45 protein-coding genes, 1 tRNA gene and 2 pseudogenes (1 of these 48 running past the window's edge) are annotated in these 57671 nt (G+C 42.1%); 23 read left to right on the plus strand and 25 right to left on the minus strand.

Features of this window, described 5'->3' with window-relative positions; all coding sequences use genetic code 11:
• Positions 1–385: 385 nt before the first annotated feature.
• The 3 genes from WCW_RS00005 (at position 386) to WCW_RS09845 (ending at position 2399) form a co-directional block, all read left to right on the plus strand.
• A complete protein-coding gene (locus tag WCW_RS00005; RefSeq protein ID WP_013181107.1) occupies positions 386–1639 on the plus strand; it encodes an IS256 family transposase in 1254 nt (417 codons plus the stop codon).
• Between the two features lie 338 nt (positions 1640–1977).
• Positions 1978–2121, plus strand: a complete 144-nt coding sequence (locus tag WCW_RS10335; protein ID WP_155117278.1) for a hypothetical protein — start codon at positions 1978–1980, stop codon at positions 2119–2121.
• Complete coding sequence (locus WCW_RS09845; protein WP_013181109.1) at positions 2118–2399, plus strand: type II toxin-antitoxin system death-on-curing family toxin; 282 nt, start codon at positions 2118–2120, stop codon at positions 2397–2399. The genes WCW_RS10335 and WCW_RS09845 overlap by 4 nt, the downstream gene beginning before the upstream one ends.
• On the opposite strand, the gene WCW_RS10065 is transcribed toward WCW_RS09845, so the two are convergent.
• The 4 genes from WCW_RS10065 to WCW_RS00030 all read right to left on the minus strand — a co-directional run bounded on the left by WCW_RS10065 (position 2303) and on the right by WCW_RS00030 (position 4164).
• Entirely contained in the window at positions 2303–2884 is a 582-nt protein-coding gene (locus WCW_RS10065; RefSeq protein ID WP_013181110.1) for a BTB/POZ domain-containing protein, read from the minus strand. The genes WCW_RS09845 and WCW_RS10065 overlap by 97 nt on opposite strands.
• A gap of 373 nt (positions 2885–3257) precedes the next feature.
• Positions 3258–3467, minus strand: coding sequence for a hypothetical protein (locus WCW_RS00025; RefSeq protein ID WP_013181112.1), 210 nt, complete (start codon positions 3465–3467; stop codon positions 3258–3260).
• Complete coding sequence (locus tag WCW_RS09850) at positions 3460–3696, minus strand: HGGxSTG domain-containing protein (RefSeq protein WP_079891138.1); 237 nt, start codon at positions 3694–3696, stop codon at positions 3460–3462. The genes WCW_RS00025 and WCW_RS09850 overlap by 8 nt, the downstream gene beginning before the upstream one ends.
• Before the next feature lie 3 nt (positions 3697–3699).
• The gene (locus tag WCW_RS00030; protein WP_013181113.1) at positions 3700–4164 is read right to left on the minus strand and encodes a hypothetical protein; all 465 of its coding nucleotides are present in this window, start codon (positions 4162–4164) and stop codon (positions 3700–3702) included.
• A gap of 284 nt (positions 4165–4448) precedes the next feature.
• On the opposite strand from WCW_RS00030, the gene WCW_RS00035 reads away from it, so the two are divergent.
• Positions 4449–5624 (plus strand): ISAs1 family transposase, encoded by a 1176-nt coding sequence (locus WCW_RS00035; RefSeq protein WP_013181114.1) that lies wholly within the window; start codon positions 4449–4451, stop codon positions 5622–5624.
• Between the two features lie 16 nt (positions 5625–5640).
• Positions 5641–6048 (plus strand): annotated as a pseudogene (locus tag WCW_RS00040) (IS256 family transposase); the annotation flags it as partial.
• Positions 6049–6559: 511 nt separating this feature from the next.
• Here the strand turns inward: WCW_RS00040 and WCW_RS00050 are convergent.
• The 12 genes from WCW_RS00050 to thrS form a co-directional block, all read right to left on the minus strand.
• Positions 6560–7444: a polyprenyl synthetase family protein gene (locus WCW_RS00050; RefSeq protein WP_162268166.1), complete on the minus strand. Its 885-nt coding sequence runs from the start codon at positions 7442–7444 to the stop codon at positions 6560–6562.
• Positions 7441–8103, minus strand: coding sequence for an acyltransferase (locus WCW_RS00055; protein ID WP_013181118.1), 663 nt, complete (start codon positions 8101–8103; stop codon positions 7441–7443). Before WCW_RS00055 ends, WCW_RS00050 begins: the two co-directional genes overlap by 4 nt.
• A 243-nt stretch (positions 8104–8346) precedes the next feature.
• Positions 8347–10524 carry a glucans biosynthesis glucosyltransferase MdoH gene (gene mdoH, locus WCW_RS00060; protein WP_013181120.1) on the minus strand — a complete coding sequence of 726 codons (2178 nt, stop codon included), beginning with the start codon at positions 10522–10524 and terminating at the stop codon, positions 8347–8349.
• 17 nt (positions 10525–10541) lie between these two features.
• Complete coding sequence (locus WCW_RS00065; protein WP_013181121.1) at positions 10542–12140, minus strand: glucan biosynthesis protein G; 1599 nt, start codon at positions 12138–12140, stop codon at positions 10542–10544.
• A 144-nt stretch (positions 12141–12284) separates the two neighbouring features.
• Complete coding sequence (locus WCW_RS00070) at positions 12285–14213, minus strand: methyltransferase domain-containing protein (RefSeq protein WP_013181122.1); 1929 nt, start codon at positions 14211–14213, stop codon at positions 12285–12287.
• A 562-nt stretch (positions 14214–14775) separates the two neighbouring features.
• Entirely contained in the window at positions 14776–15087 is a 312-nt protein-coding gene (locus WCW_RS00075; protein WP_041941423.1) for a DUF952 domain-containing protein, read from the minus strand.
• A gap of 186 nt (positions 15088–15273) precedes the next feature.
• A complete protein-coding gene (gene tatC / locus WCW_RS00080) occupies positions 15274–16170 on the minus strand; it encodes a twin-arginine translocase subunit TatC (RefSeq protein WP_013181125.1) in 897 nt (298 codons plus the stop codon).
• Positions 16130–16294 carry a twin-arginine translocase TatA/TatE family subunit gene (tatA, locus tag WCW_RS00085; RefSeq protein WP_013181126.1) on the minus strand — a complete coding sequence of 55 codons (165 nt, stop codon included), beginning with the start codon at positions 16292–16294 and terminating at the stop codon, positions 16130–16132. Before tatA ends, tatC begins: the two co-directional genes overlap by 41 nt.
• On the minus strand, positions 16291–17697 hold the full coding sequence (gene purB / locus WCW_RS00090; RefSeq protein ID WP_013181127.1) for an adenylosuccinate lyase: 1407 nt from the start codon (positions 17695–17697) through the stop codon (positions 16291–16293). The genes tatA and purB overlap by 4 nt, the downstream gene beginning before the upstream one ends.
• Positions 17682–18431, minus strand: a complete 750-nt coding sequence (locus WCW_RS00095; protein WP_013181128.1) for a pGP6-D family virulence protein — start codon at positions 18429–18431, stop codon at positions 17682–17684. Before WCW_RS00095 ends, purB begins: the two co-directional genes overlap by 16 nt.
• 47 nt (positions 18432–18478) lie before the next feature.
• Complete coding sequence (locus WCW_RS00100) at positions 18479–19246, minus strand: ParA family protein (protein WP_013181129.1); 768 nt, start codon at positions 19244–19246, stop codon at positions 18479–18481.
• A gap of 1 nt (position 19247) precedes the next feature.
• Positions 19248–21176, minus strand: coding sequence for a threonine--tRNA ligase (gene thrS / locus WCW_RS00105; RefSeq protein ID WP_013181130.1), 1929 nt, complete (start codon positions 21174–21176; stop codon positions 19248–19250).
• A gap of 123 nt (positions 21177–21299) precedes the next feature.
• Between thrS and WCW_RS00110 the strand changes: the two genes are divergently transcribed.
• The 8 genes from WCW_RS00110 (at position 21300) to recD (ending at position 38589) form a co-directional block, all read left to right on the plus strand.
• A complete protein-coding gene (locus WCW_RS00110; RefSeq protein WP_013181131.1) occupies positions 21300–24254 on the plus strand; it encodes a hypothetical protein in 2955 nt (984 codons plus the stop codon).
• Between the two features lie 645 nt (positions 24255–24899).
• The gene (locus tag WCW_RS00115) at positions 24900–25868 is read left to right on the plus strand and encodes a hypothetical protein (RefSeq protein WP_013181132.1); all 969 of its coding nucleotides are present in this window, start codon (positions 24900–24902) and stop codon (positions 25866–25868) included.
• Between the two features lie 17 nt (positions 25869–25885).
• A complete protein-coding gene (locus WCW_RS00120) occupies positions 25886–26779 on the plus strand; it encodes an FKBP-type peptidyl-prolyl cis-trans isomerase (protein WP_162268165.1) in 894 nt (297 codons plus the stop codon).
• 229 nt (positions 26780–27008) lie between these two features.
• Positions 27009–28403 carry a mannose-1-phosphate guanylyltransferase/mannose-6-phosphate isomerase gene (locus WCW_RS00125; protein ID WP_013181135.1) on the plus strand — a complete coding sequence of 465 codons (1395 nt, stop codon included), beginning with the start codon at positions 27009–27011 and terminating at the stop codon, positions 28401–28403.
• 110 nt (positions 28404–28513) lie between these two features.
• Positions 28514–30286, plus strand: a complete 1773-nt coding sequence (locus WCW_RS00130) for an MFS transporter (RefSeq protein WP_013181136.1) — start codon at positions 28514–28516, stop codon at positions 30284–30286.
• On the plus strand, positions 30283–33603 hold the full coding sequence (locus WCW_RS00135; RefSeq protein ID WP_013181137.1) for an exodeoxyribonuclease V subunit gamma: 3321 nt from the start codon (positions 30283–30285) through the stop codon (positions 33601–33603). The genes WCW_RS00130 and WCW_RS00135 overlap by 4 nt, the downstream gene beginning before the upstream one ends.
• Positions 33492–36899, plus strand: coding sequence for a UvrD-helicase domain-containing protein (locus WCW_RS00140; protein WP_079891139.1), 3408 nt, complete (start codon positions 33492–33494; stop codon positions 36897–36899). Before WCW_RS00135 ends, WCW_RS00140 begins: the two co-directional genes overlap by 112 nt.
• Positions 36859–38589, plus strand: coding sequence for an exodeoxyribonuclease V subunit alpha (gene recD / locus WCW_RS00145; protein WP_013181139.1), 1731 nt, complete (start codon positions 36859–36861; stop codon positions 38587–38589). Before WCW_RS00140 ends, recD begins: the two co-directional genes overlap by 41 nt.
• A 29-nt stretch (positions 38590–38618) precedes the next feature.
• Here the strand turns inward: recD and WCW_RS00150 are convergent, their stop codons facing one another.
• Both WCW_RS00150 and WCW_RS00155 read right to left on the minus strand, forming a co-directional pair.
• A complete protein-coding gene (locus tag WCW_RS00150) occupies positions 38619–39800 on the minus strand; it encodes a hypothetical protein (RefSeq protein WP_013181140.1) in 1182 nt (393 codons plus the stop codon).
• Positions 39801–39813: 13 nt separating this feature from the next.
• On the minus strand, positions 39814–40980 hold the full coding sequence (locus WCW_RS00155) for a hypothetical protein (RefSeq protein WP_013181141.1): 1167 nt from the start codon (positions 40978–40980) through the stop codon (positions 39814–39816).
• Positions 40981–41058: 78 nt separating this feature from the next.
• Between WCW_RS00155 and WCW_RS00160 the strand changes: the two genes are divergently transcribed.
• Entirely contained in the window at positions 41059–43209 is a 2151-nt protein-coding gene (locus tag WCW_RS00160; protein WP_227738815.1) for a YjbH domain-containing protein, read from the plus strand.
• Here the strand turns inward: WCW_RS00160 and hemB are convergent.
• Complete coding sequence (gene hemB / locus WCW_RS00165) at positions 43199–44221, minus strand: porphobilinogen synthase (protein WP_013181143.1); 1023 nt, start codon at positions 44219–44221, stop codon at positions 43199–43201. The two genes, WCW_RS00160 and hemB, sit on opposite strands and share 11 nt — an antisense overlap.
• 91 nt (positions 44222–44312) lie before the next feature.
• Between hemB and WCW_RS00170 the strand changes: the two genes are divergently transcribed.
• Positions 44313–44930 (plus strand): peroxiredoxin, encoded by a 618-nt coding sequence (locus WCW_RS00170; protein WP_013181144.1) that lies wholly within the window; start codon positions 44313–44315, stop codon positions 44928–44930.
• On the opposite strand, the gene WCW_RS09600 is transcribed toward WCW_RS00170, so the two are convergent.
• Entirely contained in the window at positions 44920–45942 is a 1023-nt protein-coding gene (locus tag WCW_RS09600) for a hypothetical protein (protein ID WP_013181145.1), read from the minus strand. The two genes, WCW_RS00170 and WCW_RS09600, sit on opposite strands and share 11 nt — an antisense overlap.
• A 134-nt stretch (positions 45943–46076) precedes the next feature.
• Between WCW_RS09600 and WCW_RS00180 the strand changes: the two genes are divergently transcribed.
• Positions 46077–48368 (plus strand): hypothetical protein, encoded by a 2292-nt coding sequence (locus WCW_RS00180; RefSeq protein WP_013181146.1) that lies wholly within the window; start codon positions 46077–46079, stop codon positions 48366–48368.
• A 13-nt stretch (positions 48369–48381) separates the two neighbouring features.
• Positions 48382–49152, plus strand: a complete 771-nt coding sequence (locus WCW_RS00185) for a glycosyltransferase family 2 protein (protein WP_013181147.1) — start codon at positions 48382–48384, stop codon at positions 49150–49152.
• On the opposite strand, the gene mutY is transcribed toward WCW_RS00185, so the two are convergent.
• The 3 genes from mutY to WCW_RS00200 form a co-directional block, all read right to left on the minus strand.
• Positions 49091–50215, minus strand: a complete 1125-nt coding sequence (gene mutY / locus WCW_RS00190; RefSeq protein WP_013181148.1) for an A/G-specific adenine glycosylase — start codon at positions 50213–50215, stop codon at positions 49091–49093. The genes WCW_RS00185 and mutY overlap by 62 nt on opposite strands.
• Positions 50140–51324, minus strand: coding sequence for a glycosyltransferase family protein (locus WCW_RS00195; RefSeq protein WP_013181149.1), 1185 nt, complete (start codon positions 51322–51324; stop codon positions 50140–50142). Before WCW_RS00195 ends, mutY begins: the two co-directional genes overlap by 76 nt.
• An 85-nt stretch (positions 51325–51409) precedes the next feature.
• Positions 51410–51823 carry a hypothetical protein gene (locus WCW_RS00200; protein ID WP_013181150.1) on the minus strand — a complete coding sequence of 138 codons (414 nt, stop codon included), beginning with the start codon at positions 51821–51823 and terminating at the stop codon, positions 51410–51412.
• Positions 51824–51902: 79 nt separating this feature from the next.
• Here WCW_RS00200 and WCW_RS00205 point away from each other — a divergent pair, with 79 nt between their 5' ends.
• The 3 genes from WCW_RS00205 (at position 51903) to WCW_RS00215 (ending at position 54115) form a co-directional block, all read left to right on the plus strand.
• A complete protein-coding gene (locus WCW_RS00205) occupies positions 51903–53738 on the plus strand; it encodes a hypothetical protein (RefSeq protein ID WP_013181151.1) in 1836 nt (611 codons plus the stop codon).
• 96 nt (positions 53739–53834) lie between these two features.
• Positions 53835–54005 carry a DUF1328 domain-containing protein gene (locus WCW_RS09855; RefSeq protein ID WP_041941426.1) on the plus strand — a complete coding sequence of 57 codons (171 nt, stop codon included), beginning with the start codon at positions 53835–53837 and terminating at the stop codon, positions 54003–54005.
• A gap of 37 nt (positions 54006–54042) precedes the next feature.
• Positions 54043–54115: transfer RNA gene (locus WCW_RS00215), tRNA-Thr, on the plus strand.
• Between the two features lie 46 nt (positions 54116–54161).
• On the opposite strand, the gene WCW_RS00220 is transcribed toward WCW_RS00215, so the two are convergent.
• Positions 54162–54479 carry a transposase domain-containing protein gene (locus tag WCW_RS00220; protein WP_306345490.1) on the minus strand — a complete coding sequence of 106 codons (318 nt, stop codon included), beginning with the start codon at positions 54477–54479 and terminating at the stop codon, positions 54162–54164.
• 39 nt (positions 54480–54518) lie between these two features.
• Here WCW_RS00220 and WCW_RS00225 point away from each other — a divergent pair.
• Positions 54519–55757 (plus strand): annotated as a pseudogene (locus WCW_RS00225) (IS256 family transposase).
• A gap of 13 nt (positions 55758–55770) precedes the next feature.
• Here the strand turns inward: WCW_RS00225 and tnpB are convergent.
• Positions 55771–56058, minus strand: coding sequence for an IS66 family insertion sequence element accessory protein TnpB (gene tnpB, locus WCW_RS00230; protein ID WP_013181155.1), 288 nt, complete (start codon positions 56056–56058; stop codon positions 55771–55773).
• A gap of 137 nt (positions 56059–56195) precedes the next feature.
• Here tnpB and WCW_RS00235 point away from each other — a divergent pair, with 137 nt between their 5' ends.
• Both WCW_RS00235 and WCW_RS00240 read left to right on the plus strand, forming a co-directional pair.
• Positions 56196–57041 (plus strand): alpha/beta hydrolase, encoded by an 846-nt coding sequence (locus WCW_RS00235; protein ID WP_013181156.1) that lies wholly within the window; start codon positions 56196–56198, stop codon positions 57039–57041.
• 17 nt (positions 57042–57058) lie between these two features.
• Positions 57059–57671: the beginning of an MFS transporter gene (locus tag WCW_RS00240; protein WP_227738816.1), read on the plus strand. The gene runs 641 nt beyond the window's last position; the window shows 613 of its 1254 coding nt (coding positions 1–613); the start codon lies at positions 57059–57061; the stop codon falls past the right edge of the window.

Below are 57671 nucleotides of genomic sequence, written 5' to 3' on the forward strand. Positions count from 1 at the left end.
GTCCTACCGAGCAAAGAGGCTTTTCAGCCTCTTTGCTCTTACAATTTTCAAGAAAAATGATGATTTTTTTTATTCTATTATGTAAAATTTGAAATTTTCTCTTATACATAAATAGGATTAATACCATTTCTCATAAATAAAATTAAAATTTCGTCCATGAACGAGAGCATAAATTTTTTATGCGATTGGGAGTGCCAACAAACCAGTTCCAGGCATCGCAACAAGCATTAACAATCGAATCGTACCCATCAAAAAAACGATTTGCCAACCAGTTATCACGCAACTGCTGCCAGACTTGTGAGATATGATCAAAAGTTGTGTTTGAGATAAAAAGAGCGTACCCTATGAAATTTTAGAATCAAAAAAATTTATAGGAGATACGCTCATGAAGAATGATGTCATTTCTTTGGATAAATTTCACGCAACAAGTGAAATGAACAGCTTGCTGGAACAAACATTGAGGGAAGGAGCTCGCCTGTTGCTTCAACAGGCTATTGAAAATGAAGTCAATGAATACCTGGAATCGATGAAAAGCAGGAGGGATTTCGAGGGAAGAAAACAATTTGTCCGCAACGGCTACCTCCCTGAAAGAGAAGTACAAACAGGAATCGGACCGATATCAGTGAAGCAACCTAGAATTCGAAACAGAGAAGAGAGCTCTGAAGGGTACTCAAGCGCAATTCTTCCGAAATATCTAAGGAGGGTGCCATCTCTTGATGCGGTGATTCCAGCTCTTTACCTCAGGGGGATTTCTACAAGCAATTTCCAGGATGCACTTGAAGCGATCATGGGCAAGGATGCGAAAGGATTATCCGCAGCTAACATCACTCGTTTAAAACAATCTTGGGAGCAGGAATACAAAGACTGGAACAAGCGCTCTCTTGAAGGAAAGCGCTACGCTTACATCTGGGTAGATGGGATCTATTTCAATGTTCGTCTTGGAGATGACCGAATTTGCTTTCTCGTGATTCTTGGCGCTCTTCCTAATGGTAAAAAGGAACTTGTGGCGATCCACAATGGTTATAGAGAGAGCAAAATTTCCTGGACAGAGGTATTGGAGAGTTTGAAGCGGCGCGGGCTGTGTACAGCTCCTGAGCTTGCGATAGGAGATGGTGCGCTTGGATTTTGGTCGGCAATAGAGGAAGTTTTTCCGAAGACAAAGCAGCAGCGGTGTTGGGTGCATAAAACGGCCAATGTGCTGGATAAAATGCCCAAAAGTATTCAAGTGAATGCGAAAAAGGCCATTCATGAAATTTATATGGCCCCTACCAAAGAAGATGGACTGGCGGCGTTTGAGGTGTTTTTAAAAACATACCGAGACAAATACCCCAAAGCCTGTGCTTGTCTTGAGAAGGATAAGGCGCAACTGTTTACCTTCTACAATTTTCCGGCGATCCATTGGCAGCACGTCAGGACAACTAACCCGATTGAATCGACTTTTGCAACAATAAGACACCGGACAAGGCAAACCAAAGGCTGCGGTTCAGTGGCTGCCACTTTGACAATGGTATTCAAGCTGGCTACTACAGCCGAGAAAAAATGGAGAAAACTCAAAGGTTGTGAAATGATTGAAAAAGTAATCAACGGAGTGGTCTTTAAAGATGGAGAAGAGGTTCTGGAAAAAGAAAAAGTAGCTTAAAAGAATTTTTAAATTAGGGTGCGCTTAAGGATTCGAAACACAACATTTGAAAATATCTCTTCGTGACTCTAGGTTTGATTTATACTTGGATGTTAGATTTAGTTGGATAGGTTCATATTTTATCACGAAAATTGTAATACAGCAATACAGCAATACAGTAACATTGTAATACAGTGTTACTGTATTCTTTTTTTGACTTATTTCCTTGTTTACGGTATAATGAAAATGTAACCAACAGAGAGGTTGTTATGCGCAAAGACACCGTCAGATTGACGTTCGATTTCCCGTCGAACCTACATACATTCCTAAAAATGGCAGCTGCAAAGGAGGGTGTAAGCATGCGCGCATACATAGTGGACTCCTTAATGCATAAGATGGATCACGAAGATAAGGTCGACCTGGATAAAGATGCTTTTCGAAAAGAACTGGCCAAAATGACAAAGAAAGATGCCAAATTAATGAAAGATCTTTCTGTTAGATGACAATAAAATTTCTAACAGTCACTCAAGTAATAGAAATCCATGATACATTTCTCCAGGCTTACGGCGGTTTGCCAGGAATACGCGACAAAGGTCTCCTAGACTCTGCTGTAGAAATGCCAAAGGCAATGGCTTTCGGAGAGGATTTACACAAAACGCTTTATGATAAAGCTTCTGCATACCTTTACCACATAGTCAAAAACCATCCATTTAACCCAAGCCACTGTGCAGGAGGAAAAGGGAGAGCACATAACAGAACCCCACAACCAACCTCTAGGTAAGCCCAAATATAGTTAGGGTCAACATCTTTAAGCTCTTCTTCAGTCATCATCAAAATTTTTAAATCTACACTTTGATCATATCTGTTTGGATCAACCTCTCCTTCAGGTCTCTGATTTTTATTTGTGTGATAATATTTAATTTGAGCTAAAAATGGATTGAGCCCAGGGCCATCTGAAGGTAACTCTTTTTCTATACCGTCAATCAACTCATTAAGTGGACCTGTATCACAAACCTGGTCAATAATGCGTTTAAAACGAGCAATTGTATATGCATTATTTTTTGACTTCTTTATTTTATGAAGCCCAAGCATCCTAAGACACAGCTGTCCAGCTGTTTTTTTGACCCATTTGGTTAACTTTTTTCCCCATTTAAAAAGGAAAAAACCACAGTCAATAGACCTGTCATAATCATCTACTTGACGGTCGAATTCCCTAAGCATATCCCCCGAATTCGCCATAAGCATCGTAATTTCTTGGGGCTTCATCGCCTTCGTCAAGATCACAATAATCTAGCCATTCGTGCGATGGATGATATTCATGATTACCGTAAAGGCAAGAGCTGCAAAAAAGGCTAATAAGACAAATACCGTTTGTAAAATATCGTTTACCATTCGTGAACATGCTTTCCTCTTATCTTGCGCTGAAAGTAATTTTTCGTAGGATTTAGAAATTCTGTAGGAAGACACAGGAATGAACAAGAGAGTCGTGATTAAAAATAAAATAATTTGATGATAGTTGAACATTTCTCGATCCTACTTAAAAAACATGTAGTAAAATAAAATAAACTCAAATTTTATTCATTAAAAAAAAAGATTTTACATTTTGTTTGGGAAGTTTTTAAAATAAAAAATTTATTTTTTAGAAGCACATCTCAGAGAGTAAAATCATCAAATCATCATCTCCATCGTAAGCCTTAATCATCAGGTCAATCCGTAGCCGTGTCGATTCACTCAGCTTTTCATACATGCCGGAACTTTTCAGCCCCTTGACAAACTCCATCATCTCACGATCATATTCGTCGAGAAAGCCAAAGTCTTCGTCAAAATAATCATCAAGCCCATCATCCATTGATCGTATTCTCCATTGCCTTTTGGGATTCCCGAAGTTCTTTTATCGCTTGACGTTGCTTCTGACGGCTTTCCACAGATCGTTTTGTATACCTGCCGTGTTTCGTTGTTGATTTTCCACCGTGAAGATAGCAACGCCCGTTAGACATTGCAGCCTGAAGGCAAGGTTTACCTGAACTCCTAGCATAAGCACCACACCTTGGCATTGTCTGATAATAGCAATACCCCATGGACTATTCCCCCTTTTTCCCTAGGTTCTTACCGATATTTGTCTGTAATACGGCTTGTCCTTCGTTATGAACCCAGTAGTTTACATTAATATTGCTTCCCTTTTGACGGTACTTCTGCAAAGTCTCCAACGCTTGATGGGAAAGCCGCATCAGCATCATGCCGTGACTTGTATCCGTATCCCTATCGCTCGCCATCTTGTTCATCGCCTGGAAGTGTGTTGCTACGAACTGAGATGCCAGAATCATTTCGACTGTATCTTGCGGATTAACGCCGCGAATCAAAGCAATGACGGAGTCAATAGCGATGGGATCGATTCGTCTACCGGAAAGTAGGTCGTCATTGCAGTTCATCACATCGAAAGCTTTTTTAACCAAAGACCTTGCCGCTTCTGGATCTGCACACTGAATAGCTTCTGCCAGTAAGGAAACTTGCTTGGGTATGGGAACGTTTTTTGTTGTTTTAGTCATTTAACCTCTAAAAACCAAGAGTTTTGGCAGACAATTGGCAGTTTTGGCAGAGTTTTGGCAGGATGTATGATACTATTATTAAGTAATTTGTGTGTCTATATGCCAAAACTGCCAAAACTTTCACCAGTAAAGTTGTTGAACAAAAAAATAAAATAGAAAAAAGATAGAAAAATAAAATAGTGAGAAGTATACTGCTCCAGGGCGTTTTCATAGTCAAAACTTGATAAAATAGTTTCTATCCGCTTTTCTTTGTAGCTGAATTACCAAAGTTCAGAGGTTCAGCTATGTCAAAAAGAAAACCGAGGCAGATTGATTATTCCCTTGAGGAGTTAGAAGAGTTTCAAGAATCGATTTTTCAAGCGTTTGCAGATGTGCAAGATCCCCGTGTTTTGACTGGAGCTATACGACACAAATTGATCGACATTCTTTTCATTACGTTGTGTGCAGTTCTTTGCGGTGCCGACAAAATTAAAGAGGTTGCAGTCTATGCAGAGGAGCGAGAAACATGGTTGACAAATGTACTTAAACTTGAAAATGGGGTACCACACTACAGCACATTTTGGTGGACTTTCGTTATGCTCGATCCCACCGAATTTCATAATGGGTTTTCAAAATGGATTTCCACACTGGTAAGGCAAGATGACAATCAAGTATATGCGATCGATGGAAAGGCTTTGAGAGGTACTGCAATCAAGGGTCGACCAAATTCTTTTATTCACACAGTCAGCCTCTGGGCATGTGGTCAACAACTTACGTTAGGGCAGGTAAAAGTAAAAGACAAATCCAATGAAATCACAGCGATCCCAAAATTATTGGAAATGATCGACATAACTGGCGCAACGATAACGATTGACGCAATGGGAACCCAAACTGCGATTGCAGCACAGATCATTGAAGATGGTGGCGAATATATTCTGGCATTGAAGGGAAATCAGTCATCTCTTCATGACGAGGTATCGAATTATTTTATTCAAGCGCAGCAAGTAGAGTTTGAAGGCGTTGATCATCAATCATATCACATGATAGAGGAAGGGCACGGAAGATTAGAAAAACGTTCATTTTTTGTGACGGAAGATATCGATTGGCTGCCGGATTATGATCGATGGAAGAAGTTAAAAACGATTATTCTCCTGAAGACAGAACGAACGATAGATAGTGTCACTTCCACGGAGCTACGGATGTATATTTCAAGTCTGCCAGCCGATGCACGTCGTATTGCATATGCGATCCGATCGCACTGGGGAATAGAAAGTTGTCACTGGATTCTTGACATAGCATTTAGGGAAGATACATTGAGGGCACGAATCGGACATATAGCTGAAAATCTATCTTTCATACGCAAGATGGCGCTTATTTTGCTGAAGCAGGAAAAGCAAACAAAAGGGGGGATAGAACTCAAACGAAAGAAAGCGAGCTGGAATCCTGACTATCTTCTGAAACTAATGAATGTCAAATTTTAACTATGAAAATGCCCTGGCGAAAAAGGCCATTCATGAAATTTATATGGCCCCTACCAAAGAAGATGGACTGGCGGCGTTTGAGGTGTTTTTAAAAACATACCGAGACAAATACCCCAAAGCCTGTGCTTGTCTTGAGAAGGATAAGGCGCAACTGTTTACCTTCTACAATTTTCCGGCGATCCATTGGCAGCACGTCAGGACAACTAACCCGATTGAATCGACTTTTGCAACAATAAGACACCGGACAAGGCAAACCAAAGGCTGCGGTTCAGTGCCTGCCACTTTGACAATGGTATTCAAGCTGGCTACTACAGCCGAGAAAAAATGGAGAAAACTCAAAGGTTGTGAAATGATTGAAAAAGTAATCAACGGAGTGGTCTTTAAAGATGGAGAAGAGGTTCTGGAAAAAGAAAAAGTAGCTTAAAAGAATTTTTAAATTAGGGTGCGCTTAACGATTCCAAACACAACATTTGAAAATATCTCAGGAAAATAAACAGGCTCCTTACCCAGCTAAAGATCTAGAACAGCTTTGGATTGAAGCAGGCTTAAGCCTTTGAGCATATTTTCTAGAATTTTCTGTACCTTAGACACGGCTGATAGTCGTGATTGAACGCATTCTTTTTCAAAAAGCGCCTGAATAGCATTGCAAGCGATGAGTAATCTGTCGGTCTTTCTGTTTTTTCGTAATCAATGAATGCAAAGTTCGGTAAAGGCTGATCGGTGAGATATTTTCAAATGTTGTGTTTCGAATCCTCTCAACCAGATTCTTTTTTTTCAGAGACTTAGGTTCCGAATTTGATTTGGCAATATTCTTCACTTTCTTAAATATGACAGGTGATGTAGAAGCAAAACCACCCAATTCGGAGAAGCTGGCATTGCAAGAGCGCCATTCTGTGAGTTTGTAGACACCCTCTTTTTGCCCACTCATCGAGAAACTAAAAGGAGGCCTTCAAAGAATCTGTCAAAACACTAAAAAACTCCTCATCAAGACCTAAGTCTTTTAATATAAGATGAAAAGACTGAAGTTCCCCGTGGAACATATCTACAGCCTTATCTTTACTAAATACATTCGCTAAGTTAACCTCCCTCTTGTTCCTGAGATCCTGCTCCATATCTCCCAAGTCGTCAGCAATTTGAAAAGCAAGGCCGAAATGGGCCGCAGCTTGCTTGACTTGATCAAGCTTCTCAAGGGCTCCACCGCCAAAAAGCCAACCATTCACAAATGCCACCTCGAAAAGTGAAGAAGTTTTCATATGAATGATTTTCTTCAATGTTTCGGTCGATAGATCGGGAGGTCTAATGTCAAGAAACTGACCGCCTGTCGCCCCGTTAAGACCTGTATTAAACGAAGCGTTTTCAAGAGCTAATCGACAACGCAAATCCACTGAGTCGGCAAAGAAAATGTTTTGATCAAGCAGCAAACGCCCGTTTTCAGCGATCATGCCATACCCTGCGCCAATTAAACCATAGCTGACCAACAAAGCCGCAGCTTCCCCAAACTTTTTATGAACAGAAGGTTGACTACGCCTTTCGTCATCATTATCCATGGAAGGCATATCATCAACGACCAAAGAAGCTGTATGAAAGTACTCAATGCTTAAAGCACTTAATGTTACATCCCCCATTCCTCCCAAAGCATCGGCAACCATCAAGGTGATCGAGGGACGAACCCTTTTTCCTCCGGTAGAAAGCGCATACGCACAAGCGTCTCGGACAGGAGATGGAGGTCCTAATAAATCGAGGTGATTTTCGATCGCTGTATCGACTTTTTTCACATATGCCGTTAATAACGAGTTAGTTTCAATACTTTTTTTCATCATTTTTCCATCTTCATTTTCGTTCCGGGAGAGAGATATCCAGAAACATTGAGGCAAGGATAACATAAAGCAGCTTTACCAAAAACTGTTCCAGGATTGAGCACTGCATGACATCCTGTTTGAGCATTGTCTCCCAAAATAGCACCAAGTTTGCGAAGTCCTGTATGGATTCGATGGCTTTCGAATTTAACCTCCACAGGCTGCTTATCAAGCTTCAGGTTGGCGCAAATTGTGCCAGCCCCTAGATTGATATGGTTTCCCAAGATAGAGTCTCCTACGTAAGCAAAATGAGCTGCCTGAGATCCATTGAGAAGGATAGAATGTTTGAATTCCGAATCGTGTCCAAGAATACAGCCATGACCAGTAATGACATTTCCCCTGATATAGGCTCCGTGTCTTATTGTGCAGTTCTCACCAATCCAGCAAGGGCCTTCAATATAAGCTCCAGGCTCGATGACTGTCCCTTTTCCAATAAATATTTGATTTTTATTGACGAGGTATGCGTTGCTTGAGATGGTTCCTTGCAAATTGCCAAGATTCTGCTGAGTTAGGTATTTTTTTAGAAAAAGCAAAGCTTCCCATGCATAGGTGCAGTTTTCAAGCAAAGCTTTATGAGGATAGGATGAGAGATCAAACAGTTCTAGCGGGGAAAATGGTTCCATGGGATCAATTGTCTAATGCTCCAAACTTATTTGCAACAGATAATCATAAGAAAGAAGATCTATATATATGTATTTATCTTCTTCATTAGAGGCTGTGGAAATTTCGATAACTCTTCAGAATTTCCTTGGGAAAATTTTGGAAGATAACTTTTCGATGGAACGTTGATAAGCTGCAGATTATTGACAAAAAGCAAGTTTTAAGAAATGCATCGACAATTTCATGAACAGGATTTTCCAGGTTCTCTACATCCTATGAACAGCATTTAAACAAAGAACATTTTTCGATGGAGGCAATTCTGCTATTTTTCGGAGAAGCTCGGGCTGGCCCAGAATGTAGCAGCTTTCCGAATCTGTCAGGGTCTGTAAAAGTTCTTTCTGATCTTTTGCATGAAGTACCTTTACAATAGCGATGGCATCGAGTGGATCTCTTGAAGCTTTTGATTGAGCCTCTTGTTTTGGCTGATCGACCATTTCAATGTGCAAAGCCAATAATTTTGGATGTTTTAAGAGCATTTCCAAATCCCAAATATTTTTTAGATGGGTATCGTATTCTTGAAGCTTTTCTTCCAGGGCAAGAGCGATTTTGGGAGGTGTGGTCTCTTCTGGAGTCAATAAGAGGTGTTTGTTTTTGAACCACTCACCTATCCGATTGGAGGCTGTCAGCTTCGAGAGCGGTATTGAGATCAAGAGTCCTAAAACAGCGGGAGATACCCAGGCGACTAGAACCCAGGAGTAAAGGGAAGCGGCGAAAGCAAGAAGCAATCCTGCGGCGATATGCCAACGATGAAACCGAAAGAGCTCCTTATATGGCAGGGAGCCGTCGTTGCGCCTTTGAGGCTTCCAGCTGCTGTGTTTCCCGAACAAGGTGATTGAGATCACATTAGTAGACTGCTGCAGCATCATAATAGGGGCAATCAATGCAGAAAGAACAACCTCTATCAGAAAGCTGAGAATAAGGCGTTGACGCCCTCCCCAGAGTTTGCAGTCATTGTTTTTGAAAATCACGGAAGCAAGCCCGAAAATTTTCGGCCCTAAAAGCACTCCCATTGTGAAAACAAACAGACTGATGGCTCGCTTGTAATCCATGATCGGCCAAGTTGGAAAAAGTGAAAATTTTTCAGGAAAATACTCCGGCAACAAATAATGGGCTTGCAACGATAACAGCAAACCGGAAATAATCAGCATTAGCCACATAAGAGGAGAAAGGTAGGATAGAATGCCTGCAGCCAGATGAAAGCGGCTCACCCAGTGCAATCCGTGTGCATGGATGACCTTAGAGTGCTGAAGGTTTCCTTGGCACCATCTGCGGTCGCGTATAGCCATATCATAGATCGAAGGAGGGCTTTCCTCGTAAGAGCCCGAGAGGTCAGGAGCGATAACGACGCTCCAGCCTGCTCGACGGATGAGCGCTGCTTCAACAAAATCGTGGCTTAGAATATTACCCCCAAAAGGAGGCGGGCCGTTTAAGGTTGGCAGACCTGCCGATTTCATAAAGGCTTCGGTTCTGATGATGGCATTATGTCCCCAGTAATTGCCCTCTTTCTGAGTCCACCAAGCGAGTCCTTTGCCTAATAAGGGGCCATACAATTTTGAAGCCAGTTGCTGAATTTTGGCAAAGGGGGTTTTTGCGTTAATAAGTACCGGAAGCGTTTGAATTAGTCCCGCATCCGGATCGTTTTGCATTCTTTGGGCAAGTTTTATTAAAGTTTTGGCTTCAACAATACTGTCTGCATCAAGAACGATAAAATGGTCGTAATTTCTTCCCCATCTAAGGCAAAAATCTTCGATATTTCCTGATTTTTGCGCTCTGTTTCTCACTCGGCGGCGATAATAGATGCGTGCTTTGCCTGCCGTTGCGCTTCTTAACTTGCAGAAGGCCTGCTCTTCTGCAAGAACAATAGAGCTTTGGTTGCTGTCGCTTAGGATAAACCAGTCAAAAGCGCTTCCATAAGGGGTTGATTCGATTTCTAAGGCGATCTCTTCAATTAAAGCAAACACGCGAGCCGGAGATTCGTTGTAGATCGGCATCAATACGGCGGTGCGGGTATTGAGCTCCACTTCGCCATAATCGGAAGAAGGGCTTCTAAATTGAGAGAAAAAACCGGCCAAACTTTGAGAAAATCCTAAAGCTATCCAATTAAAATTGATTGCAAATAAAAAAATCACAACAATTTCTAGTGTGGTAAGGGAGCCTAAAAGAAAGATATTAACCATCTCATAAACAGCATAGATCGATAGCGCTAAGGCGAATCCGGGAACTAAAAAACGCCTAAACAGAGAAGGGGTCATAGCCTGATCGTCAATAGGTTTGCGAGGCGGATTTTCGCTAGCTTGATTTAAGCTTTGTTTGGGGAATTCCCCTTTCTTTTCAGAAGGCATAGCGCTTCCGCCAGGAAGCTTTGAAGGAAATTGATGATGCATACTCGCTAGAATAAACCTCAATCTGTCAATCGATAGAGCCAAGTTTCAATAGATCCTGCCCCTTCAGCTTTGAGCTCTGCACGAAGCTCTGCAGGTTTGTTTCCCCATTCGTCAAATTCAAAAGAGAGGCGATAGCCATGAGTGATGGGGTTGTTCCTTAGAACAACATTGCTTATTTTTCCTGAAGATGCACTGACGATGGGCTCTGGCATTTTTTCGGGCTTTTCTCTCGGAACTTCGTAGTCGATAATAAATAAACGGCTTTTTGAAGGTTTAAAAATATCTGCACGCCCTCTTGCTGTTCGGCTAACAAAGATCTGCGAGTTTTTTTCTACAGGGTGGAAGCCCCATATCATACGATAAGAATAGTGAAACTCGCTTTCGGCTTTTAAAGGATCCTTGCTTTGCCAAAAGGCTACGATATTGTCGTGAACTTCTGAGTCTGTCGGAATTTCAACAAGTACAACAGATCCATCTCCCCAATTTCCTTCAGGTAAAATCCATAAACTGGGGCGTTTTTCATAATGGGATTCAAGGTCTTCGTAGCTTCGAAAAGAGCGCTCTCTTTGCATCAAGCCGTATCCTTGGACTGATTTGTCCAAAAATGCGCTGACTTGCAGTTGTTTGGGATTGGATAGAGGACGCCAAAGATGTTCTCCTTTGCCATTGATGATTAAAAGGCCGTCAGAGTCGTGGACTTCTGGACGAAAATCATCGACTTGGCCGCGACCGTTCATGGAATGAAAAAACATGCTAGTAAGTGGAGCAAATCCTGTTTTTGTCAGTTCAACCCTAGGGAAGAGAGTTGTTTCCACTTCAACGATCGTGTTCTCTCCTGGAATAATCGTAAAGCGGTAGGCGCCTGTGACGCTTGGGCTGTCTAAAAGTGCATGAACGATGATTCTGTCAGCTTCTTTCGCCGGCTTTTCTATCCAAAAAGCTTTGAAAAGAGGAAACTCTTCTCCGGTGGGTTCTGCTGTTTTGAGCGCTAGCCCTCGAGCTGAAATTCCATAAGAGTTTCCTCTGCCTAGAGCTCTGAAATAGGTCGCTCCTTGAAAGACAATCAGTTCATCGAAATAATCAGGAGTGTTAAGCGGAAAATGAATTCTGAATCCACTGTATCCGATCTCTTTTTCTTCTGGTGTCAGCTCGCATTTGACCTCGTCCTCAAAGGTGAATAAATTTTTATTATAGGGAATGGGAACGATTTGATTTCCTTCAATGATGGCGATATCAACTTTATCTTTGAAATAGGAGCTGCGGTGTAGAAGCTGTAGTTGAAACGGAAGATCTTCTCCCTTCCAAATAGCAGAGTCCGGCTTATAGCGGATCTTCCTAAATTCATCATACGAGAGATCGTTTAGACAGGAAGGCAGGGTATTTTCTGAAGCGGCATACGGTTTACGGGAAAGTTCGCGTGCAATTTGAATCACGTAGCTTCTGCCAAACGTTTCTGCTGGAGCTTCAGGGTGTTTTGATTGAGTGCATTGCGGCCCTGAACAGTCTTCTAGGTTTGAAGCATGAAGACTGGCTGTGAGCATTGAGAAAAAACAAAGAATGGAGGTTGCTTTTGTTAAATATTTAACAGTTTTTTCGAAATTTTTTTGGTCTTTCATTACCAAATATATAGCGAAGTTTTTCAAACAAAGCAATCTCTCTTTAAAAATTTTTTAAATATAGAGCTCTATCTGCGATTGGCTGTAAATTAGGGCGTGTTTAGCTAATTGAGGACGCGCTCTAATTACAGCCAATCGCAGATTTTAGCTTTTCTTAAGCTTTTGAGCTGCCTTATTCGAAAAGCTATCTGTTTCTGCATGCTCTAAATACGGATAACGTTCAGCTGCAGCTTTTAAGATCTTTTCCAGTAATTCGTGATATTGGATACCGGCAAATTCTGCCATTAATGCCATTTTCCCATCCCAGCACCATCCCGGATTCGGATTAGCTTCCAAAAGTTTAGCTTCTCCTTGAGAATCCATACGGAAATCGAAACGTGCATAATCTCTGCATTTTAACCTTTGGAAAAGGTTGATGGATGTATCGATTAAATCTCTTGCCAGGCTTTCATCAAGATGTGCTTGGTGATAGCGTATATGTGTGCAGTACGGCGATTCGGGATGCCACTTAGATTCATATCCTAAAATTTTGGGCAGGTTTTCAGGCAGGCCGGAATAGTCGACTTCGAGAATAGGCAAAACTTCTAAAGAAACTCCATTTCCAATCACTCCAACGCTAAATTCTCTTCCATCTAGAAATTCTTGGATCAAGATAGGAATGTTGGGCATTTGTGCTTTTAGGTTGTCAAAGTAGGTGACAAGCTCTTCTGCTGAATAGACGACAGCATTTTGTGTGATGCCAATCGAGCTATCCCCATATGCAGGCTTAATTAAAGCAGGGAAAATACTTGGAATCGCTGCTGAATGATTGGACGGATCAATCCAAATTTCGCTGGGAACATGCACATCCATGGATTGGGCAATAGCCCGGACTGTCGACTTATTGTAGCAGATCGATAAGCACTCGGGGCCGGCTCCTGTGTAAGGAATTTTTAACATTTCCATCAAAGCTGTTGGATGTAGCTCCATAAAAGGATCATTGTTCCATCCTTCATCGCATAAGTTCATCACAAAGGGCGGAGGGTTTTGGGAGAACTTTCTGATAAGGTTTTTATGATCATCGAAACAGGAAAATTGAAAGTTCTCTATCTTTTTAAGAGCTTCTTTCATTTGATTGATTGTATGGAAATCTTCGAGATTAAATTGTCCGTCCCGTTTAATGGCATCGGGTATGCGCGGGTCTCCGAGTAAAACTGTGCAAGGAATTTTGAAAGGGTTTTTGCGGGTCGCCGGCTTTCTTTTTTTGGGGGCTATTGCTGTGATCAAGATGCGGTTTGCCATCATGCCAAGATCTTGATTGCGAAAAGATTCTCCTTTGAGGGAATCTTGTTGTTCAATATTTTCAAAGCCGGCAGCTAAGAGTAAAGATTTTAGTTCTTCAAATGAGTAAAGACGCTCTGCGTAAAATTGATCTGCAATCACACCTTTTTCTGCATGTGTCACAAGCTCTCGAGAAATCAGCCTGCATAGATCGGTAGCCAAATGGCGTTCTCTGCAAACCATCAGCTCTTCAGAGATCCATTCCCAAGATCTTTTTTCGTAGTTTTCTTTCATCCAGGCGCCGTTTGTCACGTCAAGGTAGAGCAATCCCCCTTCGCACAAAACTCTATTGGCTTCTTTTAAAACTTTTAGATCATCGCGTTCTTGCTCAAAGTATCCAAAAGAATTTCCCATCATCATCACGCAATCCATCGACTGGTCTGCCAGTTTGATTTTTCTGGCATCGCCTTCTGAGAATTTAATGGGATATCCGAGCTTTTGAGATCTGCTGCGGGCAAGGCGGATTAAATACCTGGATCTGTCAATTCCTGTAATAAAGCGGTAACCGCGTTTAGCTAACTCAAGGCTATGGCGTCCTTGTCCGCAGCAAAGATCGAGTATATGATCTGAGGGTTCTATTTTGGAGAAATTAAGAAAGATATCGATTTCGTGTGCAGTTGCTGTATCGTTTTCCACGACGTCGGCATCTGTTTTTAGATAAATGGAATTAAAAATGGAGCGCCACCAATCCACTGGAAGGTGTTTTTCCAGGTCTGCTACAGGACCTAAACATTTAGCGGTTTTTATATTCATGCTTTTTCATTTTTTGAGAATTTTTTTACTCTTCGTCTCTAAGATTTAAGCAATCTATTGAATTGCTAATTCTTAGTCAATTAAGATTTAAGAATCTATCTAAATAAAAAACTATCTAATTCTGGTTCAAGCTCTGTTGATCTGCTTCCTATATACCGAACCGACTTCAAAAATCGGATGGAAAGCCAATTTGAAGGATATTGTCTCGCGAAAGTGGTAACACATTAATCCAGAAAGATATGCGTGCGGATTCTTGTGGTTCGACATAAGAGAGGCGAGCGGCGGGCATGTGTTTGTTGGGGCTCATCGTTCTTGTGAAGGAATGAAAATCAATCACAAAAAGGTGTATCGTATTGGTTTTTAAACATATCCGACGCGAGAAGGATTGTCGGAAAGTGGGTTCATGAATACGGTTCAATCCGATCGCATAGCGCCCTTGTAAGATTGACGCCGAACGAGCTGGCTGGCCAGCTCCGTGAAGGTTTGCATTCTAGCAAGAATGCGCTGCAAATAACAGGAACTTCTAGTTAAAGACCTTACAATGGGCAAGGCCACTGTGTTTCTATTTTTTTATGATTTTTGATTCAATCACAGCTTCTAATGGAATGGAGCCACCATAAAGATGGTAATATTTGTTTTCTCCACCAGGATTAGCTTCAAAGATCAATTTTCCAGGTAATTTTGCTATATCAATTTTCAAAATGACATATTCTGGAACTTTATCCCAATATTTGCCTACGATTCTATCAAGCTGATCTTCTCTTGCGAAATGAATAAAATCTTGATCGGCATCGGTTAGTTTAGCCGAGTCCATACCTCGACTTTTTTTCCAATTTTCTACAGGGAGGATTTTATAGAGGTATTGTGGAGTCATTTTATTTCTCAAAAAAATGTTGATTTGTATGCGACGGGATCATAGCAAATCAGCACATAAACTAAAACTTCCTTTAAGAAATTGAGTGAAAAAATCTGGGTGAGAGGATTCGAACTTCCTACCCTTTTACCTCATGCAAGTTTTTATACCATTTCTCATAGATAGTGAGTAGAGGAAATATGGATATCAATCATGGGTCAAAATTTGTGAACAACGGGATTTACGCCTGATCCGTGCATAAACGATGCCGAGTTCGTAAAATCCCATCAAAGGCAAGGCCATCATCACTTGAGTAAACACATCCGGAGGAGTGAGAATTGCGCTTAGTGTAAAAATTGAAACGATCACATGCTTGCGGTATTTACTCATTCCCTTTTCAGAAATTTTCCCGTAATGCACCAAAAAGAATAGCGCAACACAAGCCTCAAAAGCGATGGCATTGGCGGCTAACAAAATTAGAGTGTAGTTCAGGTAGTGTTCTAAACCCCAAACATTCATGCCAAGCTTGGCATTAAATCCGTTCAAGTACTGGTTCGCGATCGGTATGGTGAATAGATAACAGAATGTTACCCCCAAAAGTGAAAAACATAGAGAAAAGAGAGCAAATGGAATAAAAAGCCTCTTCTCGGAAGTGTGTAGGGCCGGCGCTACAAAGAGATAAATCCAGTAAAGCCAGATGGGAGCAGAAGATGCAGCTCCCACCCAAAAGCAAACCTTCAAAATCGTTGTTAATCCTTCGGAAGGACTAAAAATAGCAAGCTTCGGAGGGTGGGTTTCCGTCACGGTCAGGGATTCATTGGGAGCAAGGACGAGATAACGGTTGTCATGCTGCAAATAATAGGAAACGGGGTTACTGCTTGTATTGGTGATTTTAGATTGGGTGATCGATTCTGTCTTGATTGCGCTAGATTCCAGAGGGGAGGTAAAAAAATCGATGATTGGGCGATGAAAGAAAAGGACAACACTCATGGCCAGCGCTATTGTCGCTAGGACGCGGATTAAAGTCGATCGCAGGGCATCGACATGCCCCCAAAAATGATCGTTACTGCTTTCCATCGTTGTCGTCTGTCGTTTCTTCTCCATGAACTGCACGCTTGAACTCTCTAATCCCCTTGCCTAAGCTGCGGGCAAATTCAGGCAACTTCTTTCCACCAAAAAGAAGAAGAATTAAACATAAGATGACAATAACTTCAGCGCTTCCAATCATGAGAATTCCTCCAGTTGGGTTTTCACGGTCCTGATAAACTCTTTCACCTGTTCGGGAGAGCGGCCGATAAACGTTTTGACGTCAATAAGATCGGAAATGTCTTCACTTGTCAAGCCAAACTCGTTATCTGCTTTGATCCGTTCAAGTAAATGATTAGGCTCTCCTCTTTGCTTGATGCCATCCGCAGCAGCCTGGCTGTGGATACGGATCTTTTCATGCAATGATTGACGATCACCACCTTTTTTGACTGCCGACATCAAAATGTTCTCTGTTGCCATAAAAGGAAGCTCTTCTGCGATGTGCTTGTCAATGATTGCTTTATTGACAACTAAGTCTTTTGTTACTTTTTCCATGAGAATCAGTAGAGCGTCTGCTGTCAAAAAGGACTCGGCAAGCGACAACCGACGGTTGGCGGAATCGTCAAGAGATCTTTCAAGCCACTGCGTCGCATGAGTGTAGGCACCGTTTTGTGAAAGAGAGATCAAAAATCGCCCCAATGAGCAAATTCTTTCAGAAAGCATTGGATTGCGTTTATATGGCATGGCCGATGAGCCGATCTGATGACTTTCAAACGGCTCTTCCAGTTCCTTAAGGCCGGCAAGCAATCTAAGATCTGTCGCGAACTTGTGGCAGCTAGCTCCTAAATCCGCCATTGCATTCAACGTTTGTGTGTCTTGTTTACGGGTGTAGGTCTGACCTGAAACGGGGAATCGCCGGTCAAATCCCATTTTCTCAGAGACTCTCTCATCCAACTGTTTGACCTTGTCGTGGTTCCCATTAAATAGGGAAAGAAATGAGGCTTGAGTGCCTGTTGCGCCTTTAACACCAAGAAAACGAAGACGGCTTTTTCTATAGCTCAACTCTTCTAAATCCATAAACAAGTCTTGAGTCCAAAGAGATGCCCGTTTTCCTACTGTTGTCAACTGAGCGGGTTGAAAATGGGTAAATCCCAAACAGGCTGTTTCTTTATTCCGCAAGGAAAAGTCTGCTAAATTTGTAATCACCTGCTTGAGTCGTGAAATCAGAAGGGAAAGCGCTTGCTTGGCTTGAATCGTGTCAGTGTTGTCTGTAACAAAACAGGATGTGGCTCCAAGGTGGATGATTGACCTAGCGGAAGGACACTGGTCTCCATAAGCATAGATGTGAGCCATGACATCGTGATGGAGCTGGCTTTCATACCGATGAGCTAAGCCAAAGTCTATGGATTCAATACAGGAGGTCATCTCATCAATTTGCTTCTGGGAAATGTCTAATCCTAGCTCCTTTTCCGATTCTGCAAGGGCCACCCATAGGCGTCTCCAAGTAGAGTGCTTGAACTGAGGAGAAAACAGGCGGGACATCTCAACGCTTGCGTAACGAGATGTTAAAGGCGATTGATAAAGATCCGCTATCTCGTTTTGCATTCCTCAACCCACTCTTTGAATTCATCGATCATTTCGAAAATCGCGTTTTTCTGCGACTTGGTGATCCGGGCGTTGCGGCTTTTGACGTTTTGGATTAATCGGTAAAGGCTGTTGATGGTCGATTCCCCTATATTCCTTCTGCGCTTGTCATGGTCTTCCAGAGGAAAGGTTTCTCGGATAAGGTGCAGCACCTCAGACTTTGTCTCTCCATTATAATTTTCAACGATCTGCTGCTTTTTTTCCAATTCCCCTTCTCGGCTTGCGAGCGTGTAGACCGCTTGCCTTGGCATCGCCTCGATTTGAGGGTGAAGTCCTTTGGGCATCAAGGAGTAAAATTCATAGTATTGGAGGAAATTATAAGGTGTTTGCCTATTGCCATATGCGGCTATCAACCAGGATGTGAAAGCCCCTTCTTGATAGTTTGTTAGGACCCTTTGCGCCTTTTTGATTCTTTCCCCATGCAGCAGCGCTGCCTGATGGTTGATCGCTTTGACCTCCGATGTGATTGCAACCAGCTCGGAAAAGTCGGTATTGATGCTTCCTTTTCCTGTCGAGTATTCGTAGAGGATGGCTTCGATGAAATCTTTTTCACCCTGATTGAGTTCAGAAACTGTGAAAATTCCGGAAAAACTGGAAAGGTTTCCCCGTGCGGACTGCTTGGCCATCTCCGCCATTTTGGATGATTTTTCGGTCTTGTTCAATCGTTTGGTCAGTAGCTGGTTGACGTCTGACATCGTATCTCCTCTTGAGTCGGCTATCGCCATGTAAAGCGGCTTTACATCTAAAGCCTGTCTAAGATTTCTTTAGAAAGTGTCTTGTAGTCTTGCGCTGCTCTTGATTTGGGAGCTGTTTCAAACAAAGGTTTTCCAAAAATAGAGGCTTCGGAAACAGCGATATCCCGTCTAACTTTAGTCTTTAGTACTTTTTGGGGAAATGTCTTTTCGATCACGTCAAGGAAGGTTGTATTGCTCTTTCCTCTTTGGTTCCAGAATGACAACACGACACCAAGTACATTTAAAGGGTGCCGTTGGCCGATGCTCTCGATAAATTGAGAAAGCCTTTCGAGCCCTTTGACGCTGTAAAATTCAGGAGTGGAACAGATCAGCGTGTGCTTTGCAGCAATCATGGCGGATTCTGTCAGCCAGCAAAGAGAAGGCGGGGTGTCGATGATCACTACATCATAATCGAGGGGTTCGATGATATCATGCAGACGCTCATGAGAATAGCGGTCAGCGGCTAGTGAACCGGTGACTTCGACTCTCTCCAGCCAAGTGTCTGCCGGAATGATATCGAGGTTTTTGACGTTTGTCGGCAGGATGACCTCTTTGACCTCTTTGTTTCCCTGGAGAACTGGAGCAAGACTGTCATGCTCATCTGGATCAAAACCCAGCCCTGTCGTTAAATTTGCCTGGGCATCGAAGTCGATAAGGAGTGTCTTCTGTTTATGGAATTGCGACAAAGCGGAACCTATATGAAGGGCTGTGGATGTCTTTGCCGTTCCCCCTTTAAAGCTGCTGATCGCGATCGCTATTTTCTTTCGGGTTGCCATATTACGACTCCTGTTTGTGAAAGGGAGACTTTAAACTTCTTTCCTCTTTCTCTTTCTTCAATGCGATGATAAACGCTTCCAGATCGATTTCTCCATGGACGACATTGTCTCTTGTACGCAGATTGAGAGTCTTATGCTCCATCTCTTTATCACCCACTGTCAAGATGTAGTTAATTTGCGTCAATTGAGCGGTGCGCACTTTTTTACTCACAGACTCTCCTGTAGCATCGATATCGACTCTAAATCCTTGTTGTTTAAGTTTCTGCATTAATTCATGCGCGTAGGGTTCATGTCTGTCGGCAACTGTGAGAATGCGCGCTTGCAAAGGGCTTATCCACAAGGGAAACTTTCCGGCAAAGTGTTCGATCAAGATTCCCATGAAGCGTTCAATTGAACCAAAAATGGCTCTGTGAAGCATCACCGGGCGGTGGCGTTCACCGTCAGAAGCGGTGTATTCAAGCGCAAAGCGTTGTGGAAGAGCCATATCTAACTGGATTGTTCCGCACTGCCATGTGCGGTTGATAGCGTCTCGGATATGGAAGTCGATTTTCGGCCCGTAAAACGCGCCGTCTCCTTCGTTGATTTTGTAATCGTGGCCCCATTTATCCAAAGCGTTTTTAAGCCCGGCGGTTGCTTGTTCCCATTCTTCATCTGTGCCGATGGTTCCTTTTTCCGGCCTGGTTGAAAGTTCCAGGTGATAACTTAGGCCGAATGTAGAGTAAAGTTTTTCGAATAGGTTGAGGAGAGAAAGGATTTCTCCCTCGATATCGGAAGGCTTCATAAAAATGTGGGCGTCATCTTGGTGAAAGCTCCGTACGCGGAAGAGTCCGGAAAGAGCTCCTGAAGGTTCGTAGCGGTGAACGTTTCCGATTTCAGCCACTCTCAATGGGAGCTCCCGATAGCTGTGCACATGACTTTTGTAGTAAAGCATGCATCCCGGGCAATTCATCGGTTTAATTGCATAATCATGATCTTCGATTTCAGAGGTAAACATGTTTTCGCGGTAGTTAAACCAATGGCCTGAGGTTTCCCACAACCCTCTGGAAAGCATGATTGGCGTTTTGATTTCGACGTAGTTTGCCGAGCCAAGACACTCCCTTAGATAGTTGGTCAATTCTGTCCAGACTGTCATTCCTTTGGGGTGGATGAATGGCATTCCCGCAGCTTCCTCCTTAAAGGAAAAAAGGTCGAGTTTAGAGCCGATCACGCGGTGGTCTCTTTTTTTTGCTTCCTCCATTTGATGCAGATACTCTTTTAAAAGCGCTCTGTCTGGAAATGACACGCCGTAGATGCGTGTCAGCATTTCGTTTTCCGAGTTTCCACGCCAGTAGGCGCCGGATGTCTTAGTAAGTTTGAAGGCTTTGATTTTCCCTAAATTAGGCAAATGAGGACCGCGGCAAAGGTCGAAAAATTCTCCTTGGCGGTAGCCGGAAAGCTCCTCTTCCTCGCTAAAACCGTCGATCATCTCGCATTTATAGGGATTGCTGGCAAAAGAGCTTTTCGCTTCGTTCTTAGTGTTGAACACTTCCCGTTCGGATTGATAATTTTCTTTGACGATTTTTTTCATCTCATTTTCGATTTTCTCAAAGTCGTTTTCAGAAATGCTCAGATCGGCAAAATCATAATAGAAGCCTGTTTCGATTGGAGGGCCGATGGTTGGTTTTGCATCGGGATAAATTCTAAGGACAGCTTGTGCAAGGACATGCGCCGACGTATGCCAAAAGATCTCTTTTCCTTCCCGATCGTCAAACGACCAGAAGACCACAAGGTCGCCGTCATTTAAAGGGGTTGCCAAATCAACGTTTTTTCCATTGATGTTGACTGCTAACGCTTGTTCAGGCCCTTTGAGATTCAGTTGGTTGGCTAAATCTTTGGCAGAGCTGCCATTGGGGGTCTCAATAGTGGAATTGTCTCGGAGTGTAATTTTCATTGTGTTCCGTTTTGATTTGAATAAATTTCCTTCGCGTGATTTTACACAAATAGCTTTTTTGGTTCATGGAGATTCTTTATAAAATCGACGGATTTCGGTATATTTGTACTAAAATTAGGTTTTATGTCGGATAATATTTTATCGGAGATCAATCTTCCTTTGGAAGATCCTCGCTTTTATGCTGAGGTTCATCGTGCTGTGTATCAAGCCGGGAAAAATCGGCGCAGATTAGAAGTTGATCAGCTCTTTGGAAAAGAGTATACGAAGCTTTCCCAACAGCTTGATATTTCCTTTTTACAAGAGAGTTGTTCTGTAAGAAACCAGTTAAAAACGCGCCGGTTGGCTCGTCTTCTGATAAACGATGAAGGTTTTTTGGATAAGAAAACGCTTGAAGAAGCTCTGAAAGCAGCAAAAAAATTTGTCTATCCATTGGGTCCGGACAGGCAATATGATGCAGTAAGAAACGAACACATTCTTAAGAGTTTGCAATACTTGCAGGACAATCCGAAAATTGAAAGGCAGCTGCTGTTGATTACCCGGCCGAACATGCACAAAATCGCAGAACAGATCATTAGAGATACACTGCAGCTTCCTCAGAAAACGATGATCACAGATGTTCATGCTCGCCAGGCGGCTTTAGCTGCGTGGCTTTGTTATTTGCGGCAAAACGTCGGATCGTGTTTTGCCACGGCTCCGGCGATTATTGTCCAAGGGGAGCAGCCTGAAGTTTTATTAAAAGATATTCAGGAAATGTTTGCTACAGGACGCCTGAGAAGAGTTGTTGAAGGAGAGGAGTATGCGGTTCCGATCAGTTATAGCTGGGGAGCCGGCGAGTTGCGGAAGATCTTCCTTTTCAGTCAGAACATGAATTTCGATGAGCCTGGCATTTGGAGCTCTCCCGGGTTGTTGCGGGCGCTTGTGAATGTGGGAGCGATCGATGAACGGCTACATTTAAATGATCAATTTGTGGTGTTGAAAGAGCTGATTAAAGCTGTTTTGGAAACCTGGGATGCTCCAGGAGGGTGGTTTTATGCAAACGCTGAGCAGGTTTTAGAAAAAATTTTGCTGCGCTATTTCGAACTCATTAAAGAAGATGTCGAAGAATTTTTGCTTCGGCCAAAAGGAATTGTGCACGACAGCTTGATGATGCATGTTGTGAAAGAAAGGGGGGCGTCTGCTGGAAAGTCGGATCGCTGCCGCCAATTTCTATCCGCTTTTGAACAGGCAAAAAACCATTTTAAATCGCTTTCGGAAAATGCGTTGCTTAAAACCTGGGAGTTCACGCTTGCTTCTTTTGCAGAAACAAAAGCGCAGTTTACGAAATGGAACCTTTATTCAAGCCTTGGGCTTAAGCCAGAAGATGCCGGAGGGATCGGTCCCCGTTTGTATGAAGTGATTAACCGTCTTCTTGAAGAGTGCAATGAAAAAGTCGGGAGATATCAGGAAGAGTATGAGGTGCTGTACAATCAGCTGCAGTATTTACGCCGCAGGTCCCGCAGCGTCGGATCGGAAAAAGATGCGCAATGGGTGAGAATAGAGTATCAATCAAAGGCAAATGAGTTTTATTCCATTGAAGCTTTGAGAGATAAATGGCACATGAAAGCGCGCCGCTACAGCCAGCTTTACGATGTGCTGATCGATTGGTACTATCGCCTGTTCCCTGAATATTTCCAAGAGGTGTACGATCCTGATATTCACGAAGTGACGTCCGGACCTTATGATGATAGCCCAGCTGGATTCAGGCTGCTCTATAAGTATGGGCGAAGCAATACTTCCCAGTGGGCGTTGATCCACAATCATACAGAATTTATCGATGCTCTTGTGAATTTTTTTACTGCTGCAGAGAGGGAGTTGTCCGCTTCGGATGAAATGAAAGAGTTTGAGGGAGATCTTGCAGAGATCACGACGCGGATTGTGACCCACATCCGTTCTGAGGAATTCCTTGAATCGGCATTCCATCGAATGGCGCACGTCCATGGCGCCCCCATTGTACGGGATCCATTGAAAAATATGGAAAAAATTCAAAAAAAGCCTTGGGTTTACACATCTGGGGGAGCGATAACGACTTTGATTAGCTGTTACTTTAGATTGGGGGAAAAGCCGAAGGATTTGTCGCGATGGGTAGAAAATGCGATGGAGCTGATGATTTTTCTGATCGATTGTGTAAAAGAAGCTCCGCAGCAGGTTCTCGATGAAGTTCTTGCGGAAGAAAATAAATCGTTTTTGATGCATTCTCCGACTCACGCCTTTTTGCTCAAACCTGGATTTCCCGATTTTCGGGAAGGATGGAAAAGCTCTGATTATACATTTTCCTGGGTGCGGGACAGATATGTAAAACCTGCTGAGGATTTTGTCAGGAGCATTTATCTTGATGATGAGAAGATGAAGTTCATTGTTGATGAATTAATGGAATATGTTCATCCGAATATCCGTCCTTACTTTAAACAAACGTTTTATGCGATCGGCGGTTCGATGAGTGCTCAAGATTTCCGTTATCACATGGTCGATACTATTGAAGTAACGCGAGGGCTTCAGATTGGAGGAAGGGGGTGCATCAGTGCGCAGCAGATCGATAGCGTGCTTTTTTCTACCCTTCCTTTAACTCCAGGCTATCAGCTTGTCGAACGGGTGGAGCGGATCATAGAGCGGCTCGTTGAGCTGACAGATGAGGAAAAAAAACAGGCCATTTCACTTTGCGAGCAGTTATCAGGAAAAATATCTGCTCCCAAATTTGTCAGCGCAAAAGGGCTGCAAGAGATCGTCAGATCCCTAATGATGCTGGTTAAGTTAGAAACGACAGGGAGTGTCAACTATCCTAAACTGATTGCTGAGATTGCTCAGCAAGAGGGATTTGCTCTTCCAAAACCTTTTGTTTTTGCCGATACCAACTGGGTAAAAAACTATTTTTCCTTCGTTGTTAATCCCGGCAACGGCAACCTTGAGCTTTGGCGCACAGATGATTTGGGAATCGTTGGAGAACCGATGAGTGAATGGAAAGGTTGGATAGATGGAACGCGGAAGAAACCCGATTGGGGAGTGTTTAACCGCGCCTACGAATATCGCTTAGGCCCGGAATAGGGGGGTGTGAATAGTAGTGAAAACCTGAGAGTTAATGATGTCAACCATTGAAATATGAAGTACATCCTAGACACAAATTAATTCTTAGGATTAAAATCCTTTTCATTAACATTTTTTCATATTTGATTTTTTTGAATATGGATAAAGTTTGGTAAACACACCCCAGAACAATTGAAAAAGAAGGTTTTCAAAATGAAGCAGTTCAAGTATTTTTTTTCTTATCTCTCTATTAAGCATTTCATTTAGTTTTGCTAGTACAGAAGATCCCCAACTAAAAAATAAAAAATATATTTCGACTGAATCTCTTGAGGTTGTTGATGGGCAACTATTCGTCATAGAAGATGATTGTTTTTTCAAACTTGATGCTCTGTATCAAGATGATCTAGGAATATTTATTATGGCAGGAATATATGGCGATTGTCCTAACGGACATCCTTATGCAGGGCCAGATGGTGGATGCACCGGCATAGACTGTCCATATAATTAAATGTGAAGCCCAAAGATTGAACAAATTCGAATAAAAAGACCTTGGTAAGTTTTGATTTGTTTGAGTATCAGAACTCAAGTTCCTCAAGGCTTGTCTGGTCTTTTTTATAAAATATATTGAAAAAATCGAAAAATATTTAAAAATTTTGAAAAATTATAATGAAATTTTTTCCTTTTCTCCGGTTGAGAATACAGGTAGCTTTTTTATTTGTATTTCATTTATCGGCAATTCATGCTGATGATGCCATTCCAAAATGGAAGCAGACCCTCCAATCCTTGACTACCACAGAAAAAAAATCTCTCGAAATTTATTTCAAAACGATGCTCGAAGACTCTGAAGGCGGGTTTGTTCTTTTTGGCTCTAAACCTGTTTGTTCTGAAGGAATCATGCACAACCCAAAATGCATACTTGAATGGATCGGGGGGAAAAGGCATGAAAAATCTGTAAATCTTTGGGAGGGAAGCCTTGTCTGGCAGCGCTATTTTGCCTCGCTCAATTCTGCTCGTTTAATCATTTCGTTTAAAGATCACCCTGATAGCTTGTATCCTGAATGGAGGCATCTGATCTGGATCAATCCTGATAAATTACAAGAAGTAGTGGAAAAAAATTTAATTCTTTTTCAGTACGTCTTGGGCCCTGATGTTACAGAAACAACGTTAATAGATATTTTGCGAGACAATTCTAAAGATTTTTTGAGTGACTACGCCTTGTTGGGAATTGCTCTGGGGTTTGGTACTCAAAATAGCTTGCATTATCGTAGGATCGAATGTATTGCCCGTTCGCTAAACAGTAGGGAGCTTCTTCCTCTAAAAAATCGATTCGAAAGATTGCAAATTTCCGATCCTTTTAAAGGACGGTATATGGGGTTTGATTTTGAGCCATCATTTGAAACTAATCCGGCATTTAACTTTTCAACTCTTTTGCAAGAGTATCAATTCCTTTGCGATAAACAGTTATCTTCACGAAAAATGGGGTGTGAAAAAATTCCGTTATTTTCTGTTTTTAACAAAAATGATGAAGAAACAGATCAAATTCTTAAGGCATATGAAACGCACTCCTCAAAGATTCAAGCTCTTTTAGAAAGCGATTGTTTTCTAGAAAAAATCCTTCAGGAGATTTTTGAATGACCTCGACAAAACGCTATTTGTTTTCCTTGCTGGTTATGGTTATAACTTTCTTTTCCTATTGTTTTTCTGAGTCTTCTCAAAAAACAACTCCTTCAGATTTAATTGCTTACGAAATCAAAAAAAATCTCCCCGATCAAAAATACCTTGACGCTATTATCGAGGGAATTGAGGCTTCAAGCCACAATGTGGCTGTATCGGAAGAAGAATATGAAGCGTTTTTTTCTGCTGGTTTGCAAGAAAGGCAATGGAAGTCGCAACAGAATTTGATTGCTTCAGAAAAGTGGATGTTGGAAAAATCGAATGAAAAAAATATTTCTATTATTACTCCCTCCGAATTGTTTTATCAAGTTGTTAAAGAAGGCGATGGTCAAACATTGTTAAGTTCTTCAGTTCGTGTAAGAATCAACTACCTTATTTTTAAGTTTAACAATCTTTTTCCCGAATCGTGTGGGAAAAAACAGGTTTTTGAGCTTTCTCATCTTGTTCCAGGTCTTTCCAGAGGGATGACTGAAATGAAAGAAGGAGAAATTCGAAAAATTTATATTCATCCTAAATATGCTTACGCTGATTCGAATACTTTCGATCCCAATTGCGCTATAGAAATTATTGTAGAACTTTTAAATATTCTTCCCGGTAGTGGTGATATTGCTTCTTTGGCTGCTGTGCCAACAACCAGTCATTCGGTTCTTTCTGACAATCATTTAAAGGAATCGCTAACAAAAAAATATTATGTTATAGGATGGCGTTTATGGAACCATTTAAAGTATGGCTATCACCTGTTCAATAAAGAAGAATTGATGGATTCATTAAGAAAAGAACAATTATTAGAAAATTTTTCCGAAATAGATAGAGAAGTCAACCGCATCCATTGGTTAATCTATCAACAACGTATCCAAGACCAAGGTCTATGAACTTACCCAACTAAGAGTGGGCAACCGTTCTCTAGTACTTTGTAAGCAAAGTTCTTGCAATAAATTTCCATTCTGAGCGTTCGTTGTTAATCCAGGCAACGGCAACCTTGAGCTTTGGCGCACAGATGAGCAAATGGAAAGGTTGGATAGATGGAACGCGGAAGAAACCCGATTGGGGAGTGTTTAATCGCACTTATGAATATCGTCTCAGCACGGAAAGGGAAGGTTTGTGAATATTTATCCTGTGATCTTATGCGGTGGAGAGGGAACTCGCCTATGGCCGATGTCGCGCCAATCGATGCCCAAGCAATTCCATAAAATTTTTTCTTCCAGAACCCTTTTACAAGAAACTGCTACTCTGCTTCATTCGATCAAAGACGCTTCGTCTCTTACGGTCATTTGTAATGAAGAGCATCGATTTATGGTAAGAGACGAATTTGAGGAAATGGGAATTTTTTCTCAAAGCATCATTTTAGAGCCATTGGGTCGCAATACAGCGCCAGCAATCGGCGTTGCAGCTTTCTTTGCACTTGAGAAAGATCCAGTTCTTCTTGTTTGTCCTTCCGATCATCTCATCAAAGATGCGGATGGTTTTCGATGCACTGTCGAAAAAGCGGCTCCATTGGCCGAAGAGGGGAAATTGGTGACGTTTGGCATCACTCCTTTTTTCCCCTCTTCCGAGTATGGATATATCAAAGCTGATGGACAAAAAATTGAAAAATTTATTGAAAAACCTTCAAAAGATAAAGCTGAAGAGTTGATCTGTTCGGGCCAATATTATTGGAACAGCGGTATTTTCATGGGAAAAGCTTCTACAATATTGGGAGAGTTGGAGAAGTTGGCTCCTGATATTTTCCATTTCACTAGACGTTCACTTGAAAATTCAAATGAAGATTTGGGCTTTATTCGTCTCGCCAGCGAAGTGTTTGCAGAGTGTCCGAATATCTCTTTTGATCATGCCGTTATGGAGAAAACTTCCATTGGAGCTGTTGTTCCTGCTCGTTTCGATTGGTCGGATATCGGTTCTTGGCCATCGATTTGGGAAAACTCCGATAAGGATAAGGCTGGAAATGTCTGTATTGGAGATGTCGAGGCCATTGATACTCGGAATTGCTACTTACGTTCAGAAAAAAAATTTGTTGTTGCGGTTGGAGTCAAAGATTTGATTGTGGTTGATACAGGAGATGCAATCTTGATTGCTGATAAATCGCATGCAGATCAGATTAAATCTACTGTACAGCGCCTCAAAGATGCGAAGCGTACGGAAGTTGAAAAGCATGAACGTCATTACCGTCCATGGGGATTTTATGAATCGTTGATCGTGGGGGACCGCTATCAAGTAAAGAAAATTGCCGTTAAGCCGGGGAGCAAGCTTTCTTTGCAGTACCATCATCATCGCGCTGAACATTGGGTCGTTGTCAGAGGGACAGCTAAAGCCACTCGAGGAAAAGAGGAGTTTTTCGTTTATGAGAATGAATCGACATTCATTCCTGTGCGGGAAGTTCATCGGTTAGAAAATCCAGGAAACACTCTGCTCGAAATGATCGAGGTTCAATCGGGAAACTACTTGGGTGAAGACGATATTGTCAGGCTCCAAGATGACTACCATCGCCTATTTTCTTGAGTATCGGGATAGCTTCCTATTCCCACACGGCTATTTGGAATCATTAGCGGCATCCATTTGATTTTTAGAAGAATTTTTGGTATGATGCCTTCCTAATATGTTCTAGTTAAATGATGAAAAAAAAATTAAAAGCACTATCGACTAAAGAGGTTTCTTCCGAAAAAATTCGGAGACTCTCTTCTTTTACCTATCTCAATGTTACGCAGTTTTTAGGGGCCTTGAACGATAATATTTTCAAGCTGCTCATTGTCTTTTTTTTTCTGCAGCTGGATGGGATTCAAGACAGCCACTGGGTTCTTTCAATGTCCGGAGCGATTTTTGTCCTCCCTTTTCTCCTTTTTTCAGCATCTTCAGGCATGTTGGCAGACCGCTTCAGTAAACGGAACATCATCGTTTTAACGAAGCTTTTGGAGTTGCTTGTCATGGCCGGAGCAATTGCTGCTTTTTATTTTGAAAGTCGTTGGGGATCGTGGCTGACTCTTTTCCTTCTAGCAACCCAAAGCGCAATTTTTGGACCTTCCAAGTACGGGATTATTCCGGAGCTTGTCAAGACAGAAAAGATCTCTCATGCGAATGGTTTGATGACTTCCTTTACGTTTTTAGCAATTATTGTGGGAACATTTTTTGCATCGTTTCTTCTGGATATCACAAGCCGCAATTTTTTATTCGCCGCTCTTTTTTGCGGGACTCTTTCCCTAATCGGTTTGATCACGAGTTTTTGCATTGAGTACACTCCCCCTTCCGGCTCTCACAAACGATTCAATGTCTTTTTTATGGTTGAGATTGTAGAAACTTTAAAAAAAACATTAAAAATTCCCTCTCTTTTCACAGCGATCCTGGGATCGGCCTTTTTTCTTTTTATCGGAGCGTATGGCCAATTAAACATGATCCCCTACTCTGTTAATACTTTGCATCTGACAGACATTCAAGGCGGATATCTTTTCCTTGTCATGGCTTTGGGAATAGGCGTCGGGTCTTTGTTATCGGGGAAAATTTCAGGAGAATCTGTTGAGCTTGGGCTTGTCCCTGTCGCAGGGTTTGGAATCTCCGCAGCCAGCTTTCTATTGGATTTTTTCTCCGATCACCTCCTTCTTGTTCTCCCGGTCATCTTTATGCTGGGTGTTTTAGGAGGGTTGTTTGTCGTTCCTCTCGACTCTTTTATTCAGGTCAGTAGTCCAAAAAATTACCGAGGGCAAGTGGTTGCCGCAACCAATTTTTTAAGCTTTGCCGGCGTTCTTTTGGCTTCCTTGCTTCTGTATCTCATCTCTGGTGTTTTCGGCTTTGATGCAGATAAAGGGTTTACCGTTATGGGAGCAATCACACTCGTTGTGATGATTGCAATGCTGTTTCAATACTTTGATTATACCTGCCGCTATGTGGGAATGCTTTTATCCCGCCTTCATTTCCGCACGACACTGTCCGGTGAAGAAAATCTTCCTGATTCTCCGGCTATCTATATCTGTACTCATACAGCCTGGAATGACACCTTGCTTCTCTTGGGGGCGCAAAGGCAGCGGCTCCGGTTTTTTGTTGAACGGGAGAAAGAGCATGCAAAATGGTTGAAAAAGCTGTATAAAATGCTTCGCATTGTCAATATCCCCTCTATCGAACCGTTAAAGCATGAACGTTTGGATGAGATTAAAGAAACGTTGAAGCGAGGGGTTTCTGTTTGCATTTTTGTCGATCATGCTGATGTCTGTACTGAATGGGAAAAATTGGCAGCTTCTTATTCGTTTCAAAGTTTAGCTGTTCCGATCATTCCGGTGTCGATTGAAAAAGGGGCTAAAGAAAAAGAAGCCAGGTTTTTCAAACGTCTTTTCAATAAAATTCATGTTCCGGCTTCTGTTTCATTCGGCTCGTTGGTTTGTGAATCAATGGTATGAGTCCTTCTATTCAAGTTCTTCTAAGCAACCAGACTGAAATTCTGTATCAGAGGCTTAAAGAACAGTTGTTCACGTCAGATACTGATCCGTTCACTATCAGGGTTGTCGTTGTCCCTAGTAAGGTAATGAAGAACTGGCTTTCCCTTAAGCTGGCTGAGGATTTGGGGGTGGCTGCAGGAATTGAATGTTTATTTTTAGAGCCTGCAATGCAGCGTCTTCAAAAGCTTCTGGAAGATCCGGAAGAGAATGCATTTCAATTGCCTTCTAGAGTGGTGCTGGCCTTGAGTATTGAAAGAGAAATACGCCAGGCACTCAAAAGCGAGAAGAGTGAAATTTGGAAGCCTCTTAAAGATCATCTTTTGGATAAGAGACGAAAGAATCTCACCGGCAAAGGGGAAAAAAGGCTTGTTTCTCTTTCCGATCAGCTTGCAGTTCTGTTTGCCCAATATGAAAAATATGGGCGGAAAATGCTTCAAAGGTGGCAAAAAGGGGAACCGGCTGGCTGGCAGGAGCTTTTATGGAAGCGGATCGTTGGCAAGGTTGGTCCAGAAAGCTTTTTTTGGAAAAAGGGAAACATCACCGTCCATCTGTTTGCTTTAAGTTACATTTCGAGACAACAGCATCAAATGTTATGCTCCTTATCTTCACATGTGCCTGTTTGCTATTATCTTTTATCTCCCTGCGAAGTGTTTTGGAGCGACTTGCTCTCTGATAAGGAGAACAGTCGATTGATCCGCTGCTGGGAAAATCAAGGCATGTCGGCAGAAGCATTATCCGAAGCGACAGAGCTTTTATTTGAGCGCAACCCTCTGTTGGCAAATTGGGGGAAGTTGGGCAGGCTTATGGCAGCGCAGATAGAGGAAACAACGCTGCAGACAGATGAAAACTACCGTGAACTAGACCAAGAGTCTACCTGTCTGCAAGCGCTGCAGATGGATCTTCTCAAATTGCGGAACGGAAAATTCCTCGAAAAACGAAGCTTCAAGGAAGATAACTCGATTCAAATTCATGTTTCAACCTCAAAAACGCGGGAAGTGCAGGCTTTGTACCAAACCTTGTTGGGCATCATTGACCAGCATCGAGAGATAGACCCTTATGATATCGTGGTGATGGCTCCCAATATCAAAGTTTATGAGCCGATGATTCGAGCCGTCTTCCAATCGCCTCAAAGTCAGTTAAATTGCCAGATCATGGATCTCAACCTGTTGGATCAAAGCGATGTGGTCAAAGGGTTTTTCCATTTACTGGATCTAGCTGAAACGCGTTGGGAAAATGAATCGATTCTTAATTTATTTTCGTTCTTCTCTTTCCAGGAAAAACAGGGGCTGACCCAAACAGAAGTGGAAAAGATCGGGAAATGGGTTCGGGATACGAAAATACGATGGGGAATCGATGCACGGCACCGATCCGAAATTTTGCTGAGAAACCATTGCGAAAAAGGGATGCTGGACAATAGTGCAGCAGGTACGTGGAAGATGGGGATTGATCGGCTTCTTTTGGGAACGGCGATGATTCTTCCTTCCGGAATTGAGGAGAAAGCCCGCTTTAACCGCAGGCCTCTTCGTGAAGTCGCAGCTTCGGATCAGGAGCTTTTGGGAGAATGGGCGTTTTTGATCGGGAAGCTTAGGGAGGATTTGTCTCTCTTAAGCTCAGGAAAAAAAATGCCGCTTGATGAATGGTCGGAATATCTTCTCTATTTGCTAAATCAATACTTTTCATGGAATAGAGCTTCAGAAAAGGAAAAGGCTCAGGCGGAAACTCTTGCCAAATCTATTGAACTTTTAAGAATCGCAGACGCTGGAGCAAAAGATTTTTATCCATTTTCTACGGTCATTTTCCATCTAAAAAAAGCTTTGGAGTTGCAAGAGGTACATGATCGCGAAAATTATGTTCAAGCTGTCAGATTTTGTTCAATGCTGCCGATGAGGGCTGTGCCGGCAAAAGTTGTGGTGATGATGGGGATGTCCGAAGAAAATTACCCTCGTAAAGAGGATAAAACAATTCTCAATCAATTGTATTTTCAGAAAGGGGTTGATCCCTTTCCAAGCACGACGGAATTTGATCGCTATCTGTTTTTGGAAGCCGTTTTATCTGCCAGGCAGTCCTTGATTCTTTCTTATCATAAAAAAGAGCAAGGAGGGGAAAAGCTTAATGAATGCTCTTTACTGATCTCAGAGCTTGTCCATTATCTCGACCAGTCGTTTTCCATCAGCGGCCTGAAACCTTCTGAATCTATTGTTTACGAGCACCCTTTTTACTCTTTTGATAAAAAATATTTTCAGGAAGGACAAAAAATACGCTCTTATTCCATGCCGGACTATCTTGCAGCACTCAGTTATTACAAGGTTGAAAACAAAAGCTCCTACAGATTTTTGCCGGCATTCCACTCCCCTTCTTCTCTGACAAATCAAAAATTTGAGGTGATCGATGTCAAAGAAATTAAGCGTTTGGCCCGTAATCCATTCCGCTTCTACTTTCAAAAAAGGCTAGGCATCTTTCTTAAAGAAGAAGAGGAGACTTCTACAGAGGAAACGCTTACTTTGTCTCCGCTTGATCTTTCTAAATTTCGCAAAGAATCATGGCGGATATCAATGGATAAGATGCTTCAGATCGCCGAGTTGGAAGGAATGATCCCTGTCGGGCCTTTTCGGGATTTGTCTATCAGAAAGGCAGCAGCAGAAGCTGCCTCAGTTGCAGAAAATATGACGCAGTTGTCTTTAAAGCCAAGCGATCTTTTTGAGATCCAGTTTTGCGAAACCTGCTCAACCCCTCGAAAGGAAGAAAATCGTTGGGTTTTGCCGCCGTTGATCGTTGAGCTAGAATCCGGATTTGTCAGATTGGAAGGGTTTTTGGGAGAGGGATCTTTAGAAGGGATGATTGCCTATAAAAAAGGGGAAAAGCGGGATATCGTTGAGCTATGGCCTCTCTATCTCATCTGGTGTCGTGCAATTGAAGAGCACGCACTTCCTTTTAGAAAAGATCTTTTATTTATCAGAAGTGGAGAGAGAAAAGAATCGTGGCTGGAATCCAGCTTGGAGAGTTTAAAAGATTATATTTCTTATTTCAATCAGGCATCTCATGTGGTTTCTCCCCTCATTCCTGAATGGGTGGAGGCATTGACCAAAGAAAAAGCTTCCGAGCTCGAGAAAGCATTGAACCTCTCTTTGAACGGAGACTTTTTCTATAATGATGAAGTGAAGTGGATATGCCGTGGAGGAAATGCGTTGGATTCCGAGGAAATGCATGCTGCATGGTCAGAGCAGGCAAAGCGGTTGTTTTCCCAGCCGATTGCCCAGTGGAGCGGAAAGAAGAGATGAATCGGTTTGACATTTTAAATAGGGAAACAAAGATTGACTCCCACATCATTTTAGAAGCGTCTGCCGGAACAGGAAAAACGTTTTCGATTGAAAATCTTGTTGTGCGCCTGCTGCTTGAAGGAGAGCATCCTTTGAGGATAGATGAGATTTTGATTGTAACTTTCACCAAAATGGCGACAAGCGACCTTCGAGTCAGGGTCAGGGATACTATTGAAAATGTCGTAAATGCCCTTGAAAAAGGGGTGCTCGGAAGGTTTGATTATTTAGAGCCGATAGATCGGGATGAAAGAAAAAAAAGGCCTGCAATACGTCTCCTTGAAAGAGCGTTGATAGGGTTTGACGAAGCGCAAATTTTCACCATCCATGGATTTTGCTACCGTATGTTGGCCGAGCATGGAATGGATGGCTGCGTTCATCCCGATCCGAAAAATGAAGGAAAAGGGATTCGTGAAGACACATATAAAAAGTGTGTGATGGATTACTTTCGCACAGGATTGAGCGATGAAAGGATCGGATTGCAGCATCGAAACTTTGCGTTAAGCTCTCAACGTGGGAGTGTGGAGCGGTTGGAAAAAACGTTAGGGAAACTGATAGCGGAAGGAGTGGAGATCGAAAAAACGCCCACCCGGAATGAGTTTTTCATCCATTTTAAAGATCGTATCGAACGTCTGAAAAAAGTGCATTGTTTGGAGCCTATCAAACTGAGAGAGGATCTTGAAGTTTTTTCTAAATCAATGAAGGTTAATGGTTTTGATAAATCTCAGTTGATTATTTTGCCCGAAATTCTAAAGAAAAACGGAGTTGATGAGAGCGATTTTGAATGTTTAGTTGAAAATGGCCACGGCTTATTGCACTTCCTCAATCCAGCCAATAAAAAAGTGAAATTCCCCGCTGACGATCAATTTCACTACCCTAATCTTCCAGAAATATTAAACGATGAGCTTTGCCAGTTTAAGTATAAAAATTATGGCATTGCGCGCATGGCGTACGATTGCAAACAATTGATGAAAAGGCAGTTTGAGGAGGAGGAACTGCACAATTTTGACGATTTGTTAGAACTAATGAGGCAAAAGCTCAAAGAGGAAAAATTTTTAAAAGATGTAAGAAGCCGATATCGCGCGGCGATTGTTGATGAATTTCAAGATACAGATCCCAGACAATGGGAGATTTTCAAAAAAACGTTTCCTCCGGATGACTCCGGATGGGGCCGCCTCTATCTAGTTGGAGATCCGAAACAGTCGATTTATGCTTTTAGACAAGCAGACATCTACACCTACTTAGAAGCAGCTGACGCCATTGGCCGAGAAAACCTCTACTCTCTCGATACAAATTACCGCAGCCAGCCTTCGTTGGTCAAAGCTTTGAACCATCTTTTCAGCGCGCCGTTTTCAGAAGGGTGGATGCCGCTGCCTAGGCTTAATACCTATATGAATGTTCCTACTGTCCAGTGGGATGATTCTAAAATCGATCGCGTTTTTCAGGACAACCTCTCGGCATTGCACTGGTGTATTCATCAAACGGAAAAATTTTCAGTCACAAACAGTGAAGATGAAGCGTTTTTTCCATTTATCGTGCAAGAGATTCAACGTCTTAGAAAAGAGCATTCAATTCCGCTGAATTCTTTCGCTGTACTGGTTGCAGATAGACATCAAGCTAAACGCGTGAGCGAGTACTTGAAGAGATGGAATCTCCCTTCTCAAAGGCAAAGAGTGGAGCCTATTTCAGAATCAATGGTCATTCCTTCAATGAGGGAGCTTCTCTACGGAATTATGCATCATCGAGACGAAAGCTCAATGAAAGTGGCTTTGGGAGGGCCTTTTTTAAGATGGACTGCCGATGAAATTCTTCAACTGGATGAGGATTCCGTTTATGCGGAAGTGCAGGCGAGATTTCGAGAGCTTGATGAGATATGGAAAAGCGATGGGTTGTCTGTTTGCATGGAAAAACTTTTCATGTCTCGATGGAAAGACAGTTCTAAAACCGTTTTAGAAACTCTTTTGGAAGATGAAAACGGCAGTCAATTTTACGCTGATTTTCAACATGTCATGGAGCTGCTTCTTGATAGTCCTAAAACCCCTTCAGAAGCGATTTCATTTCTTGAAAAATTTTTATTCGACGTTTCTAAAAGTGAAGAAGAATTGAAAAGGCGTTTGGATACGGGGCAAGATTGCGTACAGATCATCACAATCCATTCCAGCAAAGGGTTGGAATACGATATTGTTTTTGCTTTGGGGCTAGTCAATCGGCCGAAAAAAGATGATCTCTATTATATAGCAGACGGGTATTTGCGGTTTGTACTTGATCAAGAGAGCGCTGACTTTGTTAAGTACAGAGATGAAAAGGATGCGGAAAAAATGCGCAGCTTATATGTGGCTTGCACTCGTTCTAAGTATCGGTTGTACATCCCCTATATCGATTGCAAGTCAAATGGCGCTTCCGGAACTTTATCTCCAATGGAACTTTTTGTCGGGCAATTTTCAAAGCCATTGGAGAGCTTTTTAAAGGAATCTTCGGAAAATCGGCTGCTTTCCTACACAGTTCTCAATGATGTCGATTTTGATTTGTTGAAAGAAGAGGATCTGGAGGCTCCCAAGTTGATGGCTCCGACAGAAGTTGTTGTTCGAGCAGTGTCAAAAATGATGACATCTTTTTCGGGGCTAGCTAATGTTGTTGCCTCCGATCAATCGGGAGCTCCTCATCAATTTGACAATGGCATAAAATCTTGCCATACATTGCCATCCGGAAGCGCAACGGGAACCCTTCTACACACACTTTTGGAAGAGATTCCATTTGAGGTGATCTGTCATGATGCAGTTCGTTCGATCACCCCATTCATCAAGGGAACTCAGTACGAGGAGTGGAAAGATGTTCTTGCTGAAATCGTTTTCCACGCAGTTTCCACGCCTTTTATCAAGGGATGCGCCCTTAAAGATATCGATCCAAATCAATGTAAATTTGAAACCGAGTTTTTATATTCATATAACTTAGAAAGTTATATGAAGGGGTTTATTGATCTCATGTTCGCGCATGAAGGAAAGTTTTATCTTTTGGATTGGAAGAGTAATTGGCTGGGAACCTCTTCAGAGATTTATCGTGAAGATGTTTTAGTTGATTCGATGAATCACCACGATTACTTTAAACAAGCGGAAATCTATACGGAAGCGCTGAAGAAATATTTAGAAATTTCACATAAAAAACCTTTTCAGGAGATATTTGGAGGGGTTTATTATATTTATTTAAGAGGATTGCCCAAGTATGGCGTCAAATTCATTCCCCCATCGTTTTTCTACTCTTGAATCGGCTGTGAAATTGAAAGCGTTGTCTGTCGTGGATTTGGAATTTGCGAAAATGCTGCTTGAATCGACTTCAGAGGCAGATGAGCTTTTAGCTGCGTTGATTTGCCATTTAACAAAATCTGCGCGCGAAGGACATCTTTGCATAAAGAAAACCTCTCTTGGATTATCCCCTTCGCCTGAAGAAATTTGGCTAAGAGATTGCGAGGAGGATATTCCTTCTGAACTCATGCAGCTCCTTAAGCAGATTCCAGGTGCATTTGACAGAATTCCCAATACGATTTGCACATCTGTCGATTCTTTTTCGAAAACCTATCCAGAGCAGCCGATTTGCAAACATGGGAGATCTCTTTATTTGCAAAAGTATTGGGTCTTTGAATCGCATTTTCTTACACATCTATTGCCGCTTGTTATCGAATCTCCTGAGTTTTTGGCTGAGAATTGCTTATTGGAAGATTTTCTTAAGAAATCTCCATTGAATGCTTTGCAAAAGAAGGCGGTCTGTCAGGTGTTTAGACAACGATTTTGCGTGATTTCAGGAGGCCCAGGTACTGGAAAAACGCATACGGCAGGTGCTATTGTTTCTCTGTATTCGAAAATGTTTAAGGAACGTTTGCCTAAAATAGCGCTCACAGCTCCTACAGGAAAGGCGGCATCTAAGCTGCGTTCATCTTTAGGCAGTTCTGATGGTTTTTGTGTGGAATCCTATACGCTGCATGCGCTTTTGGGCCTTTCTCCAGAATCTCCTTATGTGTATCCCCCGGTCAAAAAACTTCCTTACGATTTGATCATCGTTGATGAGTGTTCGATGATCGATGTAAAATTGATGGCATCCCTTTTGCCTTCCATTAAAGAGGGGGCACGTCTTGTTTTTCTTGGAGATCCCGATCAGCTACCCTCTGTAGAGGCAGGATCATTATTTTCCGACATGATCCGTTTTCTCGATCCATCGGTTATTGTGCGGTTGGAAGAGTGCCTGCGCGTGGAATTGAAAGAGCTTGTCAATTTTGGGAAAGCGGTCAATGAGGGAAGAGTTGTCTCTTATCCCAAGTGTGTCGAACGGATAATTCCGGAGTCGCAAATGGTTTGGGAGCAGGAATTGACGCTTATCCAAGAAATTTTGCGTTTTTTTCCGATACATTTCACGTTGGAACATACACAAGAAGTTTTCAGTGCTTTTAGAGTGCTGTCTCCATTGCGAAACGGCATATTTGGCGTAGACCAGCTTAACAGCAAGCTTCTTCAATTTGCTTACCAAAAAGCAGGAGATGGAGAAGAATACGCAGTTCCTATCATGATCACAAGAAATCATGCAAAAAGAGGGCTGTTTAATGGGGAAACGGGCGTATTGGTTCGCGAAAAAGGTAGCACTCCTTATGCGTTGGGAAAAAATGATTACGCGATTTTTGGAGATCGTTCGATCCCTGCTTTGCTGCTTCCGGCTTTCGAGTATGCTTTTTGCATGTCTGTGCATAAAAGCCAGGGCAGCGAATTTGAACATGTTTTTCTTGTAATGCCTCAGGGAAGCGAGTGGTTTGGCCGAGAAATGGTTTATACAGCTGTGACGAGGGCAAAGAAAAAACTCACGCTTTGGGGAGAAGAGACTGTCATCGCCGAAGCTCTTGGTAAATGTTGCCGGCGTTTTTCAGGACTTGAAGAGAGGATTTCACCTTTCTTAATGAGTCGTCCTTGAAAATAAATCGACTTTCTAAAAAATGTTCTCTAATGTAGTTCCAAATTTTTTATTCGGATAGGTTCGTATTTTTCCCATCCCAGCATTTTGGCGTAAAGCAATGGCATGGTCTCTTTCAGCTGATGTTTGATAGCCTCTTCCTTTTCCGGCTCTACCAGAGCGAAATAAGGAATTTTTCCACACGATTTATGTTTCTCATTGAAGGAACCTTCTTCTGAAAGAGATTTCTCAGGTAGTTTCCAATAAAGTCCAACAAAATCCATTTGTATCTCTCCATGCTCATGCCAAAGCATAAAAATAGCTCGCAGCGTTGGATCGTACTCCCTGCCTTCTAAGTGAGAGACGGCCACAGGATCTGAAAAATGGAACTCTTCGACAATTAGATGCTTATCTTTTGCCTTTCTCCAATAGCTGTATCCCTTATCAGAACTATCAGGCAATTTTTTAGGAGATTTCCAAATGAGCTGCAAAATTTCGGGTAACTTGGTTCGCTCAAGTAGAATCACCCCAGATCCGGTAAAAGCATTAAGTGGTTTAATCACCACGTATTCTGAGGAGAAATGCGTGTGGCTGGATTGAATTTCCTCAGAAGTCATGGCTCTGCTAAACAATTCCCAATGCGGTTTGATTTGTTCCAATTCTGGGGGTTCTCTAAGCAATAGGGACATTTCATGCTTGTTTTTCCAATAAGGATAACTTGGAAGATCCAAGATCAAGACGTTTGGAAATTGCTCTTGAAATGATTCCAGATTGTTGTGAAAACGTTTAGGGCTTCCAATCAGTAAAACAGGATAGCTCGACAGATCATACGGATCCTCAACAGGCAAGTTGGCTTGTTGAATAAATGTTTTGTTTTGGCAAAGCTTCGAAAGGTTTTTGACAATATTGACTTTTTGTTCTGCCATTTCCTTTTGGATTGACGGATCTGCGATCGATCCAGAAAATACCCAAAGGGAGTGCCCAAATTGATTAAGTATTTTCATCACTTTTTTCGAAACAACTCTAGGCTCATTCGTTAGCCAATCATATCCTCTAAATGCCGAGAGAGAGCCTGCCTGCAATTCGCATATTTTAATGCCTTCTTCGTCATTATGCTTTAGATCTGCAATCATGAATGTAAAAGAGGCGGGAGGAGAGGCTCCTTCAAGATTGAAACTGAGTAAAAAAAATAATAATAATTGAAGCAGTTTTTTTATCATTTCTTTTGACATAGAAATATCCTTTTTAATCGTGATTGAGATCTTCCCATCCCAGCATTTTAGCGTAAAGCAATGGCATTGTTTCTCTCAGCTGATGCTTGATTGCTTCCTCCCTTTCTGGTTCTACCAGAGCGAAGTGAGGGATTTGTCCATACGATTTATGTTTCTCACTGAAGGAACCTTTTTCTGAAAGAGATTTCTTAGGCAGCTTCCAATGCAATTCAACAAAATCCATCTGTATCTCCCCATGCTCATGCCAGAGCATAAAAACGACCCGAAGAGTCGGGTCATACTCTTTGCCTTTTAAGTGAGAAACGGCCACAGGATCTGAAAGGTGGAACTCTTCGACGATCAGATGCTTATCTCTTGCTTTTTTCCAATAACTGTATCCCTTATCAGAACTATCAGGCAATTTTTTAGGAGATTTCCAAATGAGCTGCAAGATTTCGGGTAACTTGGTTCGTTCAAGTAAAATCACTCCGTTTCCAAGAAAAGCGTTAAGCGGCTTAATCACGACGTATTCCGAGGAGAAATGCGTGTGGCTGGATTGAATTTCCTCAGAAGTCATGGCTCTGCTGAACAGTTCCCAATGCGGTTTGATTTGCTCCAGCTCAGGAGTTTCCCTGAGTAATAGAGACATTTCATACTTGTTTTTCCAATAAGGATAACTTGGAAGATCCAGGATCAAGACGTTTGGAAATTGCTCTTGAAATGATTCCAGGTTGTTCTGAAAACGTTTAGGGCTTGCAATCAGTAAAACAGGATAGCTCGACAGATCATACGGATCCTTAACAGGCAAGTTGGCTTGTTGAATAAATGTTTTGTTTTTATAGAGTTCTGAGAGATTTTTGGTAACGTTGACTTTTTGCGTCTTCATTTCCTTTTGGATTGACGGATCTGAGATCGATCCAGAAAGTACCCAAAGAGAGTGTCCAAATTGATTAAGCATTTTCATCACCTTTTTTGAAACAGCTCCAGGCTCACCCGTTAGCCAATCATATCCTCTAAATGCCGAAAGGGAGCCTGCCTGCAACTCGCATATTTTAATGCCTTCTTCGTCGTTATGCTTTAGATCTGCAATCATGAATGTAAAAGAGGCTGGAGGAGAGGCTCCTTCAAGATTGAAGCTGACTGCAAAAATCAATAACAATGGCAGAAGATTTTTCATCATCTCTTGAATTTGTTTTGGCATAGCAGTATCCTTTTTCCTGTTTTATCCTAATTTGTTCGTCTTACTATGCCGATCTATTTTTTTTTAAAAAACATCAAAATGTTAGGATTGTGCTTTCTGCTATTTCCTTTATTGTTGATGTCGGAAATGGGATTGTGCGGAGATGAAAGCAGTCTTGCGAAAGATTTGATGGTTGTCGACTGGGTTAACTGCAGGTTGAATGATCGTGTTCCTGTCTATTTCAATCATCTTCTCTACGGCGGCTATTGGAATATGCCTTCTTCGCGAATGGGAGAAGAAGGAGAGATGGGCGTCGGCTGGTCCAAGGTTCCTCCTTATGAGAACTTCAACGTTCGCCTTCAACCCTTCAGGCATGTTGAGCTATCGGGAAACTACCGTATTTTTCGTGGAATTGATGATTCCGCTTTGTCGAAACATGGATTTGGAGATTTTTCCGATAAGGGCGCTAATATTAAGGTTGCTTTTTGGTTTCCGGAAGACAGCGATTATGCGGTGCCTGGCCTTGCGGTCGGATGGGAGGACTTCATCGGTACCAAAGCTTTTGAGGCGCGTTATGTTGTCTTAACGCAAGTGTTTCCCAAGTGGAACTTGGAAGCGAGCTTGGGTTATGGCGATATGCGGATCGATGGATGGTTCGGGGGGATATCCTGGGTACCGTTTCGCAAATCGTACAACCGTTATTTGGAAAATCTTGCTTTTGTTGCTGAGTATGACGCTATTCCCTACAAATCCAAAAAACGGGAGCCTCATCCCGATGGCCGGTCTGTCTCTTCACCAATTAATTATGGTGTCAAATACCGCCTTTGGGACCGCATTGATTGTTCTGCGAGCTATGTGCGGGGAGAGGAATGGGCGTTTTCTTTTTCCTCTTTTTTCCCTCTTGGCACATGTTCGGGAGTGTTGCCGAAAATCGATGATCCTCTTCCTTATTGCGCTCCGAAGAATCTGGAACCGATTGGACCTTTGCGCCCTTGCGATGTGCTGGCGCAGGAGATCTATACGACGTTTGAGTGCCAGGGAATCAACGTGCTGCGTGTCTGGCTTTCTACGGATGCTTTTGGCCAGCACATTTTGCGTTTGGAAGTGGAAAATTGCGTCTGGAGATACGAAGAGTGGTTTCGCGAGAGGTTAAGCCAGCTTCTTGCCAATATTGCTCCCCGAAATATCGATCTGGTTGTTGTGGAACTGCAGACGGATGGACTTCCCGTACAAGAATATCACTATCGAATGGAGTTCTTGCAGATGTTTGCTGATGATAAAATGTGCCCTTATGAGTTATCAGTGGTAAGCCCGAAGCGGGAAGTTTCTTGTTTCGATGATTGTTGCAAACAATTGATCTACAAAGAGGAAAGACCCCGTTTTTGCTGGTCGATCTTTCCGGAAACCTATACAGCTTTTGGAAGCGCAAAAGGGAAATTTAAATACTTGTTAGGTGTGCATTTAGGCGTTTGCGGATATTTTTGGAATGACTGGTATTATTCGGTTTTACTTGGATATCCGATCACAGGCAATCTTTGCGATGTATCGGATATTGATAAAATCAATCCGTCGCAACTGATTAATGTCCGTACCGATAGCGTTAATTACTACAAGCGGGAAGGGCTTTCTGTCAATGAAGCGTATATCGAAAAGAGCTGGAACCTTGGCTGCGGACACTATTTACGTGCGGCGGCAGGCTTATTTGAAGAGGCGTATGGCGGAGTTGCCGGTGAGTGGTTGTTTTATCCCATCAACTCCCATTTTGCCATTGGTGTTGAGGGGGCATACTTGAGAAAGCGTACCTACGGGGGGGTGGGGTTCACCAATAAAGTGAGAAAACTGGAAGGGTATGCTCCTACTTATGTCGAACCTTTTTATCCTAAACAATACTTTATTAGCGCTTATTACAATTTTGAAGAGTTGGATTTAGACCTTGAATTGAAAGGAGGGAAATTTCTAGCAGACGATTGGGGGGTGAAAACAGAAATTTCCCGTTACTACCCCAGCGGCTTGCGTTTGTTTGCTTGGTATACCTATACGGATGGCAAAGATTATGTCAATGGGCAGCTCTATCATGATAAAGGCGTCGGTATCTCCATTCCTCTTGATATTTTCCTTCCTTGCTCCTGTCGCAACCGCTATCGCTGGGGGATGTCGGCCTGGCTAAGAGATGTAGGAGCCATCGCTTTGACAGGTAATCGATTATACTGGCGAATTCGAGATCAAAGAGAGCGTTGCATTATGTATTGATCATCGCAGCCGCCCTTTTGGCTGCATAGGTGAAAATGATCGAGGCGCCTGCACGTTTGATTGACAAAAGCGTTTCCATGATCACCTTATCGGCGTCCAACCACCCTTTTGCCGCTGCAGCCATAATCATTGCGTATTCTCCACTTACTTGATAGGCAGCGACAGGAAGATCCGATTGTTCTCGTAGCTTTGTAATGACGTCTAAGTAAGCAAGCGCGGGCTTGACCATCAGCATGTCTGCTCCTTCCCATTCATCTACACTGCATTCGAGAAGCGCTTCTCTTATATTTGCCGGATCCATTTGATAGGTTTGTTTGTCCCCTATTTTAAGGGAAGAGCCAATGCCATCCCTGAAAGGGCCATAAAGCGATGAAGCATATTTTGCTCCATAAGAAAGAATGCTGGTGTTTTCATATCCCTTTTCATCCAGGCACTGCCTAATGTGGGCGACTCTGCCATCCATCATATCGCTCGGTGCAACCACGTCAGCTCCAGCTTGTGCTGCTAAAAGAGACATTTTTGCCAGCAGGCGCACGGTTAGGTCATTGATCACAATCCCCTCGGAATTAATCAGCCCGTCGTGTCCATGGTCTGTATAGGGATCAAGAGCTATGTCGACCATCACGCACATTTGCGGCACTTTGCTTTTAATTCTTTCGATTGCTCTTAAGACAAGGTTGTCTGAGCGGATCGCTTCTGATCCAAAGGAGTCTTTCCGTTCAGAGGGGACAACGGGAAATAGGTCAACAGCCCGGATTCCTGCGTCATAAAGCTCTTTTATTTCTTCTATTGCTTGGTCAATAGTATATCTATAGACCCCAGGCATCGAAGAGACTTCCTCTTTAATTCCTCTACCTTCGAGCAGGAAGATTGGGGCGACGAAATCGCTGGGATGCAGCCGTGTTTCTTTTGACAAGGAGCGGATCGCAGAACTTTTCCTATTTCTCCTCAAACGGCGCGTGATCGTTAAATGAGCATTTTCTATTTCTTGCTCAATGAGATGGGATTCCATGAGTCACTCCTTGAGATCTTTTATAAAAAAAATGTTGACCAAACGGCTTCATTTGATAATATCGGGTTGAGTGATCAACGTTAGGTATATCATGGCTGAAGAAGAACAGGCTGGCAAGCAAAAAGAGATTCAAATTGGAGACAAGATTCCTCCATTTCTGGCAAAAGATCATGAAGGATTCGATGTAACGGACGAGGATGTGATCGGAACCCCGTTAGTGATCTATTTTTATCCTAAAGACGGCACTTCTATTTGCACAGATGAGGCGTGCTCCTTCAGAGATAGCATGGCTGTTTTTGATGAAAAACAGGCGCTTGTCATCGGCATCAGTCCCGACGGCGTGGACTCTCATAAAAAATTCTTAACAGAAAATAAATTGGAGTTTTCTCTCCTAAGCGATGAAAAAAAGGATATGTTCCGCAGCTTCGGCGCTCTCAAGGGAGATGAAATTATCCGCACAACCTTTGTTGTCAACTCTGAAGGGGAAGTGAAATGGATGGAGAAGCCTGTTGATGTCAAAGGGCATGTGGAAAGGGTTATCAAAGCTCTGGAAGAACACTGTAGCGATGAGGTGGTAAGTTTTGATGACTATGACAGGGATTACGAAGAATTTATGGGAAAGGCTCTTGGAGACGCACCGGATGAAGAGCAAATTAGAAAAGATATTTTAAAAAAATTTAATCTCGAAGAGAGCGATCTTAAAGAGTAATCTTTATAAAGGTTGCCTGGGAAATCTCAAACCGTTTGTAGTTGTGTTTGAGATGCTCAAATAATCTTTCATCCAAGAGGGATTCGATTTTTTCCAATCCTTTGTTTGGATCGAAAAAATAATCTCCTTCATTACATCTGATCAAAACCATGCTGTGCCCGTGAACTTCTTTCTTCTCGTTTTCTGAAGGTTTGATGATTCTAAGCAAATAAACTCCACTATTTAAAGAATTTGCGATCTCTGAGAAACTCTGTTTTAAATCCTTGAGAAGATCAAAAGCAGGAGTTGATTCCACTGCTGAAAGGCTGTGGAATTTTGCAAGTGCTTGAATTTTTTGGATGATAGGATCGGAGGAGGAAATATTTTTGAATTCAATACAATTGAAAGCTCCCTGCCTCGCTCGCATTTCGATCAAGTCTCCCCCGGAACGGAACTTTTTAATGATTTTCTTTAGTCTTTTTTCTACTGGTTGCTTATCGGAAGATCGTAGAAAGTGGTTGATCACATCAAGAGCAATAGCGGAGCAATTTCCGCCGATTGTTGCCCATGAAAGTTTTCCGGTGTTGAATTGAATAGCCGGAGGGCATTCCTCATTTAACTTTTTGACATACCGTTCCGATCGGACGCGCCAATTCAAGCCGTTAAAAATCCCTTGAGATGTTTTGATTAGACGTTTCTTTTTCGATTTTGGTTTGTCTGGGCTCGGATTGACGATTTCAAATACTTCGGAAAGTAAGCTGGACATGCGTCCGGATGATGCTTGTGGATCCAGCTGTTCTAAATATTTGCGTGTTAGAGTTAGGTTGGTATCAAAAAGGGAGTTTCGCAGCGATGGAAAAAAGGAGAGGCATATCCATACGATTCTAGAAACGATATTAAATTTTTTAACGGTTAGATCAGTTTTTATAATATGAGTCGATTTTTTTGCGTTGCGAAGAGCAATCAAACGCGATTCTAATTCCTCATGCGAGAGTTGATCATTTTTACCTGAAAACGTAAAATTTACAGTCATGTTTTTCGTGTCCTTAAATAGAATTAGTTATTATACAAAAAAAAACAGAAAATATTCAATTAATTATTTGTATTTATAAAATATTAATATGTTTTTGTTAATTTTTTTTCTTAGTTTGATTAAATGGTGTTGTCATGAGCGTATACAAAACAGACGGACTTACAAATTTTCAAAAATGTCACAGGATGATTTTTCTTTGCCCTGAAGGCAGCCTGTCTCATTGGGGTGTGAAAAAAATTGAGTACTGTTACAGAAACGAGCGAACAAAGATCCACATTATTTGGGCACACGTGATCAGAAGAACTATCGCATTGGCAATGCCCATTTTTAATTTGCTCGATGCTCTGCATTATGTCCCGATGGCAGCGTATAAACTTGTGCAATTGAAACCTAAGGATGCTCTTCATGATTTATTGAAGTGTTTCAAGTGTTTGCAAGTCTTTTTATGCGCAGTACCCACCTTAGTTGTAGCGATGATTGAGCCTAAATGGTTTTATCGTACAGAAGGAATGTGGCTGGATGTAAAGAATAAACAAATGAAAAGAGAAATTACCCATGCGTTTGAAAAAATGAAAGAGGACAGCCAGACTGGCGTGGAAACTGTAGTTCACTTAAAGGTTGCCTGCGAAAAGGTGATCGACAAAATGGTCGGTAACGATCAAGCGATTGAAATTCTTAAAAAAGTGCTTGAAAAAGTGACTTCGGAAATTCCTACAGACGATCCTGAAAAGCAGGAAATTATTATCGAGCAATATATCGAGATGTTTTCTGAGCTTCTCGTTTGTTCGGCGCATCAACAAGTTGAATTGAACAAAATGACCGAGCATTTCACAAGAATACTTGAGCTGATCATAAAGGTTCGTCATCCCTTGCTTCGCTTGTCCTTGATCCATTTAATCGTAACAACTGCCAAAAACGATCCAGATACTTACGAAGATATTGCCAAAAAGAAATATGAAAATGATAATCGTCAAGCACTTCCCTATATGGTTGCCCGGCTCATTACAGACGACGAGGATTTGCTTGCCAGGTTGATGGAAATTTCAAACGACCGCTATTTTAAAAACCGTCAAACGCAGACTTCATTCATTGCAACCCTGCATGAAATTCATCAGAGCGAGTTAAAAGACTCGGATAAAGAAAAAGCTCTTGGTTCTTTGCTTGATAGTTTTGATTTAGATCAAAGGATTGCCGAAGCTGGAAAACCTGTCCAAAGGAAAAAGGGAGAGCCTAAAAATGCAGAGGAACGCGATCAAATGATCGAGAATAAAAAAAGGAATATTAAGCAAAAACAAGGTGAAATTCAAAATGGAAATAAAAGGGTTAAAAGGTTAGAAAGTCAAATTCAAATTCAAAATGTCAAAAATGAGATTGCCTCATTGGAAAAGATGAGATTCATCTCTGATTCTGAAAGAGAAGAGTTGCTCAAGCTTAAAAAGGATAAGGGCAGCCATTTTCATTCGGCTCAGAATATTTTGCGCATGCTTTTGAGTTTGAATGATAAAAATTTTGTTTCCAAGTATTTGAGGCGAATTGGAAGTGAAAAAAAATATCCTCATCTTAGTGATGAGCGGATCGTCACAGATGTCTTTAAAGAAATTTTTGAGTTAGAAAATCTGCCTCCAGATGCATTTGAAAAGATTCAACGTTTGAGAGCCCCTTGGGCTTTAGTTGCTTTCCATGGCAGGCTTAATGAAGTCAAAGCGAAATATCGATCAGATTTAATCCAGTGCAACAAGGCAATTGTTCAAGCGCTGCTAGATGGCACCTATGATGAGCTGCGTCATGAGACGGATGCAAATCCGACGCTGAAAAAGGTTTTTGAAGTGCAGCCTGGTTTGAAAGACAAGTGGATGCATCCATCTAAGGATGATTATACAGTCAAAGGTCTTTATTCAGAAGCAACGAGGCGTTTTGCAAATTTTAAAATTGTAGAAGCTAACGACCCTTCGGATATTCTTCTTATTGGAAACGATACACACACTTGTGTGCATTTAGGTGGACGGATTGAGCGTGTATCCGGAATGTCTGCTTTTATCAGAGATGGCAAGATCCATACGATTCTGATTAAAGATGAAGAGGGTGTTACAGTAGCTGAAACGCAGCTTCAATTGATGTGGGATGAAGTGAATAAAAAGCCGGTACTTTTTATTGAAGAGGCAAATTTTTTAGGGGGTGAAAATAACGATTATTCGTTGGAACACGCCATTTATTCTTATGCAAGAGAAAGAGCTAAAGAGCTTGGGTTGAATCTTGTCTCTTGTTATCATATGAAAGATCCTAAAGGAAAGCTGATCTCCTCAAGAAAATATGAGGGCAAGGTTGGTTCTTTAGGAAGTTCCTCTCCGCTTGAGTACGTGAATCGCTATTTCAAAAATTATTCCAAGCCTTATGATCTTGGTCAAACTTGGTATGTTACCACTTAATCGGGATAAATTCATGATCAGCGTCACTATTTTGACCAAAAATAGCCAAAAGCATTTGAAAGAGATTTTGGATTCTCTTCACTCTTTTGACGAGGTGGTTGTTTGCGATACGGGTTCCACGGACTGCACGCTTGAAATCGCGCGTGCTTATTCAAATGTTTCGCTCTACGAAAAACCGTTTGCAGGATTTGGCCCAACCCACAATTTTGCGAGTGAAAGAGCAAAAAATGACTGGATCCTTTCAATTGACAGCGATGAGGTGCCAAGTCCGGAGCTTATCAAGGAAATTATGGAAGAGTCTCTTGATCCTCGCTGCGTTTACTCCATTCCCCGCCACAATTTCTTTAACGGCAAATGGATTCGTTGGTGTGGCTGGCATCCTGAAAGTGTCGTTCGGCTCTATCATCGCGGATCTACTTGCTTTTCCGATGAACAGGTGCATGAAGCAGTGATCGCACAAGGGTTGCGGGTTAAATCATTTAAAGGAGCGCTTAAACACTACTCTTACGATTCAATAGACCAATTTTTAGAGAAAATGCAGCTATATTCAGAGCTTTTCGCCAAGCAAAATGTAGGAAAAAAGCGCTCAGGATTGGGTAAAGCAATCGCTCATGGATTTTATGGTTTTTTTAAATCTTTTTTTCTAAAAAGAGGGTTTATGGGGGGATTTGAAGGGGCTGTGATCTCTTTCTACAATGGGCATACGGCTTATTACAAGTATCTTAAGCTGAGAGAATATAATCGCAAATTTTTCGATGGCCAGAGGAAAACGCCTGATTTTTGAGTTGGTTTGCACTCAGCCATTGGCAACGATCAACCTCTTTTAGATGGTTCGTATCAAATAAAAACGGGGTCAATGAGGCTCGGTATCTTGTGAAGGTATGTTTAACGATTGGCAGTTGACAATCGATTAACTGGCACTTTAAGCCCATCGATTCTTGAATTTCACGCAGTGCTTTTTTTTCACTCCAGCCTCGAGGCCCTGTTTCAAAATAGGGAAATTCATACAGCCCTTGCATGATCTCCCCTTTTGCTGCTTGCTTGACTAGATAATTGCCGTTGCAGTGAATGACAGACACCAATCTGTATAGAGAAGTTGAAGAGACGCGGTTTTCTTTGATGGGAAAATCATGTTGCCTTCCGTGGAGATAGCTTTGACAGCCCGCTCGCAACGGGCACAAGCAGCAATCGGGTTTTCGCTTGCAGACGGTGGCGCCAAGCTCGATCAATCCTTCGTTGATTAGCCAATGTTCTTGATCAGGCAGCTGTTTTTCCAACCAATCGTTGACGTTTTTGACCGTTTTTTGTTTTGAGATGTCTTCATTGAGCATGCGATAGCGTGCGATTACGCGCAGAACGTTTCCATCGACTGCTGCCGTTTTTTGCTGAAATGCAAAGCTGCGGATGGCGCCAATTGTATAGGGTCCAAGCCCTTTTATTTTACTGAGCAATTGCGGATCTGAAGGTAGGACGCCGTTGAATTGTTCCAGGACATACTGAGCACCTGCATGGAGGTTGCGTGCGCGCGAGTAGTAGCCGAGTCCTTCCCACGCTTTGATCACTTCTTGTTGATCAGCTTTTGCAAGTGATGGAATGTCGGGAAATTGCTCCATCCAATTGAGAAAGTAAGGAATGACGACAGCAACCTGGGTCTGCTGAAGCATCACCTCTGATACCCAGACTGCGTAGGGAGTTCGAGAGTCTCTCCATGGAAGATCGCGTTGATACTCGAGAAACCATCGTTTTAGAGAGTCGCAATTGAGAGTCAGAATCATTTGAGTGATGCACGGGCTTTTTCGATGAGAGGGGGGAGCTGTTTTAGAAGTTCCTGCACACGGTGATCCCATGTATGCTGCTGCATCGCTTTTTCTCTTCCGTTTTTCGCTACAGCCTCCCGTTCCTGGTAATTTTCAAGGTAAAAAGAGACGATTTCGTCGACGTCGCTCCATTCGCCATGGATATAGTAGGCAAGGTCTTGGCCATTGACAAAATGATGATCCATGAAGGTGTTCTGACTAGTGAGTAGAAAGGATTCGGCCCCAAGAGCTGAGAAAATTCTTTCATGAGCGCCATTTTTAGAAGCTGGGCTGCTGTTGAGGACAATCTTGCTCATTTTCATCGCTTCCAGAGCACTCTCGAATGGGATGGGAGAATGAATGTTCACATTCTTTCTGTCTTTGAGATAGTGATCCCAGCCTTTTATGCCGATCGCGCCCCCGAATAGAGTTACAGGGGCGTTCTTAATGGATCGAATCAACTCAACTCTGTCTCTGCCTTTGATGAATAGTTCAAGTTCTTGAATGATTTCCAGCATATTGAAGCTGTTTGTATCGAGCTCTTCTTTTTGCGAAGCGGCATTCAATGCTTGAACAAGAGCTTCGATGTAGTTTGTCGAGTAGTCAGAAAGAGCGATTTCTTGTGCGTTTTCGAGAGCATGATAGATCACTTTCGGGTATTTCTTTTTCCACTCCTCGCGAATGTATTCGTAGTCGATGCATGAACCGACAAAAAGAACTTCGTATTTTTTAGAAAGCAAGAGGTCTGGCTTCAGCTCCCGGCTGACTCCTTGGGGCATAAAAATCGATTGGCTGCACCCTAAGCCTTGGAAATAGTGGCAGCCAAAAGCATCGGGGCAAGTGATTACATTGAGTTTGTTGTGCGCAAGGACGCTAAATTCCGTAAAACCTTCTGTCAGGCAGGCAACATGAGGGATTTTGATCATGTCGCAAAAAAATTGTCCTGCTTCGTCGGGTAAAAGTCCATTGATGGAAAACGTGCAATCTGGAGGATCTCTAAAGATCGATTCAAGGAACGGTTCAGGATTGTTGCGCTCAGCGACTAGCAGTTTACATACAACGCCTTGTCTGACAAAAGCTTGATGAAGTTCGTTAGTCAGATAGGGCAAAACGCCGTATTGGCTGACCGGAGGCATAAAAATGTCAATGCGGTTAATCATAGGTCAGTTTTCTCAAAATTGGTTGATTGTAGAATATCAGGATGATAGATAAAATAATAGGATCTACATTTGAATCCACCCTTTCCTAGAGCCTAGGGTTTTCCCTCTCCTTCCTTTTTGCATTTTCTTTTTTTTCTTTTTGCTGCACTCTTTTTTGGTATTCAATTCCGATGCCTGCGTAAATTTTTTTCTCCAAGTCGTCTTTTTTCCGCTGCATGCGGGACCACTCTTCAGAGGGAAAGTTATCGGGGTTTTCTATAAAACGCTTAACTTCTTTGGTGGACATGCCGCTGAGCTCTGCAATCTTTTCCATGCGATTTTGCAGATCGTCATCCATATTGCGCAATTTTTTCAGCATAGTGTCGATTTCCGAATCACCAGCTGCAGACATGTTGGAAGGGGGCGCTTCCAAAGCGCTTTTTCGTTTGATTTTCTTTTTTTTCTTTCTCACGTGCTTCGATGGATCATCGAAGGGATCTGAGGGATTATGAGCATCCATATGAACACTATGATTAAAGTTTTAAAAAATTTCAAAATAATCTAAAGATAGACTTTTTGCGAATTCAAGGGAGAGTTAAATGAATACAGTTTCCACAAACGTAACAAGCTACTCAGTGGAAGGAATACTCTTTCACTATGATAGCGATCGAGCTATTAAGCAGCATTTTCATGTCTATAATGAGGAAAATGTTTATCTGGGTCATGGAAAAACGGGAAAAGATGGAAGGTTTTATGTAGAAATCAGGTATCCGGCGGCTCTTCAACAAAAAATCACGTTGATCTTCCGCTTGTGCAGGGAGGACAACCCTGTCCACAGGCATGAAAAATTAAGAAAAGATGAAGTTTTATGTCGTCATTTTTCTTTTTACAAAGGTCGTACGGAAGTTGCGCAGACTGTCGAGACTTTTGTATTGGATAAACTGAAAAAAGATCTTGGCGAAGTGCATTTGGAGCGGCCTTATAAAAAGGAACAGGTTCCTTTAAGGTATAAAGTAAATATTGCAACAGCCTCTGTTGCTTCTCAAGTGACAGCATTTTTGGAGAAGATTAAAGAAAAAATGGATTTTTTTGATACGCATGACATTGATGATGTGATAAAAGCTTTCGGCTTCTCTTCTACGGAGTTGACTTCTGAAAATACTTGGAAGATGATCACTAACGGCATTTGTCCGATCTATTTGAAGGAGGAAGAGGAGCATTATGTTGCTGAAGTGGATTGGAGCCGTTATGAATTTGACAAACTTCAAGCTTTAGCAGATATTAAGGTATGGTTTAAAAAGAGCGTTGAAAGCGATCCTGTGATGGACCGGATAGAAGTGCGGTTTAGAGAAACGCTCGAACCTTCTTCGAGGCCTGAAGACTATACCCCTATACAAACGTATTCTCCCGATCAAGAGAATTTTGAAGAGGGATTGCGTATTGCCAATTGTGCATTCCATGTTTTTGGACAGACTGTGTTTCATTTAGGAATCGGCCATATTTACGGAGCTAATGCAGCCATTGCTGCATTTGATTACTTGCCGGGCCATCCATTAGGCAGTTTGCTTCTTCCCCACTGTCATTTTATAAGAAAGATCAGCAAGGAGATTGGAGGCCCGATCATTTTCGAGGAAGATGGTGTATTAAATGTCTCGGCATTGAGTGTAAATGGGATTGCTTCATTAATTTCTGATGCGTTGGCGTCATTGGATCCCTTTAGTTTTAAGCCTCGCTCTCCTATTAATGACAACCATACCTTTGCCAAAGTTCAGAAACATCATTTTGAAGTGCTTAAGTCGGCTGTAAAGGAGTATTTTGACGAAAATTGGGATCAAATGGTTAAAGACTGGGCGCCTGTGCATGGATTTTTCAGAAGAATGTTCAAGAATTCTCCTTCTTATCGTCCTTGGGGCGAAGAAAATTCTGCAAAGTTCAAGTGGCGTGATTCCAGTGAGCTTGGAGATTGTCGAGATGAACAGCTTCCTCCTCGAGTGACCTATCGTTCAACAGACGAAGGAGTGCGTAGTTTTCGGCTTGTTGCAGCTGATGAGCATGTGCCGCTTCCTGGAGACAGGGAGTTTATCGAACATTTTGTTGTCGATTTTATTCATCATGTCACGATTTGGCATTCCTGGATTCATCGTAGCCAGTATCTGTCATCAGAATCAAGTCCAAGTGTTGCGGATGTAAATTTTGCTCCGTTGTCTCTTTCTTTTTATGGCAAAGGTGATTATGGAGGGATTTCAATGGAGGATGCAATTCATCAATTGGAGATTGCTTCGGTATTTTCCCGTTTTAATGTTGGAAATTATGCATTGGTTGACGGTGAAGGGGTTTATTCGGGGATTATTAAAAAGGTAAAAGAGGCTGCTAAAGGATATTTTTCTTTGGGAATAGATCCGTTTCAGGAGATACAGGTTAGCACAGTTATTTAGAATTTATCGTCGAATTTTATTCGCTGTGTGGTTTATTGGTATTATTGTGGAGATTAACTTGAATACGGGTGGTTCCGTGGAAGCAAAGGAGTTTTTATGCTATATTGGGCTTTAATCTTTCTGTTAGTTGCGATTGTTGCCGGATTTTTCGGTTTTGGTGGTGTCGCCGCAGCTTCTACTACGATAGCTAAGGTGCTGTTTGTTGTTTTCGTGGTGTTATTTGTAATTGCATTATTGAATCATTTTTTAAGGGGTGGGATTGGTTAAAAATTAGGGTATTTGGTTATAATGTCCGATTCCAGGTGCCTGGATAGCTCAGTTGGTAGAGCAGCGCATTCGTAATGCGGAGGTCGGGGGTTCGATTCCCTTTCCAGGCAAACCTTTTTATCAGTAAGCGTCAAATTTACCCACATGCCTCCTCCATTAGGCGGCCGGGCATTCTTTTGCCTTAAGCCAAAAATCAGGAAGAAGCTCTTGGAGTTTCTGTGCATTATGAGACATCAGGCGACGCATGACATCTTCAATATATTCCCTTGGATTAATCCCCATCGCACGGCATGTCTGGACTAAACTCAATACGACACCAGCCGCTTCCCCACCTTTTTTATTTCCCACAAATAACCAATTTTTCCTGCCAATAGCTAAGGGACGTACCGCCCGCTCTGCTACATTATTATCTAATCTTGCCCACGCAGAGATATGATCAAAAGTTGTGTTTGAGATAAAAAGAGCGTACCCTATGAAATTTTAGAATCAAAAAAATTTATAGGAGATACGCTCATGAAGAATGATGTCATTTCTTTGGATAAATTTCACGCAACAAGTGAAATGAACAGCTTGCTGGAACAAACTTTGAGGGAAGGAGCTCGCCTGTTGCTTCAACAGGCTATTGAAAATGAAGTCAATGAATACCTGGAATCGATGAAAGGCAGGAGGGATTTCGAGGGAAGAAAACAATTTGTCCGCAACGGCTACCTCCCTGAAAGAGAAGTACAAACAGGAATCGGACCGATATCAGTGAAGCAACCTAGAATTCGAAACAGAGAAGAGAGCTCTGAAGGGTACTCAAGCGCAATTCTTCCGAAATATCTAAGGAGGGTGCCATCTCTTGATGCGGTGATTCCAGCTCTTTACCTCAGGGGGATTTCTACAAGCAATTTCCAGGATGCACTTGAAGCGATCATGGGCAAGGATGCGAAAGGATTATCCGCAGCTAACATCACTCGTTTAAAACAATCTTGGGAGCAGGAATACAAAGACTGGAACAAGCGCTCTCTTGAAGGAAAGCGCTACGCTTACATCTGGGTAGATGGGATCTATTTCAATGTTCGTCTTGGAGATGACCGAATTTGCTTTCTCGTGATTCTTGGCGCTCTTCCTAATGGTAAAAAGGAACTTGTGGCGATCCACAATGGTTATAGAGAGAGCAAAATTTCCTGGACAGAGGTATTGGAGAGTTTGAAGCGGCGCGGGCTGTGTACAGCTCCTGAGCTTGCGATAGGAGATGGTGCGCTTGGATTTTGGTCGGCCGAAGACAAAGCAGCAGCGGTGTTGGGTGCATAAAACGGCCAATGTGCTCGATAAAATGCCCAAAAGTATTCAAGTGAATGCGAAAAAGGCCATTCATGAAATTTATATGGCCCCTACCAAAGAAGATGGACTGGCGGCGTTTGAGGTGTTTTTAAAAACATACCGAGACAAATACCCCAAAGCCTGTGCTTGTCTTGAGAAGGATAAGGCGCAACTGTTTACCTTCTACAATTTTCCGGCGATCCATTGGCAGCACGTCAGGACAACTAACCCGATTGAATCGACTTTTGCAACAATAAGACACCGGACAAGGCAAACCAAAGGCTGCGGTTCAGTGGCTGCCACTTTGACAATGGTATTCAAGCTGGCTACTACAGCCGAGAAAAAATGGAGAAAACTCAAGGGTTGTGAAATGATTGAAAAAGTAATCAACGGAGTGGTCTTTTTAAAGATGGAGAAGAGGTTCTGGAAAAAGAAAAAGTAGCTTAAAAGAATTTTTAAATTAGGGTGCGTTTAAGGATTCCAAACACAACATTTGAAAATATCTCGTTCTTGGCAGCCAAAATCTTCCTTGTGCCAGCTGTTTCCACCACACGGCAAATCCGTCATTATCCCAATAAAGGATTTTCACTATTCTTCGCCCTTTACTCACAAAAATAAAATAGTCGCCTTTTGTCAATTGCCCTGAACACTGCTCTTCAGCAAGAGCAGCTAATCCTTCCAACCCTTTTCGCATGTCAACGGGATGCTGAAAGAGAAAAAAACGAGAATGGCCGGTAATTGCTAGCATGCGGTCTCCTATTATTTGAAGTTAATCAAAATTTTAACCACAACCCAAAAAAAGAAGATAGATGGGGTTATTTGACGCTTACTAAAAAATTAAAATTTATTTTATAATAAAATGAAGAAACGGAAGAATTTGATTTTATGTATGCAATTAAAGATCTATCTTATTTACAGAATATAGAGGTAAACTGCGAGGCGCAGGCCTCTCAACATAAGAAATGGGGGGATTTTCTTTACGAATTAATATTCAAGGAATTAGGCGCTTGCCTAAAGCATATTTGGTACCGTTTCTACTACACTTTAAATCCTTTTGCCAATCATCTGAATCCAACTGAAATAAAGAAAGCATCCCATCCTGGTCAAATTGCCAGAATATTGCTTCTTTTGCACGGAATAGGTGGGCATAGGTCCTGTTTTATTCCCCTGGCGAATACTTTGAAAGATGCAGGATTTAAAAATATTTATACAGTAGACTTGATTCAGACATCTGAAGAGCCTGTTCCGACCAAGCCTTTGGAAGATAAAATTTATCAACTTCGAAGAGCTTATCTCAATCAAGGGTATGCGGAAGTTAAATTTGGATTGATTGGGCATTCTCTAGGAGCTTTGGTTAGCTTAAAGTATGTTTGGAGAAGATGGAATTCCTCAACGGATTCAGAGATTTCATTTATTGTTGCAATGGGAGGACGGCTGAAATACAATGAATCTTCTTTTTCCTGGTTTTGCGAAGATGTCAGGCCTGAAATAGAAAGAAATTATGAGGCGATCATTGATGCTCCCTATAAAACGCGGTTATTCTCTTTATGGGGGGAAAATGATGCTCTTGTACCGAAGAGATCTGCGCATCTTTTTGGGAACAAACGAAGAGAATTGACAATCAAAGGGTGTGGACATAGTGGAATTGTCTTTTCACCGGAGGCCCATCGCAAAATTTTAAGATGGGTTCAGAATTGGTTCGGTATAAATAAAACATCCCTAAAGAAATGATAAAGAAAGATGTCTTGATGGAGCAAGAAAAACCGATAGGGTTGATTCACCTCATTTACCGATTTTCTTCCCCTCTTGCTTCAGTCGTCTTCATGATCTTCGGAAGCGCGTTTTTCACCACTTTTATTAGTGTGTTTCTCTACGGCAAGGGATATGGCAAGCATGAAATCGGCTATGTGCAATCTGCGTATTTTTGCGGGATGCTCATTGGAGCTTTCCAAATGGAAAGGTTAATCAAGCGGGTTGGACACATTCAGGCATTGGCAGTGTTCGGAAGTTTGGCAACTTCAATTACTCTTTCCATGGCTCTTTACCAAAATTTTGCTGCTTGGATGCTTTTGCGCTTTTTATCCGGCCTTTCCATGGCAGCTCTCTATATTGTAATCGAGAGCTGGATGCTGGAAGAGAGTAGTCTAAAAACTCGAGGTGTTATCTTATCTGTCTACATGATTTGCCTGACTAGCGCACAATCTCTGAGCCAACAAGTTTTGTCGTTCGTTGATATCTATAGCTACACTCCTTTTCTGATTTCAGCGGTCTTTACCTCTTTGAGTGTGATTCCTGTCGGGCTATCGACCAACCGCGTGACGATTCCGACAGAGTTGGAATCTGTGAGCTTTTTGAAAATCG

The sequence above is a fragment of the Waddlia chondrophila WSU 86-1044 genome, from assembly GCF_000092785.1.
Lineage (GTDB): Bacteria > Chlamydiota > Chlamydiia > Chlamydiales > Waddliaceae > Waddlia > Waddlia chondrophila.

What these genes read in the sequence shown, in the direction of transcription:
- WCW_RS00100 (WP_013181129.1), bottom strand. Translation starts at nt 19,246, where the DNA reads ATGGCAACCCGAAAGAAAATAGCGATCGCGATCAGCAGCTTTAAAGGG.
- WCW_RS10335 (WP_155117278.1), top strand. Translation starts at nt 1,978, where the DNA reads ATGCGCGCATACATAGTGGACTCCTTAATGCATAAGATGGATCACGAA.
- WCW_RS00005 (WP_013181107.1), top strand. Translation starts at nt 386, where the DNA reads ATGAAGAATGATGTCATTTCTTTGGATAAATTTCACGCAACAAGTGAA.
- WCW_RS09600 (WP_013181145.1), bottom strand. Translation starts at nt 45,942, where the DNA reads ATGACTGTAAATTTTACGTTTTCAGGTAAAAATGATCAACTCTCGCAT.
- WCW_RS09855 (WP_041941426.1), top strand. Translation starts at nt 53,835, where the DNA reads ATGCTATATTGGGCTTTAATCTTTCTGTTAGTTGCGATTGTTGCCGGA.
- WCW_RS09845 (WP_013181109.1), top strand. Translation starts at nt 2,118, where the DNA reads ATGACAATAAAATTTCTAACAGTCACTCAAGTAATAGAAATCCATGAT.
- tnpB (WP_013181155.1), bottom strand. Translation starts at nt 56,058, where the DNA reads ATGCTAGCAATTACCGGCCATTCTCGTTTTTTTCTCTTTCAGCATCCC.
- WCW_RS00150 (WP_013181140.1), bottom strand. Translation starts at nt 39,800, where the DNA reads ATGTCAAAAGAAATGATAAAAAAACTGCTTCAATTATTATTATTTTTT.
- WCW_RS00200 (WP_013181150.1), bottom strand. Translation starts at nt 51,823, where the DNA reads ATGGATGCTCATAATCCCTCAGATCCCTTCGATGATCCATCGAAGCAC.
- thrS (WP_013181130.1), bottom strand. Translation starts at nt 21,176, where the DNA reads ATGAAAATTACACTCCGAGACAATTCCACTATTGAGACCCCCAATGGC.
- WCW_RS00065 (WP_013181121.1), bottom strand. Translation starts at nt 12,140, where the DNA reads ATGAAAGACCAAAAAAATTTCGAAAAAACTGTTAAATATTTAACAAAA.
- purB (WP_013181127.1), bottom strand. Translation starts at nt 17,697, where the DNA reads ATGCAAAACGAGATAGCGGATCTTTATCAATCGCCTTTAACATCTCGT.
- mdoH (WP_013181120.1), bottom strand. Translation starts at nt 10,524, where the DNA reads ATGCATCATCAATTTCCTTCAAAGCTTCCTGGCGGAAGCGCTATGCCT.
- WCW_RS00155 (WP_013181141.1), bottom strand. Translation starts at nt 40,980, where the DNA reads ATGCCAAAACAAATTCAAGAGATGATGAAAAATCTTCTGCCATTGTTA.
- tatA (WP_013181126.1), bottom strand. Translation starts at nt 16,294, where the DNA reads ATGATTGGAAGCGCTGAAGTTATTGTCATCTTATGTTTAATTCTTCTT.
- hemB (WP_013181143.1), bottom strand. Translation starts at nt 44,221, where the DNA reads ATGGAATCCCATCTCATTGAGCAAGAAATAGAAAATGCTCATTTAACG.
- WCW_RS00055 (WP_013181118.1), bottom strand. Translation starts at nt 8,103, where the DNA reads ATGGAACCATTTTCCCCGCTAGAACTGTTTGATCTCTCATCCTATCCT.
- WCW_RS00075 (WP_041941423.1), bottom strand. Translation starts at nt 15,087, where the DNA reads ATGACTCCACAATACCTCTATAAAATCCTCCCTGTAGAAAATTGGAAA.
- mutY (WP_013181148.1), bottom strand. Translation starts at nt 50,215, where the DNA reads ATGGGATCACCGTGTGCAGGAACTTCTAAAACAGCTCCCCCCTCTCAT.
- WCW_RS00070 (WP_013181122.1), bottom strand. Translation starts at nt 14,213, where the DNA reads ATGAATATAAAAACCGCTAAATGTTTAGGTCCTGTAGCAGACCTGGAA.
- WCW_RS09850 (WP_079891138.1), bottom strand. Translation starts at nt 3,696, where the DNA reads ATGGGGTATTGCTATTATCAGACAATGCCAAGGTGTGGTGCTTATGCT.
- WCW_RS00180 (WP_013181146.1), top strand. Translation starts at nt 46,077, where the DNA reads ATGAGCGTATACAAAACAGACGGACTTACAAATTTTCAAAAATGTCAC.
- WCW_RS00195 (WP_013181149.1), bottom strand. Translation starts at nt 51,324, where the DNA reads ATGATTAACCGCATTGACATTTTTATGCCTCCGGTCAGCCAATACGGC.
- WCW_RS00160 (WP_227738815.1), top strand. Translation starts at nt 41,059, where the DNA reads ATGTTAGGATTGTGCTTTCTGCTATTTCCTTTATTGTTGATGTCGGAA.
- tatC (WP_013181125.1), bottom strand. Translation starts at nt 16,170, where the DNA reads ATGGAGAAGAAACGACAGACGACAACGATGGAAAGCAGTAACGATCAT.
- WCW_RS00095 (WP_013181128.1), bottom strand. Translation starts at nt 18,431, where the DNA reads ATGTCAGACGTCAACCAGCTACTGACCAAACGATTGAACAAGACCGAA.
- WCW_RS00135 (WP_013181137.1), top strand. Translation starts at nt 30,283, where the DNA reads ATGAGTCCTTCTATTCAAGTTCTTCTAAGCAACCAGACTGAAATTCTG.
- WCW_RS00115 (WP_013181132.1), top strand. Translation starts at nt 24,900, where the DNA reads ATGAAATTTTTTCCTTTTCTCCGGTTGAGAATACAGGTAGCTTTTTTA.
- WCW_RS00140 (WP_079891139.1), top strand. Translation starts at nt 33,492, where the DNA reads ATGCCGTGGAGGAAATGCGTTGGATTCCGAGGAAATGCATGCTGCATG.
- WCW_RS00050 (WP_162268166.1), bottom strand. Translation starts at nt 7,444, where the DNA reads ATGATGAAAAAAAGTATTGAAACTAACTCGTTATTAACGGCATATGTG.
- WCW_RS00030 (WP_013181113.1), bottom strand. Translation starts at nt 4,164, where the DNA reads ATGACTAAAACAACAAAAAACGTTCCCATACCCAAGCAAGTTTCCTTA.
- WCW_RS00170 (WP_013181144.1), top strand. Translation starts at nt 44,313, where the DNA reads ATGGCTGAAGAAGAACAGGCTGGCAAGCAAAAAGAGATTCAAATTGGA.
- WCW_RS00205 (WP_013181151.1), top strand. Translation starts at nt 51,903, where the DNA reads ATGAATACAGTTTCCACAAACGTAACAAGCTACTCAGTGGAAGGAATA.
- WCW_RS00130 (WP_013181136.1), top strand. Translation starts at nt 28,514, where the DNA reads ATGATGAAAAAAAAATTAAAAGCACTATCGACTAAAGAGGTTTCTTCC.
- WCW_RS10065 (WP_013181110.1), bottom strand. Translation starts at nt 2,884, where the DNA reads ATGAAGCCCCAAGAAATTACGATGCTTATGGCGAATTCGGGGGATATG.
- WCW_RS00110 (WP_013181131.1), top strand. Translation starts at nt 21,300, where the DNA reads ATGTCGGATAATATTTTATCGGAGATCAATCTTCCTTTGGAAGATCCT.
- WCW_RS00185 (WP_013181147.1), top strand. Translation starts at nt 48,382, where the DNA reads ATGATCAGCGTCACTATTTTGACCAAAAATAGCCAAAAGCATTTGAAA.
- WCW_RS00025 (WP_013181112.1), bottom strand. Translation starts at nt 3,467, where the DNA reads ATGGATGATGGGCTTGATGATTATTTTGACGAAGACTTTGGCTTTCTC.
- WCW_RS00035 (WP_013181114.1), top strand. Translation starts at nt 4,449, where the DNA reads ATGTCAAAAAGAAAACCGAGGCAGATTGATTATTCCCTTGAGGAGTTA.
- WCW_RS00235 (WP_013181156.1), top strand. Translation starts at nt 56,196, where the DNA reads ATGTATGCAATTAAAGATCTATCTTATTTACAGAATATAGAGGTAAAC.
- recD (WP_013181139.1), top strand. Translation starts at nt 36,859, where the DNA reads ATGGCGTCAAATTCATTCCCCCATCGTTTTTCTACTCTTGAATCGGCT.